At 67.4% G+C, this 56337-nt stretch carries 55 protein-coding genes, 1 tRNA gene and 1 other RNA gene (1 of these 57 only partly in view); 36 read left to right on the top strand and 21 right to left on the bottom strand.

What is annotated here, in order from left to right; translation table 11 throughout:
- Both QMK22_RS12180 and QMK22_RS12175 read left to right on the top strand, forming a co-directional pair.
- A protein-coding gene (locus tag QMK22_RS12180) for a sensor histidine kinase (RefSeq protein ID WP_283497916.1) crosses the window boundary here: on the top strand, positions 1-706 show its 3' portion. Its footprint begins 476 nt before the window's first position; only the last 706 of its 1182 coding nucleotides appear in the window; its start codon lies off the left edge, out of view; it ends in the stop codon at positions 704-706.
- A complete protein-coding gene (locus QMK22_RS12175; protein ID WP_283497915.1) occupies positions 703-1329 on the top strand; it encodes a LuxR C-terminal-related transcriptional regulator in 627 nt (208 codons plus the stop codon). The genes QMK22_RS12180 and QMK22_RS12175 overlap by 4 nt, the downstream gene beginning before the upstream one ends.
- 116 nt (positions 1330-1445) lie before the next feature.
- On the opposite strand, the gene QMK22_RS12170 is transcribed toward QMK22_RS12175, so the two are convergent.
- Entirely contained in the window at positions 1446-1583 is a 138-nt protein-coding gene (locus tag QMK22_RS12170) for a hypothetical protein (RefSeq protein ID WP_283497914.1), read from the bottom strand.
- 89 nt (positions 1584-1672) lie between these two features.
- Positions 1673-2998, bottom strand: coding sequence for an MFS transporter (locus QMK22_RS12165; protein ID WP_283497913.1), 1326 nt, complete (start codon positions 2996-2998; stop codon positions 1673-1675).
- Positions 2999-3196: 198 nt separating this feature from the next.
- On the opposite strand from QMK22_RS12165, the gene QMK22_RS12160 reads away from it, so the two are divergent.
- Both QMK22_RS12160 and QMK22_RS12155 read left to right on the top strand, forming a co-directional pair.
- Entirely contained in the window at positions 3197-3712 is a 516-nt protein-coding gene (locus QMK22_RS12160; RefSeq protein WP_283497912.1) for a MogA/MoaB family molybdenum cofactor biosynthesis protein, read from the top strand.
- Positions 3712-4143: a molybdenum cofactor biosynthesis protein MoaE gene (locus tag QMK22_RS12155; protein WP_283497911.1), complete on the top strand. Its 432-nt coding sequence runs from the start codon at positions 3712-3714 to the stop codon at positions 4141-4143. Before QMK22_RS12160 ends, QMK22_RS12155 begins: the two co-directional genes overlap by 1 nt.
- A gap of 14 nt (positions 4144-4157) precedes the next feature.
- Here QMK22_RS12155 and QMK22_RS12150 read toward each other — a convergent pair whose 3' ends face one another.
- The 12 genes from QMK22_RS12150 to QMK22_RS12095 form a co-directional block, all read right to left on the bottom strand.
- Positions 4158-4397, bottom strand: a complete 240-nt coding sequence (locus QMK22_RS12150) for a MoaD/ThiS family protein (RefSeq protein WP_283497910.1) — start codon at positions 4395-4397, stop codon at positions 4158-4160.
- A complete protein-coding gene (locus QMK22_RS12145) occupies positions 4397-4669 on the bottom strand; it encodes a DUF6457 domain-containing protein (protein WP_283497909.1) in 273 nt (90 codons plus the stop codon). The genes QMK22_RS12150 and QMK22_RS12145 overlap by 1 nt, the downstream gene beginning before the upstream one ends.
- A 4-nt stretch (positions 4670-4673) precedes the next feature.
- Entirely contained in the window at positions 4674-5423 is a 750-nt protein-coding gene (gene mobA, locus QMK22_RS12140) for a molybdenum cofactor guanylyltransferase (RefSeq protein WP_283497908.1), read from the bottom strand.
- Between the two features lie 4 nt (positions 5424-5427).
- Positions 5428-5943, bottom strand: coding sequence for a cyclic pyranopterin monophosphate synthase MoaC (moaC, locus tag QMK22_RS12135; protein WP_283497907.1), 516 nt, complete (start codon positions 5941-5943; stop codon positions 5428-5430).
- Positions 5940-7307: a molybdopterin molybdotransferase MoeA gene (locus QMK22_RS12130; RefSeq protein ID WP_283497906.1), complete on the bottom strand. Its 1368-nt coding sequence runs from the start codon at positions 7305-7307 to the stop codon at positions 5940-5942. Before QMK22_RS12130 ends, moaC begins: the two co-directional genes overlap by 4 nt.
- A 3-nt stretch (positions 7308-7310) precedes the next feature.
- Positions 7311-8618: a ThiF family adenylyltransferase gene (locus tag QMK22_RS12125; RefSeq protein ID WP_283497905.1), complete on the bottom strand. Its 1308-nt coding sequence runs from the start codon at positions 8616-8618 to the stop codon at positions 7311-7313.
- Positions 8619-8703: 85 nt separating this feature from the next.
- Entirely contained in the window at positions 8704-9294 is a 591-nt protein-coding gene (locus tag QMK22_RS12120; protein ID WP_283497904.1) for a hypothetical protein, read from the bottom strand.
- Complete coding sequence (gene eccCa / locus QMK22_RS12115; RefSeq protein WP_283497903.1) at positions 9291-13256, bottom strand: type VII secretion protein EccCa; 3966 nt, start codon at positions 13254-13256, stop codon at positions 9291-9293. The genes QMK22_RS12120 and eccCa overlap by 4 nt, the downstream gene beginning before the upstream one ends.
- Entirely contained in the window at positions 13253-14134 is an 882-nt protein-coding gene (locus QMK22_RS12110; protein ID WP_283497902.1) for a hypothetical protein, read from the bottom strand. Before QMK22_RS12110 ends, eccCa begins: the two co-directional genes overlap by 4 nt.
- Positions 14134-15477 (bottom strand): EsaB/YukD family protein, encoded by a 1344-nt coding sequence (locus QMK22_RS12105; RefSeq protein WP_283497901.1) that lies wholly within the window; start codon positions 15475-15477, stop codon positions 14134-14136. Before QMK22_RS12105 ends, QMK22_RS12110 begins: the two co-directional genes overlap by 1 nt.
- Positions 15474-15695 carry a hypothetical protein gene (locus tag QMK22_RS12100; RefSeq protein WP_283497900.1) on the bottom strand — a complete coding sequence of 74 codons (222 nt, stop codon included), beginning with the start codon at positions 15693-15695 and terminating at the stop codon, positions 15474-15476. The genes QMK22_RS12105 and QMK22_RS12100 overlap by 4 nt, the downstream gene beginning before the upstream one ends.
- The gene (locus QMK22_RS12095) at positions 15685-16659 is read right to left on the bottom strand and encodes an FHA domain-containing protein (protein ID WP_283497899.1); all 975 of its coding nucleotides are present in this window, start codon (positions 16657-16659) and stop codon (positions 15685-15687) included. Before QMK22_RS12095 ends, QMK22_RS12100 begins: the two co-directional genes overlap by 11 nt.
- Before the next feature lie 506 nt (positions 16660-17165).
- Between QMK22_RS12095 and QMK22_RS12090 the strand changes: the two genes are divergently transcribed.
- The 14 genes from QMK22_RS12090 to QMK22_RS12025 all read left to right on the top strand — a co-directional run bounded on the left by QMK22_RS12090 (position 17166) and on the right by QMK22_RS12025 (position 28836).
- Complete coding sequence (locus QMK22_RS12090; RefSeq protein ID WP_283497898.1) at positions 17166-17567, top strand: TOBE domain-containing protein; 402 nt, start codon at positions 17166-17168, stop codon at positions 17565-17567.
- Entirely contained in the window at positions 17564-18322 is a 759-nt protein-coding gene (modA, locus tag QMK22_RS12085) for a molybdate ABC transporter substrate-binding protein (RefSeq protein WP_283497897.1), read from the top strand. The genes QMK22_RS12090 and modA overlap by 4 nt, the downstream gene beginning before the upstream one ends.
- On the top strand, positions 18309-19160 hold the full coding sequence (locus QMK22_RS12080; protein WP_283497896.1) for an ABC transporter permease: 852 nt from the start codon (positions 18309-18311) through the stop codon (positions 19158-19160). Before modA ends, QMK22_RS12080 begins: the two co-directional genes overlap by 14 nt.
- Positions 19154-20320 carry a sulfate/molybdate ABC transporter ATP-binding protein gene (locus tag QMK22_RS12075; RefSeq protein ID WP_283497895.1) on the top strand — a complete coding sequence of 389 codons (1167 nt, stop codon included), beginning with the start codon at positions 19154-19156 and terminating at the stop codon, positions 20318-20320. The genes QMK22_RS12080 and QMK22_RS12075 overlap by 7 nt, the downstream gene beginning before the upstream one ends.
- Positions 20321-20511: 191 nt before the next feature.
- On the top strand, positions 20512-20847 hold the full coding sequence (locus tag QMK22_RS12070; protein WP_283497894.1) for a hypothetical protein: 336 nt from the start codon (positions 20512-20514) through the stop codon (positions 20845-20847).
- Positions 20848-20858: 11 nt separating this feature from the next.
- Positions 20859-21179 carry a pore-forming ESAT-6 family protein gene (locus QMK22_RS12065; protein WP_283497893.1) on the top strand — a complete coding sequence of 107 codons (321 nt, stop codon included), beginning with the start codon at positions 20859-20861 and terminating at the stop codon, positions 21177-21179.
- A 74-nt stretch (positions 21180-21253) separates the two neighbouring features.
- Positions 21254-21613, top strand: coding sequence for a DUF6507 family protein (locus QMK22_RS12060; protein WP_283497892.1), 360 nt, complete (start codon positions 21254-21256; stop codon positions 21611-21613).
- The gene (locus tag QMK22_RS12055; protein ID WP_283497891.1) at positions 21613-24000 is read left to right on the top strand and encodes an ADP-ribosyltransferase; all 2388 of its coding nucleotides are present in this window, start codon (positions 21613-21615) and stop codon (positions 23998-24000) included. Before QMK22_RS12060 ends, QMK22_RS12055 begins: the two co-directional genes overlap by 1 nt.
- On the top strand, positions 23997-25688 hold the full coding sequence (locus QMK22_RS12050; RefSeq protein ID WP_283497890.1) for an ADP-ribosylglycohydrolase family protein: 1692 nt from the start codon (positions 23997-23999) through the stop codon (positions 25686-25688). Before QMK22_RS12055 ends, QMK22_RS12050 begins: the two co-directional genes overlap by 4 nt.
- 68 nt (positions 25689-25756) lie before the next feature.
- Positions 25757-26227: an ADP-ribosyltransferase family protein gene (locus QMK22_RS12045; protein ID WP_283497889.1), complete on the top strand. Its 471-nt coding sequence runs from the start codon at positions 25757-25759 to the stop codon at positions 26225-26227.
- Positions 26228-26269: 42 nt separating this feature from the next.
- Positions 26270-26788 carry an Imm61 family immunity protein gene (locus tag QMK22_RS12040; protein WP_283497888.1) on the top strand — a complete coding sequence of 173 codons (519 nt, stop codon included), beginning with the start codon at positions 26270-26272 and terminating at the stop codon, positions 26786-26788.
- A gap of 31 nt (positions 26789-26819) precedes the next feature.
- Positions 26820-27890, top strand: coding sequence for a DUF6177 family protein (locus tag QMK22_RS12035; RefSeq protein WP_283497887.1), 1071 nt, complete (start codon positions 26820-26822; stop codon positions 27888-27890).
- Complete coding sequence (locus tag QMK22_RS12030) at positions 27890-28246, top strand: hypothetical protein (RefSeq protein ID WP_283497886.1); 357 nt, start codon at positions 27890-27892, stop codon at positions 28244-28246. Before QMK22_RS12035 ends, QMK22_RS12030 begins: the two co-directional genes overlap by 1 nt.
- 77 nt (positions 28247-28323) lie before the next feature.
- The gene (locus tag QMK22_RS12025) at positions 28324-28836 is read left to right on the top strand and encodes a mycothiol transferase (protein ID WP_283497885.1); all 513 of its coding nucleotides are present in this window, start codon (positions 28324-28326) and stop codon (positions 28834-28836) included.
- Positions 28837-28938: 102 nt separating this feature from the next.
- Here QMK22_RS12025 and QMK22_RS12020 read toward each other — a convergent pair.
- Positions 28939-29026, bottom strand: a tRNA-Ser gene (locus tag QMK22_RS12020).
- Positions 29027-29146: 120 nt separating this feature from the next.
- Between QMK22_RS12020 and ffs the strand changes: the two genes are divergently transcribed.
- From ffs to QMK22_RS12000, 4 genes are all read left to right on the top strand, one after another.
- An RNA gene (gene ffs / locus QMK22_RS12015) (signal recognition particle sRNA small type) lies at positions 29147-29243 on the top strand.
- A gap of 222 nt (positions 29244-29465) precedes the next feature.
- Positions 29466-31934, top strand: a complete 2469-nt coding sequence (locus QMK22_RS12010; RefSeq protein WP_502857597.1) for a phosphoketolase family protein — start codon at positions 29466-29468, stop codon at positions 31932-31934.
- A gap of 61 nt (positions 31935-31995) precedes the next feature.
- Positions 31996-34212: a phosphate acetyltransferase gene (pta, locus tag QMK22_RS12005; protein WP_283497884.1), complete on the top strand. Its 2217-nt coding sequence runs from the start codon at positions 31996-31998 to the stop codon at positions 34210-34212.
- Positions 34209-35465 carry an acetate/propionate family kinase gene (locus QMK22_RS12000; RefSeq protein WP_283497883.1) on the top strand — a complete coding sequence of 419 codons (1257 nt, stop codon included), beginning with the start codon at positions 34209-34211 and terminating at the stop codon, positions 35463-35465. Before pta ends, QMK22_RS12000 begins: the two co-directional genes overlap by 4 nt.
- Here the strand turns inward: QMK22_RS12000 and QMK22_RS11995 are convergent, their stop codons facing one another.
- Together QMK22_RS11995 and QMK22_RS11990 are read right to left on the bottom strand one after the other, a co-directional pair.
- Positions 35466-35984 (bottom strand): hypothetical protein, encoded by a 519-nt coding sequence (locus QMK22_RS11995; protein ID WP_283497882.1) that lies wholly within the window; start codon positions 35982-35984, stop codon positions 35466-35468. It lies immediately after the preceding gene.
- The gene (locus tag QMK22_RS11990; protein WP_283497881.1) at positions 35981-36580 is read right to left on the bottom strand and encodes a hypothetical protein; all 600 of its coding nucleotides are present in this window, start codon (positions 36578-36580) and stop codon (positions 35981-35983) included. Before QMK22_RS11990 ends, QMK22_RS11995 begins: the two co-directional genes overlap by 4 nt.
- On the opposite strand from QMK22_RS11990, the gene QMK22_RS11985 reads away from it, so the two are divergent.
- The 9 genes from QMK22_RS11985 to QMK22_RS11945 all read left to right on the top strand — a co-directional run bounded on the left by QMK22_RS11985 (position 36549) and on the right by QMK22_RS11945 (position 49356).
- A complete protein-coding gene (locus QMK22_RS11985; RefSeq protein WP_283497880.1) occupies positions 36549-37058 on the top strand; it encodes an IPT/TIG domain-containing protein in 510 nt (169 codons plus the stop codon). The genes QMK22_RS11990 and QMK22_RS11985 overlap by 32 nt on opposite strands.
- Before the next feature lie 287 nt (positions 37059-37345).
- Positions 37346-40051: a DNA polymerase III subunit gamma and tau gene (locus QMK22_RS11980; protein ID WP_283497879.1), complete on the top strand. Its 2706-nt coding sequence runs from the start codon at positions 37346-37348 to the stop codon at positions 40049-40051.
- 3 nt (positions 40052-40054) lie between these two features.
- The gene (gene recR / locus QMK22_RS11975) at positions 40055-40654 is read left to right on the top strand and encodes a recombination mediator RecR (RefSeq protein ID WP_283497878.1); all 600 of its coding nucleotides are present in this window, start codon (positions 40055-40057) and stop codon (positions 40652-40654) included.
- A 235-nt stretch (positions 40655-40889) separates the two neighbouring features.
- On the top strand, positions 40890-42167 hold the full coding sequence (locus tag QMK22_RS11970; protein WP_283497877.1) for an aspartate kinase: 1278 nt from the start codon (positions 40890-40892) through the stop codon (positions 42165-42167).
- A 248-nt stretch (positions 42168-42415) separates the two neighbouring features.
- Entirely contained in the window at positions 42416-43486 is a 1071-nt protein-coding gene (locus QMK22_RS11965) for an aspartate-semialdehyde dehydrogenase (RefSeq protein ID WP_283497876.1), read from the top strand.
- 95 nt (positions 43487-43581) lie between these two features.
- A complete protein-coding gene (locus QMK22_RS11960) occupies positions 43582-46002 on the top strand; it encodes a putative bifunctional diguanylate cyclase/phosphodiesterase (protein ID WP_283497875.1) in 2421 nt (806 codons plus the stop codon).
- A 10-nt stretch (positions 46003-46012) separates the two neighbouring features.
- The gene (locus QMK22_RS11955; RefSeq protein WP_283497874.1) at positions 46013-47644 is read left to right on the top strand and encodes an ATP-binding protein; all 1632 of its coding nucleotides are present in this window, start codon (positions 46013-46015) and stop codon (positions 47642-47644) included.
- 34 nt (positions 47645-47678) lie between these two features.
- Entirely contained in the window at positions 47679-48866 is a 1188-nt protein-coding gene (locus tag QMK22_RS11950) for a GGDEF domain-containing protein (RefSeq protein ID WP_283497873.1), read from the top strand.
- A gap of 79 nt (positions 48867-48945) precedes the next feature.
- Positions 48946-49356: a hypothetical protein gene (locus tag QMK22_RS11945; RefSeq protein WP_283497872.1), complete on the top strand. Its 411-nt coding sequence runs from the start codon at positions 48946-48948 to the stop codon at positions 49354-49356.
- On the opposite strand, the gene QMK22_RS11940 is transcribed toward QMK22_RS11945, so the two are convergent.
- A complete protein-coding gene (locus tag QMK22_RS11940; RefSeq protein ID WP_283497871.1) occupies positions 49353-50219 on the bottom strand; it encodes a response regulator transcription factor in 867 nt (288 codons plus the stop codon). The two genes, QMK22_RS11945 and QMK22_RS11940, sit on opposite strands and share 4 nt — an antisense overlap.
- Positions 50220-50402: 183 nt before the next feature.
- Between QMK22_RS11940 and QMK22_RS11935 the strand changes: the two genes are divergently transcribed.
- The 3 genes from QMK22_RS11935 to QMK22_RS11925 all read left to right on the top strand — a co-directional run bounded on the left by QMK22_RS11935 (position 50403) and on the right by QMK22_RS11925 (position 52501).
- A complete protein-coding gene (locus QMK22_RS11935) occupies positions 50403-51833 on the top strand; it encodes a malate:quinone oxidoreductase (protein ID WP_502857634.1) in 1431 nt (476 codons plus the stop codon).
- Positions 51834-51969: 136 nt separating this feature from the next.
- A complete protein-coding gene (locus QMK22_RS11930; RefSeq protein WP_283497869.1) occupies positions 51970-52107 on the top strand; it encodes a hypothetical protein in 138 nt (45 codons plus the stop codon).
- An 85-nt stretch (positions 52108-52192) separates the two neighbouring features.
- Positions 52193-52501 carry a hypothetical protein gene (locus QMK22_RS11925; protein WP_283497868.1) on the top strand — a complete coding sequence of 103 codons (309 nt, stop codon included), beginning with the start codon at positions 52193-52195 and terminating at the stop codon, positions 52499-52501.
- A gap of 127 nt (positions 52502-52628) precedes the next feature.
- Here the strand turns inward: QMK22_RS11925 and QMK22_RS11920 are convergent, their stop codons facing one another.
- The 3 genes from QMK22_RS11920 to QMK22_RS11910 form a co-directional block, all read right to left on the bottom strand.
- A complete protein-coding gene (locus QMK22_RS11920) occupies positions 52629-52910 on the bottom strand; it encodes a hypothetical protein (RefSeq protein WP_283497867.1) in 282 nt (93 codons plus the stop codon).
- A 34-nt stretch (positions 52911-52944) separates the two neighbouring features.
- The gene (locus QMK22_RS11915) at positions 52945-53352 is read right to left on the bottom strand and encodes a hypothetical protein (RefSeq protein ID WP_283497866.1); all 408 of its coding nucleotides are present in this window, start codon (positions 53350-53352) and stop codon (positions 52945-52947) included.
- An 84-nt stretch (positions 53353-53436) separates the two neighbouring features.
- On the bottom strand, positions 53437-54477 hold the full coding sequence (locus QMK22_RS11910) for a DNA topoisomerase IB (RefSeq protein ID WP_283497865.1): 1041 nt from the start codon (positions 54475-54477) through the stop codon (positions 53437-53439).
- 469 nt (positions 54478-54946) lie between these two features.
- Here QMK22_RS11910 and QMK22_RS11905 point away from each other — a divergent pair, with 469 nt between their 5' ends.
- Positions 54947-55093 carry a hypothetical protein gene (locus tag QMK22_RS11905; RefSeq protein WP_283497864.1) on the top strand — a complete coding sequence of 49 codons (147 nt, stop codon included), beginning with the start codon at positions 54947-54949 and terminating at the stop codon, positions 55091-55093.
- 133 nt (positions 55094-55226) lie between these two features.
- A partial coding sequence (locus QMK22_RS11900; protein ID WP_283497863.1) for an Rv2578c family radical SAM protein occupies positions 55227-56337 on the top strand: 1111 nt, incomplete at its 3' end.

Genomic DNA, 56337 nt, shown 5'->3' with positions numbered 1-56337 from the left:
CGAGGCGGCGCAGCGCGAGGCCCTCATGGCCGAGCTGCTCGCCACCCGCGGTCAGCTCGCGGCGAACGAGCATGAGTCGGGTGTGCTCGCCGAACGCGCCCGTCTGGCGCGAGAAATTCATGACACTTTGGCCCAGGGGCTTTCCAGCATCCAGATGTTGCTGCACGCCGCTGAGCGGGCCGATCCCGACCGGCCGGGAGTGGAACATATCCGGCTCGCACGCGAGACTGCCGCCGGAAACCTGGCCGAAGCGCGCCGCTTCATTCGCGAACTCACCCCGCCGCAACTAGACGATCAGGGTCTCGGTGGCGCACTGCGCCGGCTCGCTGCAACGCAGTGGGCCAGCCAGGGACTCGCGGTGCAGGTGCGCGTTTCCGATACGGTCACGCTGCCCATGCACCTGCAGACGGCGCTGCTGCGCATTGCCCAGGGTGCCATCGCCAACGTCATCCAGCACGCTCATGCCAGCACGGCGACCATCGCGCTGGCCGTTAGCGCGGAAGAACTGCGGTTCACCGTGGAGGACGATGGCGCGGGCTTCGACCCCAACGGTTCGGCGCTGAACTCGGTCGAGAAATCGGATTCATTCGGGCTCGTGGCGACTCGGGAGCGTGTGCAGCAACTCGGCGGCACCCTCACCGTCGATACGGCGGTGGGTCAGGGGACCACCGTGATCGTTGATCTTTCCCTGAGGGAGACACCATGATCAGGCTCGTTATAGCGGATGATCACCCCATCGTTCGCGCCGGCCTGAACGCACTGTTCAGCTTGGAAGACGACTTCGAGGTCGTCGCCGAAGCGGCCACCCCCGACCAGGCCGTGGCGGCTGCTGAGCGTGAAAGCCCCGACATTGTGCTGATGGACCTGCAATTCGGTGTCGGTGAATCCGCCACCGGAGCCGACGCCACCCGCCGCATCCGGGCCCTCGACGCGGCTCCGTACGTGCTCGTGCTGACGAACTACGACTCCGATGCCGACATTCTCGGCGCGGTCGCGGCCGGTGCCAGCGGCTATCTCCTCAAAGATGCGCCCCCGCACGAGTTGATTGCCGGGGTGCGTGCCGCCGCAGCCGGCGAAAGTGCCATCGCGCCGGTGATCGTGTCTCGGCTCCTGACCCGGATGCGCGCCCCCCACGCCAGTCTCAGCGCTCGCGAGATGCAGGTGCTCGACTGCGTCGCCTCCGGCCAATCCAACACCGAGATCGCCGCCAAGCTCTTTGTCAGCGAAACCACCGTCAAATCCCATCTCGCGCACATCTTCACGAAACTGGACGTCAGCTCGCGCACCGCCGCGGTCTCCGCCGCCCGGCAACGCGGCATCCTGCGGTAACCGCCCGGAGCTGCGCGGATCCCGCGCGCCGTGTGGCGCGGAACCTGCGCTGGTGCGCGGGTGTTGCGCCTGGCGCGCACTGGCGCAACTCGCGCGCGACCGCCAGTGCACCGGGCTCAGGACGGGGCGACCACGGTGTCGCAGCGCCAGCAGCGGGCCGGCAGCTCGCCGGAGACGTAGGCGCCGCATTCCGGGCAGACCTGTTCGAGCCAGCAGGCCGGATCGCCGCCGATCGGTTCGTCATCCTGGGTCATCGGTGACCTCCTCGTTTCAGTATGGCCCCGGGCGGGAAAAAACCCGAGGCCCCCGCTGGAGGAGCGGACCTCGGGCAGCGACGGGAGCGTCAGCTCGGGTTGGGTGCACCGGGGCGGGCGTAGTAGAACCAGGCCAGACCGGTGCAAAACAGGCAGAACACGGCGCAGCCGACGAAGAACGCGGTCGGGCTCATCGCGGTGAGGGCCATGCCCACAATGAACGGTCCGAAGGCAGCGATCGAGGCGGTCCAGCCGATCGCGCCGCCGGCCTGCCGCTTGGGGAAGATCATCGGCATCTGCTTGAACGTTCCCGCGTTGGCCAGGCCGGAGAAGAAGAAGATGATGAGCATGCCCGTGAGAAAGCCGTAGAACTCATCCACGCTCGTCGGCGTGAGAAAGAACACCGTGATGATTGTGCCGACGGTCATGCCCGCGCCGCCGAGGAACGTGAAGATGGCGCCGCCGAACCGGTCGCATAGCGGCCCCGTTGCCGCCCGCACGAGGGCACCGAGGACCGGGCCGATGAAGGCGAAAGCGAGCGGGTTGGGGGCATCGGGAAAGTCGCCGTAGACGTTGAGAATGATCAGGCCCATTTGCGCGGCCAGACCGCTGAACGCGCCGAAGCTCATCAGGTAGATGGCGGTCATGATCCAGGTGTGCTTGACCTTGAAGATGTCGAGCTGCTGCCGAAAATTGGCCTTGATCGGCACGCGTCGCAGAAAGACGAGGGCGAGGATGATCGCGAGGAGCACCCAGGGCACGAGTACGAGTCCGCCGTTGTGTAGCCAGACCAATTCGCCGTTGGAGTCGCTCTCCGGGGTTAGGGCTGCGGTGCCGAGCAGGCCGAAACCAACCACCCACGGGGTGAGTAACTGAATCAGTCCGATGCCGAAGTTGCCGAGCCCCGCCTGCAGACCCAGGGCGGTTCCGGCGAGGCGCTTGGGAAAGAAATAGCTGGTCGAAGCCATGAACCCCGAGAAGCTGCCACCGCCGACACCCGCGGCGAACGAGAGTGCGAGCAGTACCCAGTACGGGGTTGAGGTGTCTCGGGCGACGAGCGTCCAGCCGATCATCGGCAGCAGGAGCAGCGCACTGGCCAGGACGACGAGTGTGCGGGTGCCGAGAATCGGCGGCAGAAACATGAACACGAGCCGGAGCATCCCAGCGGCGAGCCCGGGCAGGGCGACGAGCCAATACAGCTGGCTGGTGCTGAGGTCGAACCCGATGTCATTGAGCCGCGGAGCGATCGCGCTGACCAGGTACCAGGCCGCGAACGCGAGGGTCATGCTGAACGTGGTGATCCACAGGGTGCGCCAGGCGAGGTGCGAATCCCACGTTTCTTCGTGTTCCGGATCCCAGTTCGAGAGGTCCGGCTTCAGCGTGGTGACGACGCGTGGTGGTGAGACGGGTGACATGGGGTTCCTCGGCTGTTTGGTCGGGCAGGGGCCCGATGGTTTAGCTGTGCTGCGCAGCCAGCTTGTTCGCTTCCCGACCGCGGTGCATGGCGCAAACACCGTGACAAATGATTTCGGCGCACGCGGATGCCGGTTAGCGGCATCCGCTTCTCGTGGGGGAGCCGGGCGCCGCCCAGCGGGCCGCGGTACTGTGGAACGGTGAAAACTCAGCTCAAGCTTGGGGCCGAACTCGGGGCCGTCGTGATCACCGTGTCTGATCGCTGCTCGCGCGGTGAACGTGAGGATCGATCCGGTCCGGCGACCGTGGATGCGCTCGGCGAGGTTGGTATTCCCTGCGGGCCACCTCGGGTCGTGCCCGACGGTATCGAGAGCGTCGCCGGGGCGATCTCGGCCGCGCTCGGCGACGGCGCCCGCCTCGTCGTGACAACCGGCGGCACCGGCGTTTCGGCACGTGACCTCACGCCCGAAGGCACCGCCACGCTGTTACGCACGGTACTGCCCGGCATTTCCGAGCGGATGCGCATGCTCAGCGTCGCGACGATCCCCACCGCGATGCTGTCCCGTGGCCTGGCCGGCATCGCCGATTCGGTCGGCAACAACGGTGCCCTGGTGGTGAACCTGCCAGGTTCGGTCGGCGCGGTGCGCGACGGTGTGGCCATTATCGCGCCGCTCGTGCGGCACATCATCGACCAGCTCGACGGCGGCGATCACTGATGGCTGCGGCCCCGCTGGATTTTGCCCGGGTGACCGAGTCGCTGCTCGACGTGGGCGAGCACGTGTCCGCTGTGTCCGGACCGGAGCACGGCGCCGTGGTCACATTCATCGGGCAGGTGCGCGACCATGATCCGGATGCGGTCGGCCGCGTTACCGGCCTGGATTACAGCGCACATCCCGACGCTGGGCGCATTATCGGTGAGATCGCCGACCGGGTGCGGGCGGAGCATCCGCTGGTGGTGTTGGCAGTGAGCCACCGCATCGGACACCTCGAGGTGGGCGATCTGGCCCTCGTGGCTGCGGTCGCGAGCGCGCACCGGGGTGACGCCTTCGCGGCCTGCGAAAGCCTCGTGGAGTCGGTGAAGGCCGAGGTTCCGATCTGGAAGAAGCAATATGAACTCGACGGAACCCATTCCTGGGTCGGTCTGTAGCGTCCTTCGAGTGGTTAGCCGCCAGCGAAGGGCGGGAGCACGTCGACCGTGTCGGTGGACGCGAGCGTGACCGCATCGTCGGTGGCGCGCGCACCGTTCACGAGCAGGGAACACAGCCCGAGTACGCGCCCGAACTCGCTGCCGTAGCGCTCGCCGAGCTGGGCGCGCAATTCGCCGATCGTGCTCGCATCGAGCGTTGCCGTATCGGCCTCGGCGGCTTCGGCGGCGCCGGCGAAGAAACGCAGGGTGGCCATCAGAGTTTTTCCGGTGCCCAGTCGAGGGCGAGTTCGCTGGCGGCGGCACAGGCGGCTTCAATGTCGGCGCCGGTTCCACCGTTTTTCGCGGCGGCGAGGCCGATCAGAAAGGTGCTGAGCGGTGCGGCCGGGCGGGCCACGTTGTGGGCGACATCGCGGGCCACATCGAGCAGGTCGCCCACGGGTACGTCGGCCGGGTTGAGCTGGAGCCGGTCGGCGAGGGCCGTGAGCCACGCGTCGAGCGCTTCGGGGGGCAGCGGTGCAGAGCTCATCTGGTCACTCCTCGGGTCGGGTCACTGCGTCAGGTGCACCGGTCAGGCGAGCGGTGCTGCTCTCCACATCTTCCCATGTGTCGACGTCAGTACTCGCTGTGGATTCGTCCAGGAGCGCCGTGAGATGGAGCCCCTCGAGCAGTATGCGCATGCTGGCACCGTCGACCCGGTCGCCGAGGCGGGCCATCGCCGCACGAAGCGCCGGTGCCCGGTAGAGTGCGGCGAGCCACTGGGGGCGGCCGTGGTTGTCACTGAAATGCACTCCGTCAACGTTGTCGGCCTCCCCGGTCTGCACCAAAGCGGATGCGCAGACAAGGAGAGTGCGGGCAGCCTCGGCTCCCAAGGGGAGATCGCAGGCGAGCACGAGCACCCAGCCGGCGGGTTCGTCGAGAGTCGGAGCGTCGGCTAAACCGAGAGTGAGAGCGTCGGCTTCATCGCGAGTGGGAGCATCGGCGTCGTGTGCGGCTTCGTGTGCGGCTTCGAGTGCGGCCAGGCCGGCGGCGAGACCGGCGACCGGGCCACCGAAGGGAGGGTCTTCGAGCGCCCAGACAACCGAGACGGCATTGCCGTGTCCGTCGATGGCGGCCGGACGTGCTTCGGCGGGGCCGACGACGACGGCCCGCTCGGCCAGCGGGCGGGCGTCGAGCACGCGGGAGAGCAGGGTACGCCCGGCGACCTCAACCGCGGGTTTGAGTGCGCCGCCGAGGCGGCTGCCGCGCCCGCCGGCGAGCACGATGAGGTCGACCCGGAGCATCCGCTCAGCTTTCGGCGCGGAGCCAGTCGCCGCTTTTGCCGCCGCTCTTGGCGAGCAGGCGCACGTTTTCGATGGTGACGGATTTATCGAGCCCCTTGACCATATCGACCACGGCGAGGGCGGCGACCGAGACGGCGGTGAACGCCTCCATTTCGACGCCGGTGCGGTCGGCGGTGCGCACGGTGGCGGTGATGCGCACGCCGTCATCCTCGACGATCAGGTCGACCACGGCGCCGTGCACGCCGATCACGTGGGCCAGCGGGAGCAGATCGGCGGTCTTCTTGGCGCCCTGGATTCCGGCGATGCGCGCAACGGCAAGCACGTCGCCCTTGGGCGCTGTGCCGTCGCGGAGGGCGGCGATCACCGGGGCGCCGCAACGCACGAATCCGGCGGCCGTGGCGCTGCGCACGGTCGGAACCTTATCGGTCACGTCGACCATCCGGGCCTGCCCGGACGAATCGAGATGGGTGAACAGCTGGGCGGGCACGGCCGCGCCGGTCGTGTCGGTGGTGTGCGTCATGATGTCAGCATGACAGTGATGAGGTCGCCGCCACGAACCTGAGTCGTGCCTTCAGAAATAATGGCCAGCCCGTTGGCCTGCGCCAGGCCGGCGACCAGGTGCGAACCCGACCCGCCGCGGGAGGCCGGGCGCACCTCGACGCGGGTGGTGCCGGTGCTGGCGCCCGTGCTGGCTTCCCGGGGGTTGTCGGCCGGTGCGTGCTCGAAGACGGTGCCGGTCGTGACAACGACCGGCATGTACTGGGCGCGTCCGGGCGGAGATGTCCAGCCGTCGACGACGGTCGCCGTGACCTGGCGGCGGTGCAGCTCGGGCTGGCCGAGCAGTAGCCGCAGCGCGGGACGCACGAACACCTCGAAGGACACGTAGGCGCTCACCGGGTTGCCGGGCAGGGCGAAGATGAGCGGTCCCTGCGTGCCGGCGGGCCAGCGCCCGAACCCTTGCGGTTTGCCGGGTTGCATCTTCACCGGTCCGAAGTGCACGGTGCCGAGCGGCTGCAACACGGCTTTGACCACGTCGTACGCTCCGACGCTCACGCCGCCGGAGAGCACGATTACGTCGACCGTTCCGGCCAGTTCGGCCAACACCGCGCGCAGGGTGTCGTCATCGTCGGGCACGGCTCCGATCCGCACGGGGATGCCACCGGCTTCGGCGACTGCCGCCGACAGCAGAAAGGAGTTGGAGTCCGGAATCTGTCCGCGCCGGGTGGGACTGCCCGGGGTGACGAGCTCGCTTCCGGTGGAGATGACGGCGACACGCGGTGCGGGATGTACGAGCACCGTACTGGTTCCGGCGCTGGCCGCTGCCGCGACCCGGGCCGGCCACAGCACGCTGCCCGCGGCGAGCACCCGGTCGCCAGCGTGGGCGTCTTCGCCGGCGCGACGAATGTGCGCTGCGGCGACGGGTGCCTGCCGGATCGCGACCAGGTCGGTGCCCTGGTCGGTGTCTTCGATCGGCACGACGGCATCCGCCCCATCGGGAATCGGTGCGCCGGTCATGATGCGGGCGACCTGCCCGGGCAGCAGTCGCGGGTTCTCCGCGGTGCCGGCAGCGAGGTCGGCCACCACGGGCAGCGTGATCGGATTCTGCGCGGAAGCTCCGAGCAGGTCGGCGCGGATAACCGCGTAGCCGTCCATGGCCGAGTTGTCGAACGGAGGCGTGTCGGTCGCAGTCAACACGTCCTCGGCCAGCACGAGCCCGCGGGCCGCGTCGAGGGGCACTCGCACCGCGGGAAGCGGAGCGACGCTGCCGAGCACGATGGCGAGTTGCTCGACAACGGTGCGAGCGGAGGCGGCCGGCGCGCAGGCATCCGCCCGCCCGGCCGGTGTGAGGTGTGCGTGCGCGTCGTGTCGTTCGGGGGCGGTCATGGCCTAAACCAGGGTGTCGGACGGGCCGGCGCTGCCGGAGTCATCGCGTGCGGACGCATGCCGCCCGGTTGTGGCGGGCTCGAGCGACGCCCAGTGGCTGCCGACCCCGGGCGCGCGCCCGGCCGTGACGAGGTCATCCCACTCGACGATTCCTCCGGTGAGTACCGAAACGTCGGTGAATCCGGCCTCGAGCAGTGCGGCGGCGGCCCGGGCGGCACGGCCACCGGCGTGGCAGTGCACGATCAGCGGGGTGTCCTCGGGCAGCGATGCACGGGCGCTGTCCGAAAGTACTCCCTCGGTCAAAAGCTCCCCGATGGGCAGCAATTTGGCCGTGGGAATCGAGCTTTCGGCGTGTTCGCTCGGCTCGCGCACGTCCACGACGAGAAAGCTGTCGGTGCCCGCACGCAAAGCGGCGAGGCGGTCGACGAGTTCGACGCCGGACACCGCGGCAGCGCTCGCGGCATCGGCCGCGTTGTCGGCTTCGAGGGCGGCTGCGTTGGCGGCTACTTCCGCGCCGGTCGGCTCGGCCGCTATGCCGGTGCCCAGCAGCGGAATCTCGCTGAACCGGCCCGACAGGGCATCGATGACGAGCACACGACCGATCAGCGGTGAACCAATTCCGGTGATGAGCTTGATGGTTTCGGTGGCCATGAGCGACCCGACCTGGCCGCACAGCGCGCCGAGAACACCGGCGTCGGCGCAATTGGGCACCGCGCCCTCGGCCGGCGGCGTCGGAAACAGGTCGCGCAGGTGCACGCCGGTGATTCCCGAGTCGGCCGGCGGCGTGGCCCAGAACACCGAGAGCTGAGCGTCGAACCGCAGAACGGATGCCCACACCAGCGGCAACCCGAGCCGCGCGCAGGTATCGTTGACGAGAAACCGGGTGGGAAAGTTGTCGGTGCCGTCGATGACCACGTGGTAGCCGCCGAGGATCTCGGCCGCGTTGCTCGCAACGAGGCGTTCGGCGTGCCGCACGACCGTGGTTTCCGGGGCGATCTCGGCGATGCGCTCGGCGGCGCTGTCCACCTTGGGCCGGCCGACATCTGCTTGCCCGTGGGCAATCTGCCGCTGCAGGTTGCTCGGTTCCACGTCGTCACCGTCGACAATGCCGATGGTTCCCACGCCGGCCGCAGCGAGGTAGAGCAGGGCGGGGGAGCCGAGACCACCGGCGCCGAGCACGAGCACCCGAGCGTTGGCGAGGCGGCGCTGGCCGAGCTCGTTGAGCTGGGGCAGACGACGCTGGCGGGCAGTGCGCACGGATTCGGCGGCGCTGAGCCGTTCGACGGGCTCGACAAGAGGAGAAATGGCCATGGCTTAACGCTAGGCGCTGCGCGGCCGACCGGCGACCCACATCCGAAAACGGTACCCAGGGTTGAGCGGACGCACGTCGCCACCCCTACCTCCGATAGAGCCCGATCTGCATGCGCAGGTGCACGCCGAGTTCGGCCACCGCGGCGAGCGTGCGCCGATTGAGCTGGTGCAGGGGAATCGGCCCCGACCCGGCCAGCGCCGGGTCGGTCGGTACGACGATGAGACTGCCGCGCCCCCGCGCCGTGTGCAGGCGCGCGATCAGGCGCCGGGTGCGCGCCGGTCCGAACACTCCGACGGCGACGACGGTAACCCGGGCGAGTCCGGCCGCGCCGTACCGGGCGCCGATCGTGGCGAGGGTTCGTTCCGCCCCTGCAAGGCCCAGCGGCGTGTTCGCGGTGACGATAACGGCGAGGGTCGTGACCGATTCGACCAGGTCGAGTCCCTCGCCGTCGGCGTGCGGGCCGAGGTCGTGCACCCCGATATTGTCGATCCGCGGCGCACTATCTCCGTGCGGCAAGCGGATGCCCAGCTGCCCCGACGAGTGGTCCGCCAGCGTCGGCGCGCCCCCCGGCATCGATCCGAGCAGATCGTAGATCAGCGCGGTGATCGTTGTTGTGCCAACCCCGCCGGCCGTTCCTGAGACGACGATGTGCAGCGGTGCCTGCGCCACGGTCATGCGGGCACCTCGATCGCTTCGACCGGGCTGTGCGCAACCTCGTTCGCCGCGGCATCAACGATTTGCACGATCCGGGCGCGGTCGCCGCGACGCACGAGTCGGCCGCGACCCGGCGTCATCTGCTCGGCGTACACGCCGGGGGAGATCTGGCCTTCCGAGCGCTCGCCCGAGAGGATCAGGGTCGTTGCACCGGTGTCGCGCAGCGACTGCAGCACCACGTCGTACAGTGCACGGGTGGCGCCGGCGACCGGCCGGGTCACGATGACGTTCAGCCGCAGTTCGCGGGCGCTCGGCAAAAACGCCAACAGCGGGTTCAACGGTTCGGTGCCTCCTGAGGCGAGAACGTCGAGGTCGTCGGCGATAATGACAATGCGCGGACCCACGGAACGGTCGGCCGAATTCTGCCGTCTCGTGAGCTCCTCAGCGATTGCGGTCGACAGGGTGCGCGCGGCAACGCCGGACTCGGCCGAACCGCCGAGGTAGTCGTCGTCGCAGGCGTTGGAGAGCGCGCCGCGCACGTCCATGACGCCGATGACCAGTTCGTCGGGTGTGTACCGCTCGGTCAGCCCGTGAATAACGCCGAGCAGAAAGTTGGACTTGCCCGAGGCGTGGTCACCGAACACGAGCACGTGCTGGTCGCGGCCGGCGAGGTCCAGGAACGCCGGTTCCATGGTGTCCTGCCGCAGCCCGATGGGCAGTTCGTCCGGAGAATCCAGCGCGTCGGGGAGTTCCCGTCGGGAGAAGCGCTCCGGCAGCAAGCGGATGGGCGCCGCCGAGGGTCCATTCCAGCTGTGCGAGGACCGCACGGCGAGCGCCTCCAGCTCGACACCGATGAGTTCGTCGGCGGTGTCCTCCAGAACCGGCAGCGCGATCTGCGCGAATAGTCCGCCGTCGGTCAACGCGCGCCCGGGCTGGTTAGCGCGCAAGGTCGCCGCGAGCTTGCGGCCGACCTGCGAGTCCATCGGGTCGTTGAGGCGCAATTCGACGCGGGTACCGATCAGCGGCTGCTGCGTCATCCGCAGCTCGTTCCATCGGGTCATCGAGAGCACGACGTGCACTCCAAAGCTGGAGCCGCGCTGCAGCAGATCGTACAGGGCCGGTTCGAACTCTTCGAACTCCGTGCGCAGGGCGCCGAAACCGTCGATGAGTAGCACGATGTCGGCCGAGACCAACTCCGGGATACTACCGGCCGCGTGCAGCGACCGCAGCGTCGGCAGCGAATCGATCCCACGGTCGGCGAAGAGACGTTCACGCATGTTGAGCATGCTGCCGAGCTCTTCGAGTAGGCGTCGGAGCCGGTCCGGGTTCGATCGGGTCGCCACGCCACCCACATGCGGAAACCCGTTGATTCGGGTCAGGCCCGACCCGGTGAAGTCCATGGCGTAGACGCTGACCTGCCGCGGCGTGTGGGTGAGGGCGAGCGAGGCCGCCATGGTGCGCAGGAACATGCTCCGCCCGGATTGTGGTGCACCGAAAATGACCAGGTGGCCACCGCTGCTGGTCAGGTCGACCATCCACGGGTCCTGACGCTGCTTCTCGGGTTCGTCGAGCAGCCCCATCGGCACGTGCATGGTGGTCACGGGCTCGTCGGTGAGCACGCGCGACAGGGCAAAACGCTCGGGCAGCGGAGCCAGCCAGACCGGGGCCACCGGCCGGGCTGCCCCGCGCAGTTCGTCGACGGCCGCGTCGACCAGCACCCGGCCGGTGCCCGGCCGGGCCAGTGCCTCTTCGGCGGTTTCCGTGTCATCCCGGCGTCCGAGCCCGTTGTACAGCGGCAGCGGTCGGGCTTCGAGCCGCACGGCCGTGGCCGCGTCATCGGCCGGGGACATGTCGGTGGCCGCCGGCCCGGAGACATATCCCGAACGGAACCGGCGATACACCGAGGTGTCCACCTTGAGATAGGCGTATCCGGGAATGGCAGGCAGGTGAAAGGCATCGGGGGTGTCGAGTACGATCGCCGATTCCGACGCTGAGAAGGTGCGCAGGCCCACGCGGTAGGACAGGTAGGTCTCGAGGCCGCGCAGCTTGCCGGACTCAATGCGCTGGCTGGAGAGCAGCAAGTGCACGCCGATCGAGCGGCCGATCCGGCCGATCGTGAGCAGCAGGTCGACGAAATCGGGTTCGGCGGCGAGCAACTCACCGAACTCGTCGATGACGATGAGCAGGTGCGGCAGCGGGGGCAGATCGGGCCGGGTCGCCTGCACCGCACGGTAGTGCGTGATCGATGGCGCATTGTCGGCGTCTTTCAGCAGCTTCTGCCGGCGCACAACCTCGCCGGCAATGCTCACGCGTGCACGCTGGGTCAGTTGCGGATCGTCGGCGAGGTTGTCGATAATGCCGGCCACGTGCGGAAGCCCGGCGAACGGGGCGAATGCGGCGCCGCCCTTGTAGTCGACCAGAACCATGCTGACATCGTCGGGACCGTGCGAGAGAGCGAGCGCCAGAATCAGCGTGCGCAGCAGCTCGCTCTTGCCCGAACCGGTCGCGCCGATGCACAGACCGTGCGGTCCCATGCCGAGCTGCGCCGACTCTTTGAGGTCGAGCAGTACCGGGTCGCCGAAGTCGTCGAGCCCGATCGGCACACGCAGAAAGTCGCGCGGTGACCGGGGCTCCCACGCCTCTTGGGTATCGAAGCCGGCGATCGAGCCGATGCCGAGCAATTCGGCAATGTCGACGGCTCTGGCCGATTCGACCTCGTCCTGCCGGGTCAGACTCAACCGCAGCGGGGTGAGCATCCGCGCGACGGTCTCGAACAGGGCGCCGGAGATTTTATCGAGCTCGGTCTTTTGCACCAGAACCTGCCCGGAGGCATCCGCTCGCGCGTCGGTGATCTCCGCCGCGCCATCGGCCACGGTCATCCGTACGGTGACATCGCTCGGTTCGTGCAGGCGATCGCTGAGCAGGTGCACCATGGTGATTTGCAGGTCGGTCGGCGATAGGTCGGCGTCGGGCACCGGCAGAGCGGATGCGACGTGGCCATAGTCGTCGATGAACACGATCAGGCGGGAGTTCTCGGCGCCGCCGCTGCGGCCGCTGCTGCGCTTGGCGGTCGCGGCCAGCTGGGCCCGGTCGCCGAGTTCCTGGCCAAGTACCTTGCGCAGCGCGTCGGCGTCGGACGCGACGCGACGGGCCGGGATCGGTCCGTCGAAGGTGGCCTCGTCGACGAAATGGGGGAGCAGATCAACGCCGGCCCAGTCGGACGCCGCCGAGGGAGGGTAGGCGATGGCCATGCGCACATCGTCGGGGGCGTGCAGGGCGGCGAGCTGCAGAATGAGCGCCCGGGCGGCCTGAACGGCATCCGCTCGTTCACCGATGATCGCGACAGTGCCGGCGCCATCGAGGTTGAGCGTGACGGGCATGCCGCGCACCATCGAGTAGTGTGCGGTGACCTGACCGGCCTCGCCGGCCAGAATCGGGTCGAAGGGTTGCACCGGATTCGGCTCGGCCGGAACCGAGAGGTTGAACCAGGGAACGTCGCCGAGGCCGAGGCGAGGCTGCAGAAAATCATCGTGGTGCCGGCGACGTTCCCAGAGCCGGCCCGGATCGCGAACGAGTTCGATCAGGGCGGCCGGGTCGGGATTGAGCAGGCTCGCCGTGGCGCGGGTGTCTTTGCCGGTGCGGCGCATGCGGGCACGCAGCACTTCGAGGTAGTCGAGGTAGCGCTCGCGCTGCACCCGCCGAGTGCGCGCCGCATTGCCGCGCTGGGTGAGGGCCATGGCCAGCCCACCGACGATTGCCACGATCAGAATGAGCGCACCGATGACCATGAACAGGGCCTGACCGCGCAGGGTCACCATCATGATGACGCTGGTGCCGGCACCGAGAACGGGAATCAGCGCCTGCACCGGAAAGCCGCCCTGCGCGCCGTCCTGCATTGCCGGTGGTGGCGAGATCAGCTCGAGTTCCGGGCGCTGCAGCGGCCTGGTCACTCGGGTGGGGCGGTGGACGAGTTTGAGGGTCATCGACGTGCCTCGCTGTGCTCTCGCCCGGCGGCGAGCGATCGGTGTGCTTCGGTCATGACGGTGCCCGCCAGTAGTGCGTGTGAGATGCGGGTGCGTGCGGCTCGGGCCGCGCTGGCCTGCGGGGTCGCGGAGCCGCTGCTCGGGTCGTACGGAATACGAATCACCGGCGTTTCGCTCGGCGCCGGGGCGCCGGGGGCACCTCGACTGGCCGTTCCGCCGACGTCGACGATGACCAGCACGACCCGCGGGCCGTCTTCCAGCCCGCGCAGGGCCGGCAGCACTGCCGCGGCCTCTTCCACTGCGTGCCGCTCCGAGCGGCAGACGACACACACGACGTGGCTGGCCTGGGTGACCTGGGCCAGATCGATCTGCCAGCCACGCACGCCCCAGTCGGTGACGACGAGGTCGAAGAATCGTGAAATCGGGTTGATCTGGTCGAACCAGATGCGGCTGGGCGCCGGCGTGGTCGGTTGCGCGCGGTCGCGCAGGTCGAGCCCGACCAGTCCGGCGGGGGAGCGGAGCAATCCGTCCGCTGCCTCAGCAGCCGACGAGGGTGAAGCGAATGCGCGCAGCGGGCGCAGGCCCAGCGCGCTCGCCCCGGGGTTATCGACGATGCCCGCCTGCCAGAGCATATTGTTGGTGCCGGCCGAGGCGTTGACCCCGAGGATGAGACCGGTGCGGCGGGTCGCGAAAATGCTCGCCAAGCTCGCCGCCACGATCGAGGCTCCGGTGCCGCCGGCGAGTTGCACCACGCCGATCCGTCGGTTCAGGGGCAGCGGCGCGCGAATGGCGGCATCCGCTCGGCTGAGATCGTGCAGGTGGGCGCTCGCGCTGCCCCACACTGCCAGCGGCGCCGAACGAATTCCCAGCAGCGGCACTAGAACGTTCCGAGCAGGTCGGGGTAGACCTTGAAGACGCCGAGCAGTACCGGCAGCAGCGAGACGACGGCCACCATTTCGAGGGCATTGCCGAGTCGGCGCAGGCGGGCCCGGCCGTGCGCCGGCGGATTCGCCGCGACAGCGACGACGCTGACGAGGGCTGCCAGGGCGAGGTAACCGCCCACGAACGGGTCGGTGCTGTGCGCGAGGGCAACCACCAGAATGGCCACCACCGCGCTTGTCCACAGCACGATTGCCTGCACCGCGAGCGGAAAAGCCCTGGTGCGCAGCACCGTCACGAGCAGCACGGCCGCGCCGAGGGCGATCGCCCAGCCATCCTGCGATCCGGCGAGCACACTCGCGGTGACCAGCAGCGGCAGCGCCACCGCCACCGTCGACCAGGTCAGCGACCGGTAGGCGTCGTTCACGGTGGTGAGCACAGTGTCGCGCTGGGTGAGCCGGCCCGCAATGACGAGGTCGTCGAGCCCGGTCAGGCCCGAGGTGCTCATGGCATGCCAGGGCAGCAGGCCGCAGATGAAGGTGGCGACCACACCGACGACGGCAGCAATCTGCAGATCATCGAGTCCGATGGCCGCGGCGACCAGCGCGAGGGCGCCCAGCAGAACCCCGATGTAGCTGGCGCGCACGGCGGGACCGATGCGCAGTCCAACGCCGAGGGTGAGTCCGATCACCATCCAACCGAGCACGAAAGTGAACAACCCTGTCGTTGCCGCGGTGCGCGCAGTGACCGAAAATACGGCCGCTGCGGGGTGCACGGCCAGCGCGATTTGAAAGGCGAGCGCGGGAACCAGGCCGAGGGCTGTCGCGCTCACGGCGATGGCCGGCCACTGCCGACCGATCCGGCCGAGGGTGATCGCTGCTCCGACCAGCACCGCGAAGCCGATCAGAATGATCGTGACGTTTTGCGGTGACCAGACGGCGTCGTGTGCCCACGACCAGGCTGCCGCCGCCGCAAACAGGCCGATCGCGCCGGCTCCGACGCCGCGCCGATGCGACGGGCTCCACAGCCCGCGGCGGTCATCGCGGGCTTCGGCCACGACATCGGTCACATCGGCGACTTCGGGCGGGGCCGGTGCTTCGTCGACGCGCAGCAGGCGCAGAAGCTCGCCGGCGGCCACGTTCTGTTCGGCCAGAGTGAGGGCGGTGTCGAGCTGTTGCCCGGTGGATCTGATCAGGGTGAACGGGCGCGCGACCGAGGCGGTTTTCTCGTCGAGCAGGTCCATCAGCTGCGGAATGAGCGCAGCGACGGTTTCTTCGTTGGGTACGACGATCTCGGCTTTGCGGCTGAGGCCCACAACGGTGAGCCGTGTGAATACGCTCATGACTGGGCCGCCCGCGCGGCGAGCAGATTGATCACGAAGGAGACCCCGACGCAGGCGGCGCAGCCGACCGCGGCGAGCACCATGCTGCCGATGAACCGGCGCACGTTGTCGTTGGCCGCGCGACGTTCGGTGAGCTCACCGAACAGAAAGGCCGCCCGCAACCGGGCCCGATGCGTTTTGACGGTTTCGAGGAGCAGCACATCTGAGTCAGATGACATCGATCAATTCACTTTCGGTCGGGTTCAACACATACTGCGCGGTGCCACCGCGCACCAAAAACGAACGGTCGCCGAGGTGAACGCTCCAGCCGGGCGCCGCAGCGACGCCCACGCCGGCCGGCAGGATCTGCCGCTCACCGGCATCCGTTATCAGCGTGGTGCCGTTGGCCGAGCCGAGGTCGGTGACGATGAGCGCGGTGCCGGACCAGCTGATGAGGGCATGGGTTTTCGACAGGGTGCGCGACATGTCGGTCCATGGGAAGAGCGGATGCTGCGCGCCGCCCGGTTGATTCGCCGGCCGCCGGCCGATCAGCAGGGTGGTGCGTACCTGCTGGGTCTGGCCGCTGTCGAGCACAATCGTGACGTGGTCGGTCGACCGTTTCTGCGGTTCGTACCCGTCGGGAGAGCTCGGAGACGAATCGGGCGGGGCCGAGGCAGTGGAGGGCCTGGGAGCGGAAGGCTTGGCGGTGGAGGCCGCGGCGGTGGAGGCCGTGGGCGTGGCCGACGTGGGCGTGGCCGACGCGGGAGGGGTCAGCCGGGTTGTGGCCAGCGGGTCGTGCACCACGGCCAGCGGGTCGCGGCCCTGGCTGAGGTCGGCGGTGACGGTGACCCGGGTGCCGAGGGGGCGTGGCGGGCGCAGCACGAGGGCGACGACGCCGAGGGGGGTTCCGCTGAGGCCATCGACGCTGCGCAGCCGCAGCAGGTAGCGGCCGAACGAGCGACCGTGTTGGGCATACAGAAACGAGTGCGCGCCGATATAGCAGAGGGCGACGGCGGCCAACCACACCAGCGCAGCGGTCGGCCCGCTGCTGAAGCCGAGCACCAGCATGGCCACGAGCAGTACGACCAGCGGCGCGGCATCGATGAGATAAGCCCAGCTCCGTCGGCCCAGCGTGGCGGCGACGACGCCCACGAGCATCCCCGCGTCAGGCGCGCGGCCGAGCGCCGCATCTACCCGGATCACGCCGCAACGGGAACAATACGCACCACGCTGCGCGAGCCGGGCGCCGCACCGGCCGCAGCTGATCGCGCCAACCAGTGCACTTCCCATGAATATCCCCCAATGGTGCCCGGGGCTGGGCAGAGTCCCCCTGTGTGGGTCATAGACTACCGGCTTCACGCGTTGAATCACCGCGCACAGATTGGCAAACTCTCAGTCGGTGCAGCCCAGCAGCCCCTCGTCCGTGCAGACCTGCAGCCTCTCGTCCGTGCAGCCCAGCAGCCTCTCGTCCGTGCAGCCAGACCGACCCTGGTTGAAGCGCATAACTCCTGCAATTTGACCGGGCCCCGCCAAAGATGCGCGTGATTCCGGGGCGAGAGTATCGGTCGGTCGCAATTTGCAGGAGTTATGCGCAGGGGAAGCCGGGAAAGATGAGGGGGAAGCCGGGAACGCCGACGGCCGGGGAGGACCGGGACCGGGGAGCGGCGCACGCTAGGCGTAGCCGCAAATGCGGTGATATTGTGCTGATTATGACGCACTATCGGATCAGCGAGGCGGCCGAGCTGCTCGGAGTGAGCGACGACACCGTGCGACGCTGGGTCGACACCGGGCGACTGGATGCCGCGGCCGATTCCGCCGGACGCCTCGCCATCGACGGCGCCCAACTCGCCGCCTTCGCTGCCGAGCAGGCGAGTACGCCCACCGATCCGTCCAGTGTGGGCCGCAGCGCCCGCAACCGGTTCGTCGGCATCGTCACCGCCATCACCATGGACACCGTGATGGCCCAGGTCGAACTGCAGTGCGGTGCGCATCGCGTGGTTTCGCTCATGTCAAGCGAGGCCGTGCGCGAGCTCGGGCTCGAGGTCGGCTCGCTCAGCGTGGCTGTGATCAAGGCCACCAACGTGATCGTCGAAACGCCGGGTCGCGCATGACGTCGCCGCGCGCGGTGCCGGTCATTCTCGCCGCGGCACTGCTCATCGCTCTTGCTGGGTGCGCGCCCACGGCGGCAAATCCGGGCCGGCAGATCACCGTCTTTGCGGCCGCCTCCCTCACCGCGCCGTTCACGCAGATCGCGGCAGCCTACGAGGCGGAGCACCACGGCACCACCATCGCCCTGAACTTCGCCGGGTCCTCCGACCTCGTCACGCAAATCACCGAGGGCGCCCCCGCCGACGTTTTCGCCTCTGCCGACACCACCAACATGGCCAAGCTCACCGCTACCGACCTCGCCGACCGCCCCGTCGACTTCGCCACCAACACGCTCAGCATTGCCGTTCCGCCGGGGAACCCGGCCGGCATCGCGTCGTTCGCCGACCTCGCCCGGCCCGGGGTGAAAACGGTTGTCTGCGCGCCACGGGTGCCGTGCGGCGCGGCCACCGTCACCCTCGAGACGAACACCGGCGTCACCCTCACGCCGGTCAGCGAGGAATCATCCGTCACCGATGTGCTCGGCAAGGTGAGTTCGGGTGAAGCGGATGCCGGCCTCGTCTACGTCACCGACGTGCGGTCGGCGGGCGCGAGCGTGCAGGGCGTGCCGTTCCTCGAGTCGACCGGCGCGGTGAACACGTATCCGATCGCTGCGCTCGCCGCGTCGACGAATCCGGCCCTGGCTACCTCGTTCACGCAGTATGTCACCGGCCCGGCCGCGCGCGAGATTCTGAAAGCGGCCGGTTTTGGCACCCCCTGACGAGCGCTCGCGCCGGAGGCCGGGAACAGCCCGCGTCGACGCCGTTCCGCGCTGGGTGTTCGGGATCGCCGCCGTCGGTGCGCTCTTCGTGTTGCTTCCCCTGGTGGCGATGGTCGGCCGGGTCAACTGGGGGAACTTCCTCGAGCTGGTGACGAGCGAAGCATCCGTTTCAGCACTGCTGCTCAGCCTGCGTACGTCGAGCGTCGCGACGGTGCTGTGCATTCTGCTCGGGGTGCCGATGGCACTCGTGCTCGCCCGCACCCGGTTTTCCGGGCTTCGCCTGCTGCGCCCACTCGTTCTGCTCCCGCTCGTACTCCCTCCGGTGGTGGGCGGGATCGCCCTGCTCTACACGTTCGGACGACGCGGCCTGCTCGGAGAGACCTTTGAGCTGCTGGGCATCCAGATCGCCTTTTCGACCACGGCCGTCGTGCTCGCCCAGACATTCGTGGCGCTGCCGTACCTCGTGCTGAGTCTCGAAGGCGGTCTGCGCGCGGTGGGTACCCGCTACGAAGCTGTCGCGGCGACGCTCGGCGCGGCTCCCACCACCGTGCTTCGCCGGGTCACCCTGCCGCTCGTGCTGCCGGCGCTGGTGTCCGGCGCCGTGCTCTCCTTCGCCCGGGCGCTGGGCGAATTCGGTGCCACGCTCACGTTCGCCGGAAGCCTGCAGGGCGTCACGCGCACCCTCCCGCTCGAGATCTATCTGCAGCGTGAGATCGACCCGGATGCCGCGGTCGCCCTCTCGCTCGTGCTCGTCGTCGTGGCGGTGCTTGTCGTGGGCTTCGCCCACCGCGGAGCCAACCCCGCCACCGGCTTTCTGCGTCGGGCCCCCCGATGCTGAGCATCGACGCATCGATGCCGGAGCGGGGCCTTGAGGTGTCCTTGCGGGTCACCCGGGGTGAAACCGTCGCCATTCTGGGGCCGAACGGCGCCGGAAAATCCACCCTGCTCGGTGTGCTCGCCGGCCTCGTGCGGCCCGAGACGGGGCGCGCCGAACTCGCCGGGCGCATCCTCTTCGACCTAGGCAGCCCCGGTTCCCGCGGCCCTGGTCACGCTGCGGCTGATGCCGCCCCCAGAACAGATCGCGACCAGCGGATGGCGCTCGTGAAGCGGCCGATCCCGGAGCGGATGCCGAGCCGAGGCGAGCGCTGGCTGCCCGCGCACGCGCGGGGTGTGGCCCTGCTCGCGCAGGAACCACTGCTGTTCCCGCACCTGAGCGCCGCGTCGAACGTGGCCTTCGGGCCGCGCAGCTCCGGCGCCGGCCGACACGAGGCGCACTCCCGCGCGCTGCACTGGTTGCACGAGGTCGACGCCACGGAACTCGCCGACCGCCGACCCACCGAGCTGTCCGGGGGACAGGCGCAGCGCGTGGCCGTGGCCCGCGCCCTCGCCGCGGAACCGCAACTCCTGCTGCTCGACGAGCCGCTTTCCGCCCTGGATGTGGCCGCCGCCCCGCTCCTGCGACGGATGCTCCGCCGGGTGCTCGTCGACCAGACGGTTCTGCTCGTGACCCACGACGTGCTCGACGCCCTGACCCTCGCCGACCGCGTGGTGGTGATGCACGACGGTCACATCATTGAAGAGGGACCCACCCGCGATGTCCTGGAACGCCCACGCACGCGATTCACCGCCGATCTCGCCGCCCTCAACCTCATCACCGGAACGAGCACGCCGGCCGGCGTAGTGACGGATGCCGACGCATCCGTCGTCCTGCCGCGCACCGACGCCGTCCCCGCCGACATCCCGGTCGGCACGCGAGTCGGTGTGGTCGTTCGGCCCGCGAACGTTATGGTCTACCGCACCGCACCGCGGGGCTCGAACCTCACGGTGTTCCGGGCGCTCGTGCGCGATATCGAGCCTCGCGGCGACGTCGTGCGGGTGCGGTCCGACGTGCTCTTCGCCGACCTCATTCCCCGGGCGATCGCCGACATCGACATCGAGCCGGGCACCCTCGCGTTCTTCGCGTTCGATTCCTCCGAAGCGGTCTCCTACGCTCTCTGACACCGCCCGCTCAGCCAACCGGTCCGGACCGGGCGTGGTCATGCGGCGTCACCAGGCGGATGCCGCGCGAGGTCGCCCAGGCGGGCGTCGGGGCACGCGCTCGAGAGCTGGACGCGCACGTCCGCGCTTTATTGATCTGGGTACCCTATCCTGAGAACTCACCAAACCTTGGGGGGCTCTCGATGGCCGGCATGAAATTCGCAATGGGATCTGACGTCTTGTCGCATCTGACGAAGAAGACGAGTTCCTCGTCCGACGACCTGGGGTCGCTCGTGAAGCAGCTGTTCGAAGCCGCGGCGCCGCTCGAGGGACGGTTCAACGGTGCCGGGCGTGCCGCGTTCGACCGCTTCAAGAACGAGACCGATTCCATCTCCGCCGAGTTGAACGGCGCTCTGTCGTCGATCCTCACCGGTATCGCCGGGCAGGACCTCGCCTTCGGGCAGGCCGACCAGGAGCTCGCCGACCAGACGACATCAGCACAAGCCGGGGCGGGTTTCGACTCGGCACGGTTCGGTTCACGGGGATAGGGGGCAAGCTCATGGCAACAGGCGGAAACGCGACGGATCGTCGCGACTACGATATTGCAGCATCACAGAATGCGCAGGACAACTTCAACGCGATCGCGGGCCGGCTCGAGGCCCTGATCGACCAGCGTGACGGCGACGTGAAGGCTATGATGGCCGACTACCAAGCCGACGGCGTGTCGGAGGAATACGCGTCCAAGGAAATTCGCTGGAACACCGTGGCCGGGCAGGTGAAGCAGATCATCACAGCGCTGCGCTCCTCGCTCGCGTCCAACGATGAGACCGCCCAGTCGGCTCTCGCCCGCGGTCGTTCGGCCGTTCAGAACATCGGATAGGCACAGATCGTGTCGTGTCGCCGGTCCCAGGCGTGGACTCCGTCGTCGTACCCGCTCGCCGGCGGGCAGGGAGCATGACCGGCTGGAGTATCGACCCCTCCGGAGTGCAGTCCGTTCTCGCCTCGGTGGAAACCGCCGCGACCGAACTGCGCACGGCGCTTGATTCCGCGTCGACGTCGTTCGCCGAACTCGCCGCCGGCGCAGGCCCGAACATGGCCGATGTCCCCGCAGCGATCCAGGCGCTGATGGAGAGCGAGCAGGGCCGCCTCACCGGGATCGGCAACCGCATCACCGCCGGGTCGCTCGGCGCGAGCACGGCCACGATCGGCTACATCCAGGGGGATGAGGAGATGGCGGCCACCGCGCAGACGGCGGCCACCCGCGCCGCGTCATCCGGTGACCTGTCGTTCTTCGACACGTCCGGAACACCCTGATGGCCGCCATGACGGTGACGAGTTGCCAGGTCGACGGCGACCTGATCAGGCCCGACATGATTCCGGGCGACGACATCGACCCCCCGGCGATCGCCGGTTCCGCGACCGGGTTCTCGACCGCAGGAACCGCCGTGACCGAAAAGGGCGCGGCCGTGGTCACCCAGTGGGCGGCGCTGTCCGGTGTATATGTCGCCCCGGAATCGCCAGAACTTCTCGACGTGATGAACCCGGTCTCGGTGGATTCCGCCGCGCTCGGCCAGACCTTCACCGCCGTGTCGAAGATCATCGCGGACTTCGCCGACCAGGTGGCGCCCCTGAAGACCCGCCTCGCCGCGATCCGCGAAGAGGCGCGCGCGTTCGTCGCCCGGGTGTCCGGCGGCGTCACCGTGGACATCTGGGATGGGGACCACCCGGCCTACGAGGCGGGAATGCTCAGCTTCATGGTCACGGATTTCTCGGACATGGGCCCGCAGACGATCAGCTGGCGTGAGCACAAGCCCTCCGTGCAGGAGAACGCAGACCTGATCCAGCGAGTGAACGCCGAGGCAGCGGCGCTCGACCAGGTTCGCGCGGACTGTGTGAACGCCATCAACGGCCTGCGCACCGACCAGTGTGTGGTTGGTGTCGTGCCGTATACGGCGGCCGACCTGAACGCTGAAGGCGTGACCCTGCCGTGGGGCGCAGCGACCGAGGGCGACCGCTCGTGTTCGGAATCGACGGACGCGGCGATCGTGGACTTCGGCAAGGGCTTCGGCGGGGCCGTCGTTGGCTCGGTCGAAGGATTGGGAGCACTGTTCTCGTACAATGCGGCGACCGGAAACTGGGGCGACGGCGACATGGCCGGTAAGGCCTGGTCAGGTCTCGGCATGCTCGGTGCCGGTCTCGTGCTGGCCGGTCCGGTGAGCATCGCCGTCGGCCTCGTGCCGCAGAAAAACGTGCCAGAGTGGCTGCACGGAACGCAGGATTTCATCAACGGCTCGCAGGAGCAGCTCCTCGCCGGGGTCAAGGGCATGGTCGCGTCCGACCAGTGGGCCGAGAACCCGGCCGGTGCGCTCGGCGCGACGACGTTCAACATCGGCTCGTTCTTCATCCCGGGTGCCGGAGTGGCGGCCGGCGGCGCGAAGGTGGCCTCCATCGGCGGCAAGGCCGGGCTGGTTGTCGCCCACGTGGCCGAGGTGGTGCTGCCCGGTGTCAACGTGGCGTCTCGAGGAGCGATGTCCCTTACGCTGCACGCGGGCCAGGGCCTCACCGTGCTCGGCGACGCCGCGAAACTCAACATCGCCGGCGGCGCCTCGATCGGGCGCGCGTCGCTAGCCCAAGCGATGCATTCCCTCGCCGACCAGATCCCCACCGTGCGCATCGAACCTGGCTTCGCCGCGATCACACCCGATGCCGCCGTCTTCGGCGCCCCGCCTCGCCTCGCCATCGGCGACCCCGGCAGCGGCGGCCACACCCTGCACACCCTCGCCGACCCGCCGCACGTTGACACGCCGGTTTCCCCCGCCGCGAATCACGTCGACACGCCAGCCACGACGCCGGGTCAGGTCGCAGACACTCCCGCCGGAGGCACCCACGGTGCGACTCCTGACGGTGCGACTCCCGCTGGTGCGACTCCTGACGGTGCGACTCCCGCTGGTGCGACTCCTGACGGTGCGACTCCCGCTGGTGCGACTCCTGACGGCGCCGCTCCCGCTGGTGCGACTCCTGACGGTTCAGCCCCTGCAGAGCACGCCCCTGACGCATCGACGCCCCCTGCAGCGCACGTGCCGCCCCACAGCGATCTGCTCGCCCCGCCGCCGGGTGCTGCGGCCGTAACGCCTGCGGTTCCCGACCTGTCGGCCATCGATGCGAAGTATCGCATCGGAGGCACCGGCGACATAGCCGCCGGGCAGCTCGACGCCTGGGCCGCCGAAGTCTCGGCCGCGTATCCGACCCTTTCCAAGAGCGAAGTGATCGGCGTGCACGACTATACGACGGGGTCGTACACGGAGATGAACGGGTACCTGCGCGACCTCGGCCACACGCCTGACGTGCCCGCCCTGGAAGCGCGAATCGACGCGACCACCGCCGGTCTCTCCAAGCTGCCGCCGGTGGACGCCACGAGCTGGCGGGGCGTCACGTCGTTCCCGGGCTTCCTGGACGGTTTCGTCGTGGGTAAGCCGTGGTCGGACCCCGCGTTCGTGAGCTCGTCCATCGACTCCACGAAGGCATTCCCCGGCGACGTGGTCTTCACGATTCACGGCCGCACCGGAGTCGACGTCAATCCGTTCTCCGCCTTCAAGCACGAGGTGGAAATCCTGTTCCAGCGCGGAGCCGAATTTGAGGTTCTGAACAAGCAGCAGGTCGCCGGCAAGTGGCAGATTGACCTGCGCGAGATCGTCAAATGACCCCCGTGGGGCCCCTCAACGCCGAGGCTTCGGCGAGGGTCCGCGCCCGGGTGCTTCTGCTGCGCTCCGGGATCCGTTCCGAGGCCGAGCGCCAACTGGGCCACCCGATCAATTTCAATAAATGGATCGACACCATGGGCGGTCCGCAGTCGGGCAACGAAATCCTGCTCGAGCGGCTGGCATACGTGTTGCGACACTTGCAGGAGATGGTGCAACGGATTCCCGGTTCGTCGTTACTGCTGTCCGCGAATCGCGTCACCGTCGATGTGCCGTTCGAATCGTCTGTCGCCATCACGTTTGAGGCTCATCAGAGTCACCTGTCGACCGGCGGCGCCGATGCGGAGCGCGAGATCGGCGTCTTCCGCGATGCCGAGCTACTCACACGGGCCGCACTGTGGCTGTTAGGGGCGGCGGCGTGGGGCGACGAGTGGATCGAAGCCCGGGCGCTGCCCCTGTCGATCCTGCCTCCCGCCGACGGCAACCGCTACAGGCTGGTGGGTCCCGATCAGTTCGAGGGGGTACGGGTAGAGATCGCGCTCGAGTCCGACGCTGTCGCCCTGTCGCGTGCCTGCGCCCACCCGGTTGCCGACCTGATCGCTGCGGCGAACGCGCTGGCCGTCCCCGACCCGACAGCCTTGGCCGCCCGACAGTCCGCGGCCGCGGAGCGGCACCGCGATCGGGTACGGGGTTGTCTCGTGGGCGGTGCCATCGGCGATGCCCTGGGCTATCCCGTGGAGTTCTGGCCGGTCGACCGCATCCTGAGCGTGGTCGGACAGGCGGGTGTGCGCGACTACCTGGCCCTGCCGACCGGCGAGGTCGGCGCAGTGAGCGACGATACGCAAATGACCCTCTTCACAGCGGATGCCCTCGCGCACGAGCCCGGTCTCGCGAGCGATCCTCTCGCCACGCGAAACGCGCTCGCGCTGGCGTACCTGCGCTGGTTCGACACCCAGCAGGGTTGGGAGAGCCGACCGAATCCAGCGGACACGGCGCCCGGGTTGATGAGGGAACGCTGGCTCTACGCTCGTCGGGCTCCCGGAAACACGATCATGGGCGCGCTGTCGCAGATTACGGATCGCAGCGTTTCGGTGCCGGACGCGCATAACGACAGCAAGGGGTGCGGCACCGTGATGCGGAGCGCCCCGTTCGGTTTGGTTCTGCGGTGGGGCCCTGAGGAGGCCTTCGCCGCCGCGGCATCCGCTGCTGCCATCACCCACGGGCATCAGGTGGCGCAGGTTGCCGCGGGCGCGCTTGCCCTGCTCGTGCGTCTGCTGGCCGCGGGCGGCGAGCTGGAGCAGAGCGTTCTGGCGACGCGGGACTACGCCGATTCCCAGGAAGGGTACGGTGCCAACTACTCGTCGCAGGCGCTCGAGCTAGCCCTCCTGAAGTGGCGCCGCGGAACTCCCGCCACCGAAGCGCTCGAGTCGCTCGGGGCCGGTTGGATCGCCGAAGAGGCCCTCGGCATCGCTGTCTATTGCGCGCTCGCCTATCCGGCCGCCCACCAGGTAGCGGATGCCTTGGCCCTCGCGGTGACGCACTCAGGTGACAGCGACTCCACAGGTGCGATTTGCGGCAACATTCTCGGAGCGCTGCACGGGGAGTCGGCCCTGCCGGCTGCGCTCGTGGCCGGGGTCGAAGGACTCTCCACGACTCGCGCTGTAGCCGATGCCCTCGCCGGAGCGAGATGATGGAAGACCCACCCGACGCAAGAGACGAGAGCCCCGCAATGTCAACGGCCGATCCGCAGTCACCCGTGATGAAATTCCTCGCGACCCTGGACAAGATTCCGCCCCGCCCGGGGCTGGTGTTCCACGGACTTCGCGTCGATCCGGGCGCGGGAGCGGTCACGCTGATCGGACTCGTCGCGGCGTCGCGCAACCCTCGGGTGGCCACCGAGAATTTCGACACGCCCATCCTTCTGGCGGTCCTCACGCGCACGGGCCGCGACCTTGCGCCACTCTCGGGCAACCCGGCCGAACAGGAGACAGTTCTGCTGCCCGGAACCGTGTTGCTCGGCATCGAACGTTTCACCCTGGCCTCACCCGCGGTCGAGGTCTGTGTGGTCGAGGAGATCAGCGTCGGTGAGGCTCCGACGACGCCGACGGGGTGGCCCGCCACCCGCGACGAGTTGAGGAGCGTCGTTGAGGCCGGCATTGACGCCGCGTTTGCCGAGGCGGCCATGCCTGTCGCGTCCCCAGGCAAGTTCACCGCCGACCTTCCCCTCTGATCTCCTGCAACAGAGGACCCAACTCGTGAGTTTGATGAGAGCATGACTGACGAAGCGATTGAGCTGTCGCCGGAGTTCACGAAGTGGGTCGATCGAGCCGAGTACGCCATCGCATGGAGTGCGCCGCAGAACGCCGTCGTCGTGGCGGACGTCGGCGGCGAAATTCGGTTCTACATTCGCGGGAGCCGGGAACACGGGTTCAGGCTCTCCAGGGCCGAGCGGAGCGAACCGAAACGATTTGTCATGGAATCGACGGACCTGACGGATATCGAGCGGTACCTGGCCGTGGATCTCGCCGACGACGTGCGGCAGCGGGAAGGCCTCGCGGTGCTGCGCGTACCCGGTCGCGTAGGCGAGTATGCCGACGGAATCAGTGGTTGCGTAGACGATGGCATCGTGACCATCGTGGTGGGTCACGGCTCGTCGATCCGGTTTGTGAAGCGCGACCCGTATGGTCCTCAGCCCGACGTGCAGTTCTCCCATTTCGCCACGGCGAGTGTCGCCGAGATCATCGAGTCGGCGCTGAGTCCGTCGGGCGGCCCACTCTTCGCATATCCTTAAAGTGGACCAGTGGCAACGGGCGGGGGAATCGGTGACTGACAACGCGAGCGTGGAGCATCCGCTTGTCGACTTTGCGGGTGACGGGTACGTGGCCACCATCAGTGACGCGCCTCTCGTGGCGGCGACCGAGGGGTTCGCGAGCCTCGCGATCGACGCCGCAGGGGTGGGCAAGCGCCTGATGCTCGTGACGACTCCCGAGTCCCGGGTGACGTTCGGCATGCTGCAGCTGCTCGCCGCCATCGGGGCCGCCTGGGTGGTGCGCCGGGCCGACGGGGCGTTGCGCGACGCCCTCACCGGACGTGCGATCGCCACCTTCGACGACGCTTTTCGGCCCTCGACGACCGAAATGCCGGATGCGGCGGCCGACTACTTCGCACCGGTGCCGAACACGCAGCGCTGGCTGCAGATCACCGTATCCGTGAATCACCCGCCGCGCGAGAAGACCGTACTGGGCGGCTCGGTGGAGCTGCTCGCCGGGCAACTCGCCAACGCCGTGCCCGTGGCCTGGGGCGTGAACGAACCGGCCGGCCTGCACTGGAACCGCGACAACGTGACGCGGTTCGTGCGTGGCCGCATGCCGCGCGAATCGAAGATCTACGTGGCCGGGCGCGGCGAACACGCCATGACGGCCACGGTGCGCATCAGCCGCAGCTCCCGCGGTGTCACCGAGGAAACCAAGATTCTCGTGGCCCTCGGCGAAGACGAGGCGGTGGCGCGCACCCGGATCGAGGAGGCGCCGGCCATTCTCGGGCGGTTGGCCGATGCGCAGTCGGTGCTGGTCGCATCCGCCTTTCTGTTGCGTGGTCGTGCCGACCTGTCCATCGACCCCGTTCTCGCGGCGCCGCCGGTGCCGGTGGCGGTCGTGCTCGGCCCGCGCGCCGTGCAGGACCTCGCGATCAACCTGGCGGATGTCGCCGCTCGCTTCGGCGCATTCCGCGCCGGTCGGGCGCGCATCCCGTCACTCGTATTGCCGTTCACCCAGGAGGGGCGGGGCAGCTGGCAGCAGTTCGTCGACGTGGCGGCCGAGTTCAGCGCCGTCGACGTGGCGAAGGCGTTCGGCCTGCCGGATGCCGCCTCTGATGCGCGCCGGGGAGGTGCCTGATGAGCCACGAACTCGTGATCCTGTCGCCGCGGCCGATCGACCTGGCCGACCACCTGATGGCCGCGGTGGACATCGACCCCAACCTGGGTGTGCGCACCGTGTGGAGCGGCGGGGGAACCCAGGTGTGTTCCGCCGACGGCACGGCGCTGGTGACCGTGCTGGCCACGAAGGGTTTCGACGTGGCAGACGACGTGGAGCGGCTGCTCGGCGTTCGTCCCGACGTGGCGCACGCATTCTGGACCGAGCTGTACGCGCCCCGGGGCGCCCCGGGCGAGCTGGGCGAGCGGATAGCGCGGGCGCTCGCCGGCGTGGTCGAGGGCGAGCTGTTCGTGCGTGCTGCACAGCGCCTGAGCTGACACCGAGGTGACCGCGCAGCTGCGCTAATGTCAGCGCTGGCCGGTAGCGTGGGGGGTACACCTCACGAAGGAGCACCATGAACTCGATCGCCTTGCTCATCGAAGCCTTCGGGCGCGTCCAGGGAACGGTGCACGAGACCCTCAAAGACGCGAGCATCGACACCCTCACTTTTCGAGCGGATGCCGACGCCAACTCGATCGCCTGGCTCATCTGGCACCTCACCCGCGTGCAAGACGACCACATCGCCGAACTCGCCGGCCACGACCAGGTCTGGACCCAGGACGGCTGGCAGGAACGGTTCGGACTGCCGTTTGACTCGTCAGCCACCGGCTACCGCCAGTCCAGCGCCGACGTGGCCGCCGTGCGCGCCGACGCGGCGCGACTCGGCGGCTACTACGACGCCGTGCACGCAAAAACCGTGGCCTACCTTGAGACTCTCGCCGAAGACAGCCTCGATGACGTGATCGACCGCCGGTGGACCCCGCCGGTCACCCGCGGAGTGCGTCTGGTGAGTGTGCTCGACGACGACCTCGAGCATGCCGGCCAGGCCGCTTTCATTCGCGGATTCGCGGAACGTTCCGGCAGCTGACCGGCGTTTCACGCACCGATCGCTTCACGCGCGAGCGTGAGCAGCAAACGCTGGTGTCTGGCGCACACGCACGCCCGATCCAACACACTGCGGTGATACTTCTGGCGGAGAATGGGGGATTCGAACCCCCGAGGGCTTTCACCCAACACGCTTTCCAAGCGTGCGCCATAGGCCACTAGGCGAATTCTCCTGGCCGCCGTTGCAATAAAGCAACGGCACCAGAGAATCTTACCTGTTTCCGGAGCGTGCTGCCGCCACCCCCGCAGACGGTCCCGGTTGGTGCCGCTTCGCCGCGTGCCCTAAACTAAGGGTCGGCTCCTCGCGTGGTGTCATCTCGGCCAATTCCCCCAGGACGGAAACGTAGCAAGGGTAACTGAGCTCTGGCAGGTGCGCGAGGAGTCTTTTCTATGCCCGCCCCCGCCCCGATACCCCGCGAGAGCGGAAAAATGGTTGCTTCAGCACCGCCATAACAACGTTTTTCCCGCTCTCGCCTGAAATAGTGCTTGAGAAAATGGCCCCCATTAGGCCGACGACGCGGGAGTCGGGACCTTTGGCACTTGGTGCAATGTTGAGGCTCAATAGGATGGAAGAAGCGTGGCTATGTCGCCGCGCGACAATGCGGAGGACCGATGATCGACGATTCCGGCACCATGACCTGGCCTTCGCGCGCGCCAAAACCGCTCAGCGCATCGGCCCTCGCGAGTATCGACGCATGGTGGCGGGCCGCGAATTATCTCGCCGTCGGCCAGATCTACCTCCTCGGCAACGCCCTGCTCACCGAGACCCTCACCAGCGACCACGTGAAGCCGCGCCTGCTCGGCCACTGGGGCACCACGCCCGGTCTCAACTTTCTCTACGCGCACCTCAACCGGGCCATTCAGGAACGCAGCCAGAGCACCATCTACATCACCGGCCCCGGCCACGGCGGCCCGGGAATGGTCGCCAACGCCTACCTCGACGGCACCTATACCGAGGTGTACACCAACATTGAGCAGAACGCCCACGGCGTGCAGAAGCTGTTTCGCCAGTTCTCCTTTCCCGGTGGCATCCCCAGTCATGCCTCGCCCGAGCTGCCCGGCTCCATCCACGAGGGTGGCGAACTCGGCTACGCGCTCAGTCACGCCTACGGGGCAGCGTTCGACAACCCGAACCTGCTCGTGGCCGCGGTCGTCGGTGACGGCGAGGCCGAAACGGGCCCGCTCGCCACCAGCTGGCACTCGAACAAGTTCATCGATCCGATTCAGGATGGCGTTGTGCTGCCCATCCTGCACCTCAACGGGTACAAGATCGCCAACCCCACCGTGCTCGCGCGCATCCCCGAAGACGAATTGCTCGACCTCATGCGCGGCTACGGCCATACCCCCTATATCGTCGCCGGCGGCTTCGACGGCGAAGACCCGATGCTCGTGCACGCCCGCATGGCCGAGACGCTCGACCTGGTGCTCAACCAGATCGCTGACATCAAGGCTGCCGCGGCCGCAGCCGCCGCCAACAACGAAGATTTCGCCCGCCCGCGCTGGCCCATGATCATTCTTCGCACTCCCAAAGGCTGGACCTGCCCCGCCATTATTGACGGCGTGCCGGTGGAGAACACCTGGCGGGCGCACCAGGTGCCGCTCAAAAACGCCCGCGACACTCCCGCCCACACGGCCCTGCTCGAGCAGTGGATGCTGTCCTACCGTCCCGCAGAACTGTTCGACGAACACGGTGCTCCCGTGGCAGAGATCCGCGCCCTCGCCCCGACCGGTGACCTGCGCATGAGCGCCAACCCGATCGCCAACGGCGGACTGCTCCGCCGAGACCTGCACCTGCCCGACTTTCGCGATTTCGCGATCGAGGTGGCTGAGCCCGGCGCCACGCTGAGCGAGGCGACGCGAGTGCTCGGCGGCTACCTGGCCGAGGTCATCCGCTTGAATCCCGACAATTTTCGCATCTTCGGCCCGGATGAAACCGCGTCAAACCGGCTGGCGCCCGCGGTCTATGAGGCCACCGACAAGCAGTGGGACGCCGAGATGCTTCCCGGCGACACCAACCTGGCACGCGCCGGTCGGGTCATGGAGATGCTCAGCGAGCACCAGTGCGAGGGCTGGCTCGAGGGCTACCTGCTGACCGGGCGGCACGGGCTGTTCAACTGCTACGAAGCGTTCATTCACATCGTCGATTCCATGTTCAACCAGCACGCCAAATGGCTGAAGGTCACCGCCGAGATTGGGTGGCGGGCGCCGATCGCAAGCCTCAACTACCTGCTGAGCTCGCACGTCTGGCGGCAGGATCACAACGGATTCAGCCACCAGGACCCCGGTTTCATCGACCACGTCGTCAACAAGAGCGCCGACGTCGTGCGGGTCTACCTGCCCTTTGACGCCAATACGCTGCTGAGCACCTACGACCACTGCCTGCGCAGCGTCAACTATGTGAACGTCGTCGTGGCCGGTAAGCAGCCGGCTCCGAACCTGCTCACCATGGAAGAGGCCGTGGCGCACTGCACCCGCGGACTGGGCATCTTCGACTGGGCCGGCACCGAAGTTGCCGGTGAGGAACCGGATGTCGTGCTCGCCGCCGCCGGCGACGTACCGACCCTGGAGGTGCTCGCCGCCGCCGAGATTCTGCGGGAGAACCTGCCCGACCTCAAGTTGCGGGTCGTGAACGTCGTCGACCTCATGCGCCTGCAATCCGAGGACGATCATCCGCACGGCCTGAGCGACAGCGCTTTCGATGCTGTCTTCACGCCCGACAAGCCGATCATTTTCGCCTACCACGGCTACCCGTGGCTGATCCATCGGCTCACCTACAAACGGCACGGTCATGACAACCTGCATGCCCGCGGCTACAAAGAGAACGGCACGACAACGACCCCGTTCGACATGGTCATGCTCAACGATCTCGACCGATACCACCTCGTCATGGACGTCATCGACCGCACCCCCGGTCTCGCCGCCCGCGCCGGCTTACTCCGGCAGCAGATGCAGGATGCGCGCCTGGCCGCGCGCCAATACACCCGCGACCACGGGGAAGATCTTCCCGACGTCGCCGACTGGTCCTGGTCGAAAACGGATGCCGCCCCCGCCGCTGCCGAGACGGGCAGCGACAACGTGTAGCCCCCTACCGACCGGGCCTGGCCCGAAACTCTACTAACCCGAAAACGTTTGAATGGACATCGTGGCTCGCAGTATTTACATCACCAGTGCCGAAGGTAATACCGGCAAATCTTCGATCGCGCTCGGCGTGCTCGACACCCTCACCCATCTGGTGGAGCGGGTCGGGGTATTTCGACCGGTAGCCCGCACCGCGACCGAACCCGACTATGTCGTTGAACTTCTGCTGCGTCACCTTCAGGCCAATGCCGGCCCCGGTGTTGCGGCCGGGCAAACCTATGAGCAGAGCATCGGTGTCAGTTACGACGACGTCAACACCGACCCCGAGGCAGCCCTGGCCCGCATCGTTGCGCGCTACAAGGCGATCGAAGCGCTGTGCGACACGGTCGTCGTCATCGGCAGTGACTACACCGATGTCGGCAGCCCCACCGAACTCGCCTTCAACGCTCGCATCGCCGCGAACCTCGGTGCGCCCGTACTCCTCGTGCTCGGCGGTAGAGCCGGCCCCGGCGAGGGCGAACGCCTCGGGCAGAGCGACGCCCGCTCGGCCGTGGACATCGGCCACCAGACCGACGTTGCGCTGGCCGAACTACGCGACGAACACGCATCCGTTTTGGCGATCATCGTCAACCGGGCCGACGAAACGGCCCTGGCCGAGATCATCGACGCGGTGCGCGCCACGACCAACGCCCAGCCGGCGCGCTCGGGCGGAGCGTTCGGGGTGCCGATCTGGGCCATCCCCGAAGACCCCTACCTGGTGGCCCCGAGCATGCAGAGCATCATGGTGGCGACCGAGGGAACCCTGATCAAGGGCGACCCGGCGCTGCTGGCTCGCGAGGCGCTCGGTGTTGTCGTTGCCGCGATGTCGATGGTCAACGTGTTGCCGCGCCTCATTGAGGGCGCCGTCGTTGTTGTGCCCGGCGACCGTGAAGACGTGCTGCTGGCCGTGTTGCTCGCCAATGCTTCGGCCACGTTCCCGTCGATTGCCGGCATCGTGCTCAACGGCGGCTTCGAGCTGCCCGAGGCCATCCAACGCCTGATGGAGGGCCTCGCGCCCTCGCTGCCGATCATTATGACCAAGCTCGGCTCCTACGACACGACCATGCGCATCACCCGCACCCGTGGGCGACTCGCCGCCGATTCACAGCGCAAGCACGACACCGCACTGGCCCTGTTCGAGACGCACGTTGACGCCACGGCACTGCTCGACCGTCTCGACGTGACCCCGACCGAGGTCGTCACCCCGCTCATGTTCGAGTACGCGCTGCTCGAACGGGCACGCAGCAACCGCAAGCACATCGTGCTGCCCGAAGGGGAGGACGACCGTGTGCTGCGCGCCGCCGCCACCTTGCTGCGCCGCGATGTCGTTGAGTTGACCATTCTCGGTGAGGAATTCGAGGTGCGTTCACGCGCTATCGGCCTCGGCCTCGATATTTCCAAGGCCCAGGTGGTGAGTCCGTACGACGACGTGCTGCGCCTGAAATTCGCCAAAGAATACATGCACCTGCGTGCCCACAAGGGCATCACGCTGGACCAGGCCAACGAGGTTGTCACCGATGTGAGTTATTTCGGTACCATGATGGTGCAGCTCGGTCTCGCCGACGGCATGGTTTCCGGTGCCACCCACACGACCGCGCACACCATTCGCCCCAGCTTCGAGATCATCAAGACTCAGGACGGCGTCGGGGTGGTGTCGAGCGTCTTCCTGATGGCGCTGGCCGACCGCGTGCTCGTCTACGGAGACTGCGCCGTCATCCCCGTGCCCACCGCGGAGCAGCTCGCCGACATCGCCATCTCCGCCGCCGCGACGGCCGTGCAGTTCGGTATCGAGCCGCGCATCGCGATGCTGTCCTACTCCACCGGATCCTCCGGTGAGGGCGCCGACGTCGACAAGGTGCGCACCGCAACCGCTCTCGTGCGTGAACGGCGCCCCGACCTGCTCGTTGAGGGCCCGATTCAGTACGACGCTGCAGCGGATGCCGCGGTCGCGGCCACAAAGATGCCCGGTTCGAGCGTGGCCGGCCGCGCCACGGTGTTCATCTTTCCCGACCTCAACACCGGCAACAACACCTACAAGGCGGTGCAGCGCAGCGCCGGTGCCGTCGCGATCGGCCCGGTCTTGCAGGGCTTGCGCAAGGCCATCAACGACCTGTCCCGCGGCGCCCTCGTGCAGGACATCGTGAACACCGTCGCCATCACGGCCATTCAGGCGGCCGGGCTGGCCGGTGCAGCAGGCTCCGAAACGCCGGCGCTCACCACGTCGAACGGAGTGACCCGATGACCGCGGTTCTGGTCGTCAATTCGGGCTCCAGCTCGTTCAAGTACCAGCTCATCGAAATGGACACCGAGACCACTTTGGCCAGTGGCCTGGTCGAACGCATCGGCGAGGTCGTCGGCGACGCCGTGCACTCCATCGCCGGGGTGAAAGCCGCGGTATCGGCGGCCGAGGCGGCGGCGGAGACGCACAATCCGGCATCCGCTGATCAAAAATGGAAGCGTGAGCTGCCCATTCCCGACCACACGGCCGGCTTCGCCGTGATGCTCGAAGCCTTTGCGACGCACGGGCCGTCGCTCGCCATGCACACGCCGGTGGCCATCGGGCACCGGGTGGTGCACGGCGGAGCACGTTTTCACCAGCCGACCCTGGTGACGCCGCAGGTTGAACGCGATATCGACGAGTTGTCCGGGCTGGCGCCGCTGCATAATCCCGGTGCCCTGCAGGGGATCGTCGCGGCCGTTGCCGCATTTGCCGATATACCGCACGTGGTCATCTTCGACACGGCGTTTCATCAGACGCTGCCGCCCGAGGCCTTCACCTACGCGATCAACGCCGATTTGGCCGAGCGGTTTCGTATTCGGCGCTACGGTTTTCACGGAACGAGTCACGGTTTCGTTTCGCGGGAAGCCGCAAATTTTCTGGACCGCCCCATTGAAGACCTCAACCAGATCGTGCTTCACCTCGGCAACGGCGGATCGGCCTGCGCCGTCGCAGGAGGTCGTTCGGTTGAGACCAGCATGGGGATGACTCCGCTGGAGGGCCTGGTCATGGGAACGCGGTCGGGCGATATCGACCCGGGAGCGCTCTTTCACCTGCACCGTCGGGCCGGCCTCGACTTTGCTGAACTCGACAAGCTGCTCAACCGGGGCAGCGGTCTGCTTGGGCTCACCGGCCGGGGCGACATGCGCGACGTTATCGTGGCCGCGGCCGCGGGAGACGGACCGTCGCAGCTCGCGATCGACGTGTACGTGCACCGGATCAAGGGCTATGTCGGAGCGTATTACGCGCAGCTGGGGCGCGTTGACGTGATCTCGTTTACCGCCGGAGTGGGCGAGAACGCGCCGCTCGTGCGCGAGCGTGCCCTCGCCGGGCTGGAGGCGCTGGGGATCCGCATCGATCCGGTGCGCAACAATTCCGCCGAACGGGGTGCCCGCGTGATCAGCGCCGATGATTCTGCGGTCACCGTGCTGGTGATTCCGACCAACGAGGAGCTCGAGATCGCCCGCCAGACGCTCGCTACTGTCGCTCCGGAGTAACTACGAGTTGGAGATCGTGCAGGTTCCCGTGCCGATCAACAACGGGAACGTGCCGTGGGCGCTCGAAACCAGCGAGACCCAGCCACTGGAGTGCACGGCCGCCACACCGACATCGGCCGTGCCGCCGAGCAGCCCGCCCAATAGTGAGCCTTGGAACGTTGAAGTGTAGGTGCCCGAGGAGGGCCCTGTCGTGGTCACACCGTTCCCAAGTAACACGGAGGCAAGACCGAGAATGCCCGAGCTTGAGAAGTAATACCGGGCGTCTGAGCCGGTGAACCCGGTCACCGGGTAGTGCCAGGTAATCCTGATTCGCGGCGTCAGGCTCAGCGATACCAGCAGGCTCGACGCCACACACGTGTCAATGACGGGTGCGGGCACCACGAAGGCGGTCAGCGTGGCTGTCGCGTGCTCGGCATCCGCAAAACTCGCCTCGGTCACTGCTGATGTCGGTAGCCCGACGAGCAGGACGGCAGTCACCGCGAACCCGACCGCGGCGGTGCGACCCGCGCGGGCGCTCATTGAAGCTGCGGTTCGGGCTCGGCCGGCCACCAGCGGCGGGTGAGACGCGCTAGGCCCGCCGTGGCGAGGCCAAGCGTAATGGCGCCACCCGACACGATCGCGGGCAGGTAGATATTCGTTCCGGTGCCGGGCAGGGATGCAACCCGTGCCGGGGATGCGGTGAGTTCGCCGCTGGCCCCCGATGCGCGAAGCCGAAGCTGAACGGTCTCCGCTCCGATGTCGTTCGAATGATTCCGCCAGAGCCGGATCATGAACCAGGTGTTCTCTGCAGCGTCAAACTGGGCCAGTTGCCGCGATATGCCGTCGACCGGAACGGCGGCCGGTGCACTGATCAGGGTCGCCCCCGATGCGCAGGAGTGATGTACCCAGCGTTCGGGGCAGCTGCTGATGGTGTCGAAGAGGCCGAGCAAGGAACTGCCGGTCCCGATCAGGTTCACGACGACGCTTCCCGTCTCGGTCGTGGTGGAGGTGACCCCGACCTGCCACTCCACCGAATCGGTCCAGCTGACCCGCGCCATTTCCGCCTGATCACCGATCGACAGTAGTTCCAGGTTGCTGCCGCGAATGATCTGTTCGCTCGGACTCGACGGGCGCACCGGTGGGGCATCAGAAGCAGCGTGCGCCGCCGGCGAAACGATGAGTCCCGACGCGCACAGGGCCAGGGCCGCCGTTACGATCGACCCGGACTCTGGTCCCGAAGCCGGTGGTACCTCGGTAACCATCACGGGTTGGTGCTTCACCGGCGCCACGGCCGTTCTGTTCGGCGGCGTCGCGGCAACGAGCTTCACGGTCGTCGATGACTCGACCATCACGGCGGTGGCTCCGGCCGGCGTCGGAACGGTCGACGTGACCGTCGTGGGTTCCGCAACGTGCGGCACCGGCGAGCTCACGGACGGGTTCGAATACGTTCCCGCGGCAGTCATCGTCACCCCCGCTGCGGCTGCCAACGCGGGCGGTGACCTGGCCAGTACCGGATTCAACGGAACCCTGGCCGCCGGTTTCAGCGTTCTCGTTCTCCTCCTCGGCGCAGCGCTGCTGACAATCAGAGGGCGCAAGTTGCACCTTCTCTCCTAGACCCGTGCGGCCCCGGCCGACCCCCCGCCGCCGGGGCCGCACGTTTTCCCGTCCCTCCTAGACTCGTGCGGTTCCGGCTTCCTCTGGAGCCGCACGTTTTACGCATCACCCCTAGACCCGTGCGACCCCGGCGACCCCCCGCTGCCGGGGTCGCATGTTTAGTTTCCTGCTCTTACCCGGGCGTGTGTCACTCCTCTTAATAGGGGTGCCCTGTTGCGGCCCGGCATTGTCTGCATGCGGCTCCCGCGCGCGGGCGAGTGTCGGTGCGGGCAAGTACCATTGAGAACGTGGTTACCGCCCTGTATCGCCGCTACCGGCCAGAGACTTTTGCTGAGATGATCGGCCAGTCCCAGGTGACTGAACCCCTGATGACTGCCTTACGCACGAACCGGGTGAATCATGCCTATCTGTTCAGCGGCCCGCGCGGCTGTGGCAAGACCACCAGCGCGCGCATTCTGGCGCGCTGCCTCAACTGTGCTGAGGGCCCCACCGATACCCCGTGCGGCGTCTGCCCGAGCTGCGTTGAGCTCGCCCGCGGCGGCGGTGGTTCCCTCGACGTCGTCGAGATCGATGCGGCCAGCCACAACGGCGTCGACGACGCCCGCGACATTCGAGAGCGTGCCATTTTCGCGCCCGCGCGCGATCGCTACAAAATCTTTATTCTCGACGAAGCGCACATGGTGACGCCGCAGGGGTTCAACGCCCTGCTCAAAATCGTTGAAGAACCGCCGGAACACGTGAAGTTCATCTTTGCGACCACCGAACCCGAAAAAGTGATCGGCACCATCCGCTCGCGCACCCATCACTACCCGTTCCGGCTGGTACCGCCGGGGCCGATGCTCGAATACGTGCAGCAGATGTGCGACAGCGAAAAAATGGTCGTCGCCCCCGGCGTGCTGCCGCTCGTGGTGCGCGCCGGCGGAGGCTCGCCGCGTGACACCCTGTCTCTGCTCGACCAGCTCATGGCCGGTTCCGACGGACAATCCATTGAGTACGAGCGCGCCGTCGCCCTGCTCGGCTACACCAGTGCTTCCCTGCTCGACGAGGCCGTCGATGCCATCGGTGCCCGCGACCCTGCGGCGGCATTCGACGCGGTCGACCGGGTCATTCAGACCGGTCAAGATCCGCGCCGGTTTGTCGAAGACCTCCTCGAGCGCATGCGCGACCTCATTATCGTCGCCGCCACGAGCGTCTCAGGCGCTGCGGCCGTGCTGCGCGGCGTGCCGCAAGACGAACTCGAACGTATGAGCGCGCAGGCCGCCGCGTTCGGGCCGGCCGAACTCTCGCGTACCGCCGACATTCTCAACGCCGCGCTCACCGAGATGAGCGGGGCGACCTCGCCCAGACTCCACCTCGAGCTCATGATCGCGCGCGCCCTGATTCCCGCCACCGACGACACGACGCGTGGCGCACTGGCCCGGGTCGAGCGCCTCGAACGCCGTATCGGAGTCGACGGTGTCGCGCCGGTCGCCGTCGTTCCCGCTGTCGTTCCTGCTGCCGCTGCTGCCGTCGTTGCCCCTGCTGGTGCGGTGCCCGCTGTTGCTGAGCCGGCCGGCACCCGGGCGACGACGCCGGATCCGCCTGCGGTTGCAGTCCCTACTGCTCGTGCTGCTGCTACCACTGGTGCCGCTGCTACCACTGGTGCTGTTCCTTCTGCCGGTGCGCCGTCCGCTCCGCCGGTCGAGCAGGCTCCGACCGCCGCTCCAATCGTGTCCCGCCCCGCCGTCGTTCCCGGCACTCCGGTCTCGTTGCAGCAGATGAAAGACGCCTGGCCTGAGATTCTCGAAGCCGTACGCACCGAGAAGACCACGGCGTGGCTCGTCGTCTACACCGCGCACGTGCTCGGACTGAACGGCGATGTGCTCGCACTCTCGTTCCCGAGCCAGGCCGATGTCGACAGCTTCAAACAGCAAAAGGTAGCCGGCATGGGAACGAGCGACTTTCTGCGCACCGCAATCGTTGCCGTCCTCGGTCTGCGGGTCAAATTCATCGCTCGTGTCGATGCCACCCGCGAATCGCCCTCGGCCGGCGCCTCCGCGCCCGACTCGTCGCCCATCACCGCGGAGCCTGCGCCAGCGGCCCCCCAAGCGGAACGGTCCGAAGCCTCGCCAGCGTCTGCCGCAGTCGAGACTCGACCTGCCGGCACGGCCACATCGCCCGGGCAGGCACCCAACGGCACACAAACGGGGGCACCGGCACCGGGTGGTAGCGCGTCCCCGTCAACATCAACGGCCGCGTCAACCCCCGTTCAGGCGCCCACTCCCGTGCGGGCGCCAACGCCAACGCCCCCGTCCGGTGCTGCCGCCAAGCCGGCCGTTCCCGCCCCCACCGCACCGGCGGGAGCGTCCCCCGTGGCCAGCGCCACCAGCGGATGGGCGACCGTGGCGATTCCCGGCTCGGCTAACGGTCCGGCGGTACCAGCGCCGGCTGACGGCGGGGCTGACAGCGGCGCTGAAGTTGGAGCCGAGGGTGGAGGTGAAGTCGTGGCCACAGGCGGGAGCGGCGTTTCGGCGCAGGCCACAGCACCCGTGGCGGCGCAACCATCAGCAACTCCTGCGGTGCCGCCGTCGCCCGTTCGGACAGCTCCACCGTCGTCGAACCCTCAGCGCCCCGATGAGCCGCCCTTCGACGATGTACCCCCTCCGTTCGATGACGATGTGCCACCCGAGATGGATGGGCCCGCCGAGGAACGCGTGCACAACTACGCGTCGCACGCGGAGTCATCCGCTGCGCCGGTGAGCAGCGCGCGCGGCCAGCAGTCCTCCGGCCAGCAGTCCTCCGGCCAGCAGCCCTCCGACCAGCGCAGCGCGCCGACCCAGCGTCAGAATCCGAACGCGTCCCCACAACGTGCTGGCGCAAAAGACCCGACCCGGGCGCCGTCTTTCACCGAGAAACAGCGTTACGGCGAGGCCGTTGTACGCGAAATTCTCGGCGCCACCTTCATCGAAGAGCAGCCGTACATTGCGGCGTCCCGAACCAGAAACGACAATTAGACCATGTATGAAGGCATCGTTCAGGAACTGATCGACGAGCTGGGCCAGCTTCCCGGCATCGGCCCAAAATCGGCCCAGCGCATCGCGTTCCACATCTTGCAGACCGAGAAATTCGATGTGACGCGGCTCGCCAACGTGCTGCTCGAAGTGCGCGACAAGGTGCGCTTCTGCGACATCTGCGGCAACGTCTCCGAACAGCCGACGTGCCTGATTTGTCGCGATCCGCGCCGCAACCCCGCCTCGATCTGCGTGGTGGAAGAGGCCAAAGATGTCGTCGCGATCGAGCGCACCCGCGAGTTCAAGGGCCTGTATCACGTGCTTGGCGGTGCGATCAGCCCGATCGACGGAATCGGGCCCGATGACCTCCGCATTCGCCAGTTGATGCAGCGCCTCGCTGACAACACCGTGCAGGAGGTCATCATCGCGACCGACCCGAACCTCGAGGGGGAGGCGACCGCCACCTATCTTTCGCGCCTGCTCACGACGCTCGAGATTAAGGTCACCCGCCTCGCATCCGGGCTGCCGGTCGGTGGCGACCTCGAATATGCCGATGAGGTCACCCTCGGCCGCGCCTTCGAGGGCCGCCGCGAGGTCACCCACTAGCCCGCGCCTTCCCGCCGCGCCCGCCCGCCCGTCCGTATTGCCCGGGCCCGGGCCCGGAAACTGGGCCCATGATAGATGGTGGGCCCAGTTCCCGAAGGTGGGCCCGGCGAACGGATACACCGCTCTCGGCACACGCGCTGCGTCACATGGTGGGCGCCGGGAGCACCAGCATTTAGGATAGGAACTTGGACGCGGTGCGCAGTACAGGCCCGCACACCCCCAACTCAGGAGTCATATGAGCTTGATCGTGCAGAAGTTCGGCGGGTCATCCGTCGCCGATGCCGAAAGTATCAAGCGGGTCGCCAAACGCATTGTTGACACCCGCAAGGCCGGCAACGAGGTTGTCGTGGCCGTTTCGGCGATGGGCGACAGCACCGACGAGCTGCTCGACCTGGCCCACCAGGTCACCCCGCTGCCCGCCCCGCGCGAGCTCGACATGCTGCTGACCGCGGGCGAACGCATCTCGATGGCGTTGCTCGCGATGGCCATCAAGAGCCTCGGCTACGATGCCCGCTCCTTCACCGGCAGCCAGGCCGGCATGATTACGGATGCCCGCCACGGCTCCGCGCGCATCGTCGACGTCACGCCCGGACGCATCCGATCGGCCCTCGACGAGGGAGCCGTCGCCATCGTCGCCGGCTTCCAAGGGTTCAACCGGGACACGAAAGACATCACCACCCTCGGCCGCGGCGGCTCGGACACCACCGCCGTTGCGCTTGCGGCTGCCCTCGGTGCTGACATTTGCGAGATTTACACGGATGTCGATGGCATTTTCACCGCCGACCCCCGCGTCGTTCCCCGCGCCCGCAAACTCGAGCGGGTCACGAGCGAAGAAATGCTCGAGCTCGCCGCTGCGGGAGCCAAAGTTCTGTATATTCGCGCTGTGGAATATGCCCGCCGCCACGGTGTGACCCTGCACGTGCGGTCGTCCTTCACCAACAGCACGGGCACCATCGTGTACAACGCCGCGACCGCGCGAGAAAATGGAGAAATCGTGGAAGAGCCAATCATCGCCGGAATCGCCGCTGACCTGAGCGAAGCGAAGGTCACCGTCGTCGGTGTGCCCGACATTCCCGGCAAGGCCGCGCTGATCTTCAAGATCGTCGCGCGCACCAACGCCAACGTCGACATGATCGTGCAGAACGTGTCGGCGGCCTCGACCGGGCTGACCGACATCTCGTTCACGCTGCCCAAATCGGAGGGTCAGCAGGTACTCACCGCGCTGACCAACGAGAAGGAACTGATCGGCTTTAAGAGCCTGCAGTACGACGACCAGATCGCCAAGCTCGCCCTGGTGGGCGGCGGCATGCGCACCAATACCGGTGTCTCGGCGAAGCTGTTCGAGTCGCTCTACGAGGCCGGAATCAACATCGAAATGATCTCCACGAGCGAGATTCGCATCTCGGTCGTCACCCGCGCCGACACCATCAACGAGGCCCTCCGCGTGGTGCACACCGCGTTCGGCCTCGACGGCGAGATCGAAGCCGTCGTGCACGGCGGCACCGGCCGCTAGCCGCACCCGCCCACACCCGCCCACACCCGCACCCCCGTCCCGAAGCCCGCCCCCGCCATCCCCTGATACGCACCCCGCCAGCACATCCCCGTCGCATAACTCCTGCAATTTGTTCCGGTACTTTAGAACTCCCCGGAATCACGCGGGAGTGAAGCGCCGGGCGGCGAATTTGCAGGAGTTATGGGCGGGGGCGGGGGAACCTCGCAGTATGAAGTGCCCGTGAGGGCGACAGACGTTAGGAATAACACGTGACCACCTCAGCCAGCACAGTCGGCATCAATATCGGCGTCGTCGGCGCCACCGGACAGGTCGGCGCCGTGGTGCGTCGGCTGCTCGAGGAGCGCGACTTTCCGGTCAAGAGCATCCGCTTCTTCGCCTCGGCGCGCTCCGCCGGCACCACCCTCGCGTTCAAGGGCGTGCCGATCACGGTGGAAGACGCCTCGACCGCCGACCCGACCGGCCTCGACGTAGCGATCTTCTCGGCCGGGGCCACGCTCTCCAAGGCGCAGGCGCCCCGCTTCGCAGCGGCCGGTGTGCTCGTGGTCGACAACTCCTCGGGCTGGCGCATGGACCCGGACGTTCCCCTCGTCGTGAGCGAGGTCAACCCGGAAGCCATCAAGCAGGCCGTCAAGGGCATCATCGCCAACCCGAACTGCACCACCATGGCCGCCATGCCCGTGCTCAAGGTATTGCACGATGAGGCCGGGCTGCAGCGGCTCATCGTGAGCACCTATCAGGCGGTCTCCGGCAGCGGTCTGGCCGGCGCGTTCGAACTGGCCAGCCAGGTGCGCGTTGCCGCGCAAGACGAGAACCTGTTTCAGCTCGTGCACGACGGCAGCGCCGTCACCCTGCCCGCGCCCACCATCTACGCCCGCCCGATCGCCTTCGACGTCATTCCGCTGGCCGGCTCCATCGTTGATGACGGCCAGTTCGAGACCGACGAAGAAAAGAAGCTGCGCAACGAGAGCCGCAAGATTCTCGGCCTGCCCGACCTTCTGGTCTCCGGAACCTGCGTGCGCGTGCCCGTCTTCACCGGCCATTCCCTCTCGATCAACGTCGAGTTCGCCAACCCGATCAGCGTCGCGCGCGCCCAGGAGCTGCTCGCCACCGCGCCCGGCGTGGAGCTGACCGATATTCCCACCCCGTTGCAGGCGGCGGGGCAGGATGCGAGCTTCGTCGGTCGAATCCGACAGGACGAAGGCGTAGCGGATGGCCGTGGCCTGGCCCTCTTCATCAGCAACGACAACCTGCGCAAGGGTGCCGCACTGAACGCCGTGCAGATCGCCGAACTCATCGCCGCTGACCGCGTCGCCGCCTAATTCGAGTCGCCGCCGCACGCGAATCCGTCACTCCGTTATGACGAATCCACGCCGCAGGCCGCCATCGCGAAGCAATTCGCGTAGGCTTTGACCGCGTGAGTCGAATTGGGGTAGAGGGCGTGCTACAGCGCGTTTCGTTCGGTGTGTTCGGCGTGCTCGGCCTGGTGTTCATCGTCGGCTCGATCGGCGTGATCGCCGCAGACCCCAGCACCCGTGCGCCGGCCGTTTTGGCCGGGTTGCTCTGCGTGATGGCGCTCGAAATTGCCTGGATCCGGGTCGGCAGCGTCGCGCACCGGTCGCCGGCCATGAGCCTGCCGGTTTTGGTCGTGCCCGCCCTGACGCCGGTTCTGCCCGATCAGGCCATCATCGGCGTCATCATGCTCGGTGTCTTCATGGCACTCCTGGCCGAGTCTCGCCGCCTCGACGTGTCCGTCTACAGCGCGGGACTGGCCGGTACGGCGAGCCTGTTCTACATTCTGATCGAGTGGTTGCTCACCCTCGTTGCTGTTGGGCCCGTGCCGGCGGCGGGGGTGGCATCCGCTGGATACGTCATGTTTGTCTTGGCCGTCGAGGTGCTGCGAATGCGGCTGATCGATGCGCCATCCGATCGTGGCGGACGCCCCCTGATCTCCCCGCTGCGCCTGTCGCTGCTGATATTTGTTCTCGCCACCCTGGCAATGGCATCGGTGTATTGGGCCGACGCGGGGCTTCCGACCCCGGGTATCGGCCGCACGGCGCTGCAAACCGCGGGGGGCACGCTGCTGGGCAGTCTCGTGGTGGCGCTGGTAGCCATCGTGGCGCGCACGGTGTTGCACATGCGGCGTCGACTAAGCGGCCTCGTGCTGGGCAGCAGCATTCTCAGTGCCACCCGAAGCGGCGATTCAACGGCTGACGTGGCCGAGTCGCTGTGTGAGGCCGTGTCCGTTGCGGTCGGCGTGCAGTCCGTCGCGTTGCAGGCGGAGCCGGCTGCGACCGGTCAGATCGGCACCCGGATCAGCTTCACCGACGATGACGCGAGATTCGTCGTCGCCCGCCGTGACCTCATGGACGGTGCCTTCACCCGCGTCGATCGCCGTGCGTTCGAGGCCCTCGCCGCCACGGCCGAACTGGTTATGCAGGCCAGACGAAATTTGGATGGCATCACCGCGCGCGCCAATACCGACGCGCTCACCGGCCTGCCCAACTACGGTGCATTTCAAGAGGCTCTCGACACGATCAACAGTAAACGCGGTGAAGCCGAGGCCATCGCGGTCTTGTTCATCGACCTCGACGCGTTCAAACACATCAACGACACGCACGGACACCAGGCGGGGGATTCGGTGTTGCAGGTCGTTGGCCAGCGGATGCGCCAGGCCGTGCGCCCGCACGACGTGGTCGCTCGCGTCGGCGGCGACGAATTCGTGATCATTCTCACCCGGCTCTCCGCCGTGTCCGAAGCGGTCGGTCTGGCCGAAACCATTCTCGCCGCGGCCACCCTGCCGATTTCCCTCGGCGAGATCACCCTCTCCCCGCGACTCAGCATCGGGCTGGCCTTCTCGGCCCTTGCTGAAACGGATGTTGCGGAGCTGGTTCTCGACGCCGACGAGAGCATGCTCGTGGTGAAGAAGGCGCGGCGTCGGGGAACCGCCGCCGCGGCCAGCAGCATCCACATTTCGGCCCACCGTTCTTCGCAGTACAAAGCCGACGTGGCGCGGGCGATTGACCACGACGAACTCGACGTGGCCTACCAGCCCATCGTCAGCCTGGTCACGGGCAAGATTTGGGCTTTCGAGGCGCTGCTGCGCTACGTCGACCCGGAATTCGGGGCGATATCCCCGCCGGCTCTGGTCGAGCAGGCGAAGAACCTCGGGCGGTTTGATCTGCTCACCCGCCAGATTGCCGTGCGCGCCATGGCAGCGGCAGCAGAATTTCGCCTCGCCGAACCGGCAATCGTGTGTATGGCCATCAATGTGGATGCCGATCAGATTGCCCAGGACCGGTTGGGCGCGTTCTTCGAAGACCTCTTTCTGCAGCACCCGGGCATTTCACTCTGCCTCGAATTCAACGAACGTTCAGCCGTGCGCGTGTCGCCATCGATTCGCCAGCAGGCCGACCGCCTGCGTGATCTGGGCATTCTCATTGCCCTTGACGACTACGGATCCGATGACTCTTCCGTGGATTCACTCGTGCGGGTGCCGATGGACATCCTCAAGATCGACCGCAGTCTCGTCGACGACCTCGATGACATCCGCCAACGCGAGGTGCTCACAGCGCTGCAGGGTTTCGGCGACAATCTCGAGTACTCGATGATCGTCGAGGGGGTCGAAGACGAGGCAATGGCCGACCAACTGGCCAGGCTCGGCATTCGCAGCGCCCAGGGCTTTCACTTCGGAGTGCCGCAGACCTTCGTCGAAACCATTGCGCGACTCGATGCCTTCGGTGCGCAGGCGGTGCGCCCGGCGCGCCCGGATGACCCGCCGCGGCCCACGAACACGGTGCGGGTTGATCGTCGATCCGCGATGACCCACCACCAGTAAGCGACCGTTCGTGACCAACCTCGGCCACATCGACCACGCGCAGCGATTGCGGGTCGAACGTTCCGTCTTCATATCGCAGCTGCTCGTTACCGGCGCGACGCTCCTGCTTCTGGGCGTTGCGGGTCTTTTCAACCCCGGACTGTTTGCGAACTCCCTGTTTTTGGCCGGCGTGCTCATCGTGTTTCTGGCCACCGGCCTCGCCGCGGCAATACCGTGGCGTCGCATCAGCAAGAACTGGGTGGTGGTGCTTCCCCTGCTCGACATTGTCGGACTCGTCACCGCGCGTGAGGGCGAACCGCTGATGGGTACGACATTTCTGCTCGTGCTCCCGGTGATCTGGTTGTCGACGCACTATCGCGGGGTTGGTGCTGCCGGCAGCGTCATCGTCACCACCGTTTTGCTGTGGACGGCGGGTGTCGTGCGCGCAGAGCCGCTGTCCAGCGAAGAAATTCCCCGGCTTGCCATCGTGCCCATCGTGTTGGTCTTTGTGGCCGTGACGACGTACACGACAACGCGCCGCGCTGCCGCCCAGCGGGTGCTGCTCACCCAACAGTCGGTGCTGTTCGAGAGCGCGCTGCGACGATCGCGGCGCCAGGAGCAAACCCTCGACGAGATCTTCAACACGGTGGACTTCGGCGTGATCGGCTTCGACCGCAACGCCCGGCCGAACCTCGTCAACCGTGCCCAGCACGACATGTTCGAGCAGTTCGGGGTTCGTGGCGGTGATGTGTCGAAGCTGGTCATTTATCACACGGATCAGGTGACCCCCTTTGCGGCCGGTGAGCGACCGTTCGAGCGAGCCCGGCGCGGAGAAACGGTCGACCGCACAGTATTTTGGATCGGCGAACAGGGCACGCAGCAGTCGGCCGTGCTGGCATCGGCACGTCCGATTCTCGACGAAAATGACCAGTACGACGGCGCGGTGCTGATCTCGCGAGATGTCACCGCCGAACTGCGCGCGGTCAAGGCCAGGGACGACCTGGTTGCTTCGGTGTCCCACGAGTTGCGCACCCCCCTCACCTCCATCATGGGCTACCTGGAATTGGCCCTCGACGACAACAGTCTCGATGGCTCAACCCGGCGCATGCTCGAGGTTGCGACCAAGAACTCCGACCGGCTCCTCACGATGGTGAGCGACCTGCTCACGACGGCCAGCGCCGCGGGGGAGGGCCTGCACCTGCACCTCGCCCCGTGTGACCTGGCCGTGATTGTGCACGATGCCGCCGAAGCGATCCGCCCGATGGCCACCAATCGCAGCATCGCTGTCGTCGTGCGTGACCTCCCGCCGGTTCTTCTCACAGCGGATGCCTTTCGCCTGCGCCAGGTGATCGACAACCTGTTTTCGAACGCCGTCAAATACAACATCGCGCGCGGTGTCATCACCGTTGCGCTTGTGGACATACCCGATCACATTGAGATTCGCATGACCGATACCGGTCGGGGCATGACCCCGGACGAGCAGACCAATCTGTTCGACCGATTTTATCGGGCCGACTCAGTGCGGGGCTCCAGCGTGCACGGTACCGGGCTCGGGCTCAATATCAGCCGAGACATCTGCCGGCAGCACGGCGGCGACCTGCGCCTGGAATCGACGCCGGGCCGGGGTACGACGGCCATCATGACGCTTCCCCGCCCGAGCTGATCCGCGTGACCCCGACCCGAAAGGCGCGACGCGCATGAATCTCGATTCCCACACCCTGCAGACGATGAACGGCGTTGTCGTCGCGCTCTGCACCGTCGGCTTCACCCTGAACACCGCGTTCAAACTCAATGACACAGCCGGGCGCATGTGGAGCCTGGCCTACGTGGCCGGAATGATGACCATTGTCGCTCATGCCGTCGGTGGTCAAGAGCCGACGACGGGCTGGGCGAACCTGGTCGGTAATATCACCGTGGTTGTGGCCGTCGCGGCGGTCTGGGCCGGTGCCCGCCGTTTCAACGGCCGCCGAGTGAGCCCCTATATCGCCGCCGGGATGGCTGCGCTGGGGCTGCTCACCATCGTCACGACCCTGATAGACGGCTCAGGGGCCCATCCCACCAGTTCGGTCGTGGTGTCGCTGAGCGTTGCCCTTCTGGCCGTGTTCGGCGGAGCGGAATTCGTGCGCGGACGGCTGCGACGCAATCTCAACGCACGCATCGTGGCGGTCACGCTCGGCCTGGCCGCGCTCGCCGCCGCACTGCGCGCACTCATGTTTCTCGCGGATGGCTTGACGGGCACGGTCTTCACCACCCAGATTCATTCAATTTTCGTGTCGACGATGACGCTGTGCCTGGTCACGCTCGGCACGATCGCCCTATCGGTGCTGCGTGCGGAGAGCATATCGGGAAGCGCCGTCGGCGACCTGACGGATGGCATCCACTCGGCGGCTGGTGTGCTGTCGAACACGGCATTCACCCAGGCGGCGACCGACCACCTCGCCCGGGCCGAAGAAGCCGACGTGGCTCTCGCGCTGATCGGCGCCGACATCGACAACCTGCCGGAGATCAACACGGCCTTCGGCCGGATGGCGGGGGACGAGGCGATTGCCCGGTTTGCCGCGAAGCTTCGTGGCAGCGCTCCGGTGATGTCGCTCATTGGGCACCGGTCGAGTGGGCGCTTTCAGGTGCTGGTGGTGGCGGCCGCCGGCTATCTGGCCCATGATCTGGCCGAACAGATGCAGATCGCCTTGGTCGAGGAACCGTTGCACGGAACCGCCCTCATTCGACTGACCGCGAGTTTCGGCATCGCCAGCACGGGCGATCACGGCTACTCGCTGTACGCACTTGACGTGGCCGCGACCGCCGCAATCGATACGGTGAAAGCGGATGGCGGCAACGGCGTCGCCCTCGACCCCGCACCGGGCGCCGCCAATTCGGCACCTTGATCCGATCTTGAGCAAGTCTTGCAGCAGATCAGGCGCTAATTTCCCCTGCCGGCGGCGTCTTGATGGCAGGGTTAAGGAGATGAATTCTCACCTCCCCGATGACGCCCTGGCGCGTCGATGCCGGCACCCTGTGGTGCCCCTGGTGGACGTGGCGAGCTTGCACGAACTCTGCCAGGATCTTGGCGGCGACGTGCGAATTCAGAAGCGATTCGTGAACGATTTCATTGCCCTATGGCAGCCGCGAGCGGTGCGCCTCGGCACGGCACTGGCCGCATCAGACGTGGAAGCGGCCGACGTGGTGCTTCTGAGCATCCGCTCGAGCAGCACCATGCTGGGGGCCCGGCGGCTGGAATCCTTCGCCACCCAGTTGCACGGCGCGTTGCGCGCGCGCGACCTATCGGCCTGTGCGCGGCAGCTGCCGCAGCTCAGCCTCGTCGGCAGCGATACCTGCCGAGCGTTGTCGCGCCACCTGGCGCGCGTACCGGACTAGTTCGCCGTGGCGTCGACCGCGGCGAGGCGATAGCCGACGCCCCGCACGGTTTCCAGCCAACGCGGAGCCGCGCTGCTATCGCCGAGCTTGCGCCGCAGGTTGCCCATGTGCACCTCGACGGCACGCCGATCGGCCTCGTTAACCGGGTAGGCGCTTGCGTGGGCATCGCCGCGCAGCAGCAGGGCCAGATCATTCTTGCTGCGCACCGCACGCTGCGCGGCGAGTAGCGCCGCGAGCAGATCAAACTCGGTGCGCGTGAGCTCGAGCTGTACTCCGCCGAGTTGCACGATGCGCTCCATTTTGCTTAACCGCAGGCCGTTGTGGCTGAACCAGCCGTCAGCCGGCTCCGCTGGCGAAGCCTTGGGTGTCGTCGGCTCGGCGTCGCTCAGCGTGCCCTGATCAGCGATGGATGCCCCCGCGACCGTCCCCGCGGGCGTGGCGGCGGATTCTGCGGCGCTGGCGGCATCCGCTGTCACGGGGTGTCGGGGTCGACGCAGCATCGCCTCGATACGTGCGCGCAGTTCCCGCGGTCGAAACGGCTTGGTCAGGTAGTCGTCGGCGCCGGCCTCGAGCCCCATCAGGGTGTCGATCTCATCGTCGCGGGCGGTGAGCATGACGAGGTAGGTGGTGCTGAACGTGCGAATGCGTTTGGCCGTTTCGAAGCCGTCCATGCCGGGCATGCTCACATCGAGGGTCGTGACGATCGGGTTGTGGGCCCGCACCGCATTGATGCCGTCGAGCCCGTTGCCGGTCGCGATCGTCTCAAATCCGGCCTGCGTGAGCACGGCTTCGAGCAGGTTGCGAATGTCGGCGTCGTCTTCGATGATGACGGCAACGCGCCCCGCAGTATCTTCAATCCCCATCTACCCAGTATCGCCTATTCGGGGGTCGGGCCCGAAAATATTCTCGGCGCGGTCGGGCCCGGCGCGTGCCGTCGTTCAATCGGTCCGCTCCCCGCGCGGTCGGGCGCGTGCGTGGGCAGCGATACACTCGACAGTGTGAATTCTCAGGGAACCGTTGACGTAGTCCTCATTGGTGGCGGCATCATGAGTGCCACCCTCGGCACGCTTCTTAAGGAGCTGCAGCCCGACTGGCGCATCGAGGTGTACGAGCGTTTGGGTGAGCTGGCCCAGGAGAGCTCGAACCCGTGGAACAACGCCGGTACCGGCCATGCCGGGCTGTGCGAACTCAACTACATGCCGCAGGCAGCCGATGGTTCGGTCACCGCCGACAAGGCCGTCGTCATCAACGAGCAGTTTCAGATCAGCCGACAGCTGTGGGCGCACCTGGTGCAGATCGGTGCCCTGCCGGAACCGAACAAGTTCATCAACTCCACCCCGCACATGACCTTCGTGCACGGCAAAGCCAACGTGGAGTACCTACGCAAGCGCCACGCCGTGCTGGCCACCCAACCACTGTTCGCCGGCATGGAATTCAGCGACAATGTCGAGAAAATCGGCACCTGGACTCCGCTGCTCACCCGCAAGCGTCCGGCTGGCCAGAAGATCGCCGCCACGCGCATCGCGAGCGGTACCGACGTTGATTTCGGCGCCCTCACCCGCTTTCTGTTCGAGAACCTCGAAAAGCAGGGGGTCACGATGCACATGAACGAGCAGGTCGTTGGCCTGAAAAAGAATGCGGATGCCACCTGGCGGGTCAAGCTGCTGCGCCAGGTCGGTCAGACCCGCAGCACCGTCAACGCCCGCTTCGTCTTCGTCGGCGCCGGCGGTGGCGCCCTGGCGCTGCTGCAGCAGAGCGGAATCCCCGAAATCAAGGGGTTCGGCGGATTCCCGATCAGCGGACAGTTTCTGCGCACCACCAATCCGAAGCTCGTCGCGCAGCACCAGGCCAAGGTGTACGGCAAGGCCGCCAAGGGTGCGCCGCCCATGTCGGTGCCGCACCTCGACACCCGCGTCGTCGACGGCGAAATGTCGCTTCTGTTCGGCCCGTACGCCGGTTTCAGCCCGAAGTTCTTGAAGACCAGCACCTGGTTTGACCTGCCGTTCTCCATTCGCACGCACAACCTCGGCCCGATGCTCGCCGTCGCCCGCCACAACTTCGACCTCATGAAGTACCTCGTCGGCGAGGTGTTCGCTTCGCGCAACGCCAAGCTGAAGGCCCTGCGCGAATTCATCCCCGCCGCGGTCTCTGACGACTGGGAGCTCATCACGGCCGGCCAGCGCGTGCAGGTCATGAAGAAAGACGCCAAGCTCGGCGGCGTTCTGCAGTTCGGCACCGAGGTCATCACCTCCTCCGACGGCTCCATCGCCGGCCTGCTCGGCGCTTCGCCGGGAGCCTCGACGGCCGCCCCGATCATGGTTGACCTGTTGGCCCGCTGCTTCCCCGACCGCATTGATGGTTGGAAGCCGCGCATCCGCCAGATGATTCCGAGCTACGGCACCAAGCTGTCCGGCGATCCGGCCGCTGCCGCCGCCTCGCTCGCCGCTACCGCCGAGGTTCTGCACCTCAGCAACTAGCTCCAGAACTTCCCGCACCCGCTGCACGCGAGGGGACAGCTTCGGCCCCTTGGGACCGGTTCATGGGGCCGAACATGGCATCTCGCGAAGTTCATGGGGCCGAACGTGGCATTTCGCGAAGTTCATGGGGCCGAACGTGGCATCTCGCCCGCGCGACGAGGCGCACTGCCCGTGGACCTACCGGCAGGTCGAACGCGTCAACCGCACCGCCAAGGCGAGTGGGGCTGCCGGCAATGCCAGGTGCCCGGCGCCGCGCCTTGGAGTGCCGTGGTAGTTCGGTAGGAGAGACCTGTCAACCCCTTGAAAGCACGTAAGCGCAGAGGTTTACTTAAGGACCAAAGCGGCCCGGAGGCAGCAAAGTGAACCCGAACAATGACGTTTCGGATGCGGAGAACCTGCGCGAATTGCAGCTCGGCATCCTCCAGCTCACCCCCACGGAATGGCTAGTGCGAGACTCCGAAATGCCGGGCGATGACCCGACCGCCCTGCTCGGAGTGATTGAGCAGACCGGTGATGCCTACGAGGTCACGAAGCTCGGCGTGCTCGGCACGCGCTGGTTCTACACTTCGTTTGACCAGGCCCGGGCTTGCTTTCTGCTGCGGCGTGACCCGGCCGCAAGTTCGATGGCCCAGGCGGGCAGGTCGGCTGTCTCGCGCGTCACGGACTAGCGACACCGCGCGCCGATGCCGCGCGCCGATGCCGCGCGCCGATGCCGCGCGCCGACGCCCCGCGCCGACGCGCTGACCGGGTGTTGATGCGGGGAGTCGGGGCGGGGCATCGGGGCCGTGTGGTTGCCTACATGTCGCGGCTGTCGGCATCCGTTGTGGGATTGGTGCGCTGCTCTTCCTTCTTGACGGATGCTTCGGTGCGATCCAACAGATCGCTCACCTTGGTCTGGGCGACGGATGCGGCGTCGCGGGCGATGGACTCCGCCTGCGAGATGACCTTCTGCGTGGCCGGATCGCCCCACAGTTCATGGGCCTTCGCGGTGAGCCGGTCGTAGGCCTGACGCCCGGCCTTGGACCCGAGCACGAAGCCGGTCGCAGTGCCGGCGAGAAACAGTAATTTGCCCTTCATGGTGACTCCTCTGAGTTGGTGGGTAGTGAGCGGGTTAGGCGGTGGGCTCGTCGCGGTTGGGGTCTTCTTCGGCCACGTCGTGGCCGACCAGATCCGGATTCGACGGGTTGTCGGCGGGATCGATATCGGCGAGATCGATATTGTCCCGGTTGGCCTCGTTGTCGCGGTTGTCCTGGTCATCTTCGGCGTCGTTGTCTGGCTCGGCCGGGGTGGCCACGGCGGCTTCTCCGGGAGTCGACCCGTCGTCGCTCGGTGCCGGTCCGTCGGGCCCGTCGCTGGCGCTGGCGACCGGCACGGCCGAGCCGGCTCCCTTTGCGGTGCTCTCCGCGGCCGGGCCGTCGGGACCGTCGGGCCCCACCAGCTGGTCGGGATTGCTGGGCGTGCTCGGAGCGTCGGGCGGGTCGAGGGGCGGTTCTTGAACGGGGTCAGAGTCGTGGGTCACGGGCATACCTTTCGGACGGCGACGGAAACGCCCCAACGGGGCGGCAATCAAGTTATACCCCGAACGAGTGACATTCACTGAAATTTACGCCTCGTCACCGAGGAGGAGAGCGCGGAGTGCCGTTTCGGCCGACACGCGGCCTGCTGGATCGATGGTTTCACCGGCGCGAAACAGGTCGACAACTCGCGGGTCGACATAGCTCGTGCGGGCGATCGCCGGCGTGTTGCCGAGAACCTTGGCGGCTTGCCGCATCGCCTCGGCAACGGCACGGTCATCCGCGCGACGGCTGTGCGTGGCCGCGCTCGGCGCACGGGCAGCGGATGCCGCCGGCTCAGCCCCGGCGAGCGTCACCCGTGCCGCCAAAGCCTGCGCCAGGCTCTGCGCGGCAGCGATCGTGCCGCGCAGGGTACGAAAATCCTTCGCGCTGAACTCGCCGCCGGTGCGTTCCTTGATGAAATCGTTGATGTCCGCCGCCGTGATGGCGCCCTCGACATCGCCGTGCACCCACGACAAAAGCGGTTCGTTCGGCCGGTCGCGCAGCCGGTCGCGCAGGTAGGTCGCGAGGTCGGCATCCGTTATTACACCCTGAAACTGCTGCCCGCTCTTGGCCGGAAAATTCAACCGCACCACGTCGCCGCGCACCGTGACGTGCGAGCAGAGCAGCGTCGACAGCCCGTGGCTGCCGTAGGTGTCGGCGTAGCGCTCGCTGCCGATGCGCAGCGAGGCGAGGTCGAGCATCCGAAACGCGGCCGCGAGCGCCCGCGTGCGGGGTGGGCCGTCACCGCGCAACTCCCGCGTGACCTTGCTGCGCACCCGGGGCAGTGATGCGGCCAGTTGCAGGGCGCGCTCGAACTTGAGGCGGTCTTTCTGCTCGCGCCAGACCGGATGGTAGATGTATTGGCGACGCCCGGCGGCATCGATCCCGATGGCCTGGATGTGGCCGCGGGGGTGCGGCGAGATCCACACGTCGGTCCAGGCGGGCGGGATCGCGAGGGCGGCGAACTGCTCGCGCAGGTCCGTCTCGGTGACACGGTCTCCGCCCGGGTCGCGGTAGCTGAACCCCGACCCAGCGCGTCGCCGGGTGTACCCCGGACGGGTCGGGTCGCTGCGTCGCAGCCTGGTCATGCCCGTGCTCGCTGTGCTCGCATGACCGAAACATTACTGCGAGTCGCCCCGGTCAGCGCGAAGCGGATGCCGGATCGCGGGTTGGCACGCGTGGCGGCACTCGTTGGGGCCGTGAGCCCATGTAGATCAGGTGTCCGCTGCCGGAACTAGGTGTACCCAGCTTCGGCCCCTCGGGCGCGTGGGCTGCACGCGAAGGGACAACTTCGGCCCCTTGGGACGGGTTCATGGGGCCGAATGCGGCATCTCGCCGCGCGAGAAGCCCAGTTGCACGCGAGGGGACAGCTTCGGCCCCTTGGGGCCGTGGGGCGAACGCGAGGGGACAACTTCGGCCCCTTGGGCGCGTGGGCTGCACGCGAGGGGACAGCTTCGGCCCCTTGGGGCCGTGGGGCGAACGCGAGGGGACGACTTCGGCCCCTTGGGACGGGTTCATGGGGCCGAATGCGGCATGTCGCGAAGACCATGGGGCCGAATGAGGCATGTCGCGAAGACCATGGGGCTGAATGCGGCGGGAGCCGACCCGGTGCCGTTCACCCTGCTTGCCAGCCTGATCATCGGCCTGGGTGCCGTGGCTCTCACGGTCGGGCGTCGCCGCGGCCGCACCGGCCTGGTGCGCTGAGGCGCGGCATCCGTCGGTCATCCCATGGTGACCGGCGGATGCCGCCCGCGCGTTCCGACCGGCGGAATCCGCTTTGCTCCGGGTTTTTCGAGCACCACTTGCACTTTACTCGTAACTGTGTTCGACTTGAGTCATGCGGTGGAGTTCACAGAAACTACAAACTGAGCAGGTCAGCGCGCTGCCCGGCCTGGCTCGCCTGAACAACCTCGTGCGCAGCGTGCAAACGCCCGAGTTCGCCGGAATTACCTTTCATGAAGTGCTCGCCAAGTCCGCGCTCAACCGGGTTCCCGGGCAGAGTGCGCTGCCATTCGGGTACACCATCAACCCCTACCGTGGCTGTTCGCACGCCTGCACCTACTGTTTTGCGCGGCCCACGCACGAGTACCTCGACCTCGACGCCGGCAAAGACTTCGACAGCGAGATCATCGTGAAGGTCAATGTGGCCGAGGTGCTCAGACGCGAGCTGGCCAAGCCCACGTGGGGGAGGCATCCGGTTGCCCTCGGCACCAACACCGACCCGTACCAGCGCGCCGAGGGACGCTACCGACTCATGCCCGGCACTATCGCGGCCCTCGCCGACAGCAATACGCCCTTCTCCATTCTCACCAAGGGCACCCTGCTGCGCCGCGACCTCGACCTGCTCGTCGAGGCGAGCGCGCACGTTCCGGTGGACCTGGCCATGTCGATCGCCATTTATGACGACGAGCTGCAGCAGGCGGTCGAACCCGGCACCCCCACCACGAAGGCGCGCCTGGCCACGGTCACCGCCGTGCGTGAACGCGGACTCGACTGCGGCGTCTTTCTCATGCCGATTCTGCCGTTTCTCACCGACACCCGCGCCCACCTCGACGAGGCCCTGCGGCAGGCTAAGGCGGCCGGCGCAACGAGCGTGCTCTACAGCGGTCTCAATCTCAAGCCCGCCGTGAAGGACTGGTACCTGCACTGGCTGCAACGCGATCACCCCGAACTCGTCGGCCGCTACCGTGAGCTCTATGCCGGCGGCCAATACGCGCCCAAGGAATACCGCACCTGGCTCGCCGCCCGCATCAAGCCGCTCATCCGCGCACACGGTCTCGAGCGTGGCGTGGTCGACCCGGCTACCGGCGGCCTGCGGTCCAGCGCGCTGCCGGCGTCGCCCGAACGGATGCCCACCCGCCCCGCTACCCCGTCCGCGCGCCCCACGTTCACCCCCGCGCCCCGGTCGTTGATCGCCGCCGAACTCCCACCCGATCTAGCCCCCACCC

It is taken from the genome of Cryobacterium sp. PH29-G1 (assembly GCF_030063365.1).
Lineage (GTDB): Bacteria > Actinomycetota > Actinomycetes > Actinomycetales > Microbacteriaceae > Cryobacterium.
The sequence above is the reverse complement of the archived record's forward strand: the minus strand, read 5'-3'. Positions and strand labels throughout refer to the sequence as shown.

What these genes read in the sequence shown, in the direction of transcription:
- QMK22_RS12175 (WP_283497915.1), top strand. Translation starts at nt 703, where the DNA reads ATGATCAGGCTCGTTATAGCGGATGATCACCCCATCGTTCGCGCCGGC.
- QMK22_RS12170 (WP_283497914.1), bottom strand. Translation starts at nt 1,583, where the DNA reads ATGACCCAGGATGACGAACCGATCGGCGGCGATCCGGCCTGCTGGCTC.
- QMK22_RS12165 (WP_283497913.1), bottom strand. Translation starts at nt 2,998, where the DNA reads ATGTCACCCGTCTCACCACCACGCGTCGTCACCACGCTGAAGCCGGAC.
- QMK22_RS12155 (WP_283497911.1), top strand. Translation starts at nt 3,712, where the DNA reads ATGGCTGCGGCCCCGCTGGATTTTGCCCGGGTGACCGAGTCGCTGCTC.
- QMK22_RS12150 (WP_283497910.1), bottom strand. Translation starts at nt 4,397, where the DNA reads ATGGCCACCCTGCGTTTCTTCGCCGGCGCCGCCGAAGCCGCCGAGGCC.
- QMK22_RS12145 (WP_283497909.1), bottom strand. Translation starts at nt 4,669, where the DNA reads ATGAGCTCTGCACCGCTGCCCCCCGAAGCGCTCGACGCGTGGCTCACG.
- mobA (WP_283497908.1), bottom strand. Translation starts at nt 5,423, where the DNA reads ATGCTCCGGGTCGACCTCATCGTGCTCGCCGGCGGGCGCGGCAGCCGC.
- moaC (WP_283497907.1), bottom strand. Translation starts at nt 5,943, where the DNA reads ATGACGCACACCACCGACACGACCGGCGCGGCCGTGCCCGCCCAGCTG.
- QMK22_RS12130 (WP_283497906.1), bottom strand. Translation starts at nt 7,307, where the DNA reads ATGACCGCCCCCGAACGACACGACGCGCACGCACACCTCACACCGGCC.
- QMK22_RS12125 (WP_283497905.1), bottom strand. Translation starts at nt 8,618, where the DNA reads ATGGCCATTTCTCCTCTTGTCGAGCCCGTCGAACGGCTCAGCGCCGCC.
- QMK22_RS12120 (WP_283497904.1), bottom strand. Translation starts at nt 9,294, where the DNA reads ATGACCGTGGCGCAGGCACCGCTGCACATCGTCGTCTCAGGAACGGCC.
- eccCa (WP_283497903.1), bottom strand. Translation starts at nt 13,256, where the DNA reads ATGACCCTCAAACTCGTCCACCGCCCCACCCGAGTGACCAGGCCGCTG.
- QMK22_RS12105 (WP_283497901.1), bottom strand. Translation starts at nt 15,477, where the DNA reads ATGAGCGTATTCACACGGCTCACCGTTGTGGGCCTCAGCCGCAAAGCC.
- QMK22_RS12100 (WP_283497900.1), bottom strand. Translation starts at nt 15,695, where the DNA reads ATGTCATCTGACTCAGATGTGCTGCTCCTCGAAACCGTCAAAACGCAT.
- QMK22_RS12090 (WP_283497898.1), top strand. Translation starts at nt 17,166, where the DNA reads ATGACGCACTATCGGATCAGCGAGGCGGCCGAGCTGCTCGGAGTGAGC.
- modA (WP_283497897.1), top strand. Translation starts at nt 17,564, where the DNA reads ATGACGTCGCCGCGCGCGGTGCCGGTCATTCTCGCCGCGGCACTGCTC.
- QMK22_RS12075 (WP_283497895.1), top strand. Translation starts at nt 19,154, where the DNA reads ATGCTGAGCATCGACGCATCGATGCCGGAGCGGGGCCTTGAGGTGTCC.
- QMK22_RS12070 (WP_283497894.1), top strand. Translation starts at nt 20,512, where the DNA reads ATGAAATTCGCAATGGGATCTGACGTCTTGTCGCATCTGACGAAGAAG.
- QMK22_RS12065 (WP_283497893.1), top strand. Translation starts at nt 20,859, where the DNA reads ATGGCAACAGGCGGAAACGCGACGGATCGTCGCGACTACGATATTGCA.
- QMK22_RS12060 (WP_283497892.1), top strand. Translation starts at nt 21,254, where the DNA reads ATGACCGGCTGGAGTATCGACCCCTCCGGAGTGCAGTCCGTTCTCGCC.
- QMK22_RS12055 (WP_283497891.1), top strand. Translation starts at nt 21,613, where the DNA reads ATGGCCGCCATGACGGTGACGAGTTGCCAGGTCGACGGCGACCTGATC.
- QMK22_RS12050 (WP_283497890.1), top strand. Translation starts at nt 23,997, where the DNA reads ATGACCCCCGTGGGGCCCCTCAACGCCGAGGCTTCGGCGAGGGTCCGC.
- QMK22_RS12045 (WP_283497889.1), top strand. Translation starts at nt 25,757, where the DNA reads ATGAAATTCCTCGCGACCCTGGACAAGATTCCGCCCCGCCCGGGGCTG.
- QMK22_RS12040 (WP_283497888.1), top strand. Translation starts at nt 26,270, where the DNA reads ATGACTGACGAAGCGATTGAGCTGTCGCCGGAGTTCACGAAGTGGGTC.
- QMK22_RS12030 (WP_283497886.1), top strand. Translation starts at nt 27,890, where the DNA reads ATGAGCCACGAACTCGTGATCCTGTCGCCGCGGCCGATCGACCTGGCC.
- QMK22_RS12025 (WP_283497885.1), top strand. Translation starts at nt 28,324, where the DNA reads ATGAACTCGATCGCCTTGCTCATCGAAGCCTTCGGGCGCGTCCAGGGA.
- QMK22_RS12010 (WP_502857597.1), top strand. Translation starts at nt 29,466, where the DNA reads ATGATCGACGATTCCGGCACCATGACCTGGCCTTCGCGCGCGCCAAAA.
- QMK22_RS12000 (WP_283497883.1), top strand. Translation starts at nt 34,209, where the DNA reads ATGACCGCGGTTCTGGTCGTCAATTCGGGCTCCAGCTCGTTCAAGTAC.
- QMK22_RS11995 (WP_283497882.1), bottom strand. Translation starts at nt 35,984, where the DNA reads ATGAGCGCCCGCGCGGGTCGCACCGCCGCGGTCGGGTTCGCGGTGACT.
- QMK22_RS11985 (WP_283497880.1), top strand. Translation starts at nt 36,549, where the DNA reads ATGATCTGTTCGCTCGGACTCGACGGGCGCACCGGTGGGGCATCAGAA.
- recR (WP_283497878.1), top strand. Translation starts at nt 40,055, where the DNA reads ATGTATGAAGGCATCGTTCAGGAACTGATCGACGAGCTGGGCCAGCTT.
- QMK22_RS11970 (WP_283497877.1), top strand. Translation starts at nt 40,890, where the DNA reads ATGAGCTTGATCGTGCAGAAGTTCGGCGGGTCATCCGTCGCCGATGCC.
- QMK22_RS11950 (WP_283497873.1), top strand. Translation starts at nt 47,679, where the DNA reads ATGAATCTCGATTCCCACACCCTGCAGACGATGAACGGCGTTGTCGTC.
- QMK22_RS11945 (WP_283497872.1), top strand. Translation starts at nt 48,946, where the DNA reads ATGAATTCTCACCTCCCCGATGACGCCCTGGCGCGTCGATGCCGGCAC.
- QMK22_RS11940 (WP_283497871.1), bottom strand. Translation starts at nt 50,219, where the DNA reads ATGGGGATTGAAGATACTGCGGGGCGCGTTGCCGTCATCATCGAAGAC.
- QMK22_RS11935 (WP_502857634.1), top strand. Translation starts at nt 50,403, where the DNA reads ATGAGTGCCACCCTCGGCACGCTTCTTAAGGAGCTGCAGCCCGACTGG.
- QMK22_RS11920 (WP_283497867.1), bottom strand. Translation starts at nt 52,910, where the DNA reads ATGAAGGGCAAATTACTGTTTCTCGCCGGCACTGCGACCGGCTTCGTG.
- QMK22_RS11910 (WP_283497865.1), bottom strand. Translation starts at nt 54,477, where the DNA reads ATGACCAGGCTGCGACGCAGCGACCCGACCCGTCCGGGGTACACCCGG.
- QMK22_RS11905 (WP_283497864.1), top strand. Translation starts at nt 54,947, where the DNA reads ATGAGGCATGTCGCGAAGACCATGGGGCTGAATGCGGCGGGAGCCGAC.